General features: G+C 71.2%; 49 protein-coding genes. 28 read left to right on the top strand and 21 right to left on the bottom strand.

The window, feature by feature from the left end; genetic code table 11:
* Nucleotides 1–66: 66 nt before the first annotated feature.
* Together ABZ815_RS49625 and ABZ815_RS49630 are read right to left on the bottom strand one after the other, a co-directional pair.
* Nucleotides 67–768 (bottom strand): alcohol dehydrogenase catalytic domain-containing protein, encoded by a 702-nt coding sequence (locus ABZ815_RS49625; protein ID WP_357709648.1) that lies wholly within the window; start codon nucleotides 766–768, stop codon nucleotides 67–69.
* A 76-nt stretch (nucleotides 769–844) separates the two neighbouring features.
* Nucleotides 845–1,480 carry a TetR/AcrR family transcriptional regulator gene (locus ABZ815_RS49630; protein WP_357709764.1) on the bottom strand — a complete coding sequence of 212 codons (636 nt, stop codon included), beginning with the start codon at nucleotides 1,478–1,480 and terminating at the stop codon, nucleotides 845–847.
* Nucleotides 1,481–1,552: 72 nt separating this feature from the next.
* On the opposite strand from ABZ815_RS49630, the gene ABZ815_RS49635 reads away from it, so the two are divergent.
* Genes ABZ815_RS49635 through ABZ815_RS49650 form a run of 4 tightly spaced genes read left to right on the top strand, consistent with a single transcriptional unit; the run spans nucleotide 1,553 to nucleotide 7,124 of the window.
* The gene (locus tag ABZ815_RS49635; protein ID WP_357709651.1) at nucleotides 1,553–2,803 is read left to right on the top strand and encodes an MFS transporter; all 1,251 of its coding nucleotides are present in this window, start codon (nucleotides 1,553–1,555) and stop codon (nucleotides 2,801–2,803) included.
* A 37-nt stretch (nucleotides 2,804–2,840) separates the two neighbouring features.
* Nucleotides 2,841–4,451 (top strand): glycoside hydrolase family 13 protein, encoded by a 1,611-nt coding sequence (locus ABZ815_RS49640; RefSeq protein WP_357709654.1) that lies wholly within the window; start codon nucleotides 2,841–2,843, stop codon nucleotides 4,449–4,451.
* Complete coding sequence (locus ABZ815_RS49645; protein WP_357709657.1) at nucleotides 4,448–6,154, top strand: sugar-binding domain-containing protein; 1,707 nt, start codon at nucleotides 4,448–4,450, stop codon at nucleotides 6,152–6,154. Before ABZ815_RS49640 ends, ABZ815_RS49645 begins: the two co-directional genes overlap by 4 nt.
* Nucleotides 6,141–7,124 (top strand): DUF2804 domain-containing protein, encoded by a 984-nt coding sequence (locus tag ABZ815_RS49650; protein WP_357709660.1) that lies wholly within the window; start codon nucleotides 6,141–6,143, stop codon nucleotides 7,122–7,124. The genes ABZ815_RS49645 and ABZ815_RS49650 overlap by 14 nt, the downstream gene beginning before the upstream one ends.
* A 60-nt stretch (nucleotides 7,125–7,184) precedes the next feature.
* On the opposite strand, the gene ABZ815_RS49655 is transcribed toward ABZ815_RS49650, so the two are convergent.
* The 3 genes from ABZ815_RS49655 to ABZ815_RS49665 form a co-directional block, all read right to left on the bottom strand.
* Complete coding sequence (locus ABZ815_RS49655) at nucleotides 7,185–7,529, bottom strand: RNA polymerase-binding protein RbpA (RefSeq protein ID WP_043625492.1); 345 nt, start codon at nucleotides 7,527–7,529, stop codon at nucleotides 7,185–7,187.
* A 153-nt stretch (nucleotides 7,530–7,682) separates the two neighbouring features.
* Entirely contained in the window at nucleotides 7,683–8,297 is a 615-nt protein-coding gene (locus ABZ815_RS49660) for a hypothetical protein (protein WP_357709663.1), read from the bottom strand.
* Between the two features lie 112 nt (nucleotides 8,298–8,409).
* Complete coding sequence (locus ABZ815_RS49665) at nucleotides 8,410–8,904, bottom strand: nuclear transport factor 2 family protein (protein WP_357709665.1); 495 nt, start codon at nucleotides 8,902–8,904, stop codon at nucleotides 8,410–8,412.
* A 33-nt stretch (nucleotides 8,905–8,937) separates the two neighbouring features.
* Here ABZ815_RS49665 and ABZ815_RS49670 point away from each other — a divergent pair, with 33 nt between their 5' ends.
* Nucleotides 8,938–9,417 carry a helix-turn-helix domain-containing protein gene (locus ABZ815_RS49670; protein ID WP_357709670.1) on the top strand — a complete coding sequence of 160 codons (480 nt, stop codon included), beginning with the start codon at nucleotides 8,938–8,940 and terminating at the stop codon, nucleotides 9,415–9,417.
* A 113-nt stretch (nucleotides 9,418–9,530) separates the two neighbouring features.
* Nucleotides 9,531–9,983: a hypothetical protein gene (locus ABZ815_RS49675; protein ID WP_357709672.1), complete on the top strand. Its 453-nt coding sequence runs from the start codon at nucleotides 9,531–9,533 to the stop codon at nucleotides 9,981–9,983.
* Nucleotides 9,984–9,989: 6 nt separating this feature from the next.
* On the opposite strand, the gene ABZ815_RS49680 is transcribed toward ABZ815_RS49675, so the two are convergent.
* The 7 genes from ABZ815_RS49680 to ABZ815_RS49710 form a co-directional block, all read right to left on the bottom strand.
* Nucleotides 9,990–11,423 carry an MFS transporter gene (locus ABZ815_RS49680; RefSeq protein ID WP_357709675.1) on the bottom strand — a complete coding sequence of 478 codons (1,434 nt, stop codon included), beginning with the start codon at nucleotides 11,421–11,423 and terminating at the stop codon, nucleotides 9,990–9,992.
* A 180-nt stretch (nucleotides 11,424–11,603) separates the two neighbouring features.
* Nucleotides 11,604–12,443, bottom strand: coding sequence for a glycerophosphodiester phosphodiesterase (locus ABZ815_RS49685; RefSeq protein WP_357709678.1), 840 nt, complete (start codon nucleotides 12,441–12,443; stop codon nucleotides 11,604–11,606).
* Nucleotides 12,440–12,979, bottom strand: coding sequence for a TrmH family RNA methyltransferase (locus tag ABZ815_RS49690; RefSeq protein ID WP_357709681.1), 540 nt, complete (start codon nucleotides 12,977–12,979; stop codon nucleotides 12,440–12,442). Before ABZ815_RS49690 ends, ABZ815_RS49685 begins: the two co-directional genes overlap by 4 nt.
* The gene (locus tag ABZ815_RS49695; RefSeq protein ID WP_357709684.1) at nucleotides 12,976–13,566 is read right to left on the bottom strand and encodes a methyltransferase; all 591 of its coding nucleotides are present in this window, start codon (nucleotides 13,564–13,566) and stop codon (nucleotides 12,976–12,978) included. The genes ABZ815_RS49690 and ABZ815_RS49695 overlap by 4 nt, the downstream gene beginning before the upstream one ends.
* A gap of 11 nt (nucleotides 13,567–13,577) precedes the next feature.
* Nucleotides 13,578–14,525 carry a VWA domain-containing protein gene (locus ABZ815_RS49700; protein WP_357709687.1) on the bottom strand — a complete coding sequence of 316 codons (948 nt, stop codon included), beginning with the start codon at nucleotides 14,523–14,525 and terminating at the stop codon, nucleotides 13,578–13,580.
* Nucleotides 14,522–15,454: a DUF58 domain-containing protein gene (locus ABZ815_RS49705; RefSeq protein ID WP_357709690.1), complete on the bottom strand. Its 933-nt coding sequence runs from the start codon at nucleotides 15,452–15,454 to the stop codon at nucleotides 14,522–14,524. The genes ABZ815_RS49700 and ABZ815_RS49705 overlap by 4 nt, the downstream gene beginning before the upstream one ends.
* Nucleotides 15,451–16,452 carry a MoxR family ATPase gene (locus ABZ815_RS49710; protein WP_357709693.1) on the bottom strand — a complete coding sequence of 334 codons (1,002 nt, stop codon included), beginning with the start codon at nucleotides 16,450–16,452 and terminating at the stop codon, nucleotides 15,451–15,453. The genes ABZ815_RS49705 and ABZ815_RS49710 overlap by 4 nt, the downstream gene beginning before the upstream one ends.
* A 55-nt stretch (nucleotides 16,453–16,507) precedes the next feature.
* Between ABZ815_RS49710 and ABZ815_RS49715 the strand changes: the two genes are divergently transcribed.
* Nucleotides 16,508–17,269 carry a hypothetical protein gene (locus ABZ815_RS49715; RefSeq protein WP_357709696.1) on the top strand — a complete coding sequence of 254 codons (762 nt, stop codon included), beginning with the start codon at nucleotides 16,508–16,510 and terminating at the stop codon, nucleotides 17,267–17,269.
* Nucleotides 17,270–17,314: 45 nt separating this feature from the next.
* Entirely contained in the window at nucleotides 17,315–18,193 is an 879-nt protein-coding gene (locus tag ABZ815_RS49720; RefSeq protein ID WP_357709699.1) for a DUF2268 domain-containing putative Zn-dependent protease, read from the top strand.
* Here the strand turns inward: ABZ815_RS49720 and ABZ815_RS49725 are convergent.
* A complete protein-coding gene (locus tag ABZ815_RS49725) occupies nucleotides 18,163–18,801 on the bottom strand; it encodes a response regulator transcription factor (RefSeq protein ID WP_357709702.1) in 639 nt (212 codons plus the stop codon). The two genes, ABZ815_RS49720 and ABZ815_RS49725, sit on opposite strands and share 31 nt — an antisense overlap.
* 45 nt (nucleotides 18,802–18,846) lie before the next feature.
* Entirely contained in the window at nucleotides 18,847–20,076 is a 1,230-nt protein-coding gene (locus tag ABZ815_RS49730; RefSeq protein ID WP_357709705.1) for a histidine kinase, read from the bottom strand.
* Between the two features lie 144 nt (nucleotides 20,077–20,220).
* On the opposite strand from ABZ815_RS49730, the gene ABZ815_RS49735 reads away from it, so the two are divergent.
* The 3 genes from ABZ815_RS49735 to ABZ815_RS49745 all read left to right on the top strand — a co-directional run bounded on the left by ABZ815_RS49735 (nucleotide 20,221) and on the right by ABZ815_RS49745 (nucleotide 22,631).
* Nucleotides 20,221–20,784 (top strand): ATP-dependent Clp protease proteolytic subunit, encoded by a 564-nt coding sequence (locus tag ABZ815_RS49735; protein ID WP_357709708.1) that lies wholly within the window; start codon nucleotides 20,221–20,223, stop codon nucleotides 20,782–20,784.
* A gap of 2 nt (nucleotides 20,785–20,786) precedes the next feature.
* Entirely contained in the window at nucleotides 20,787–21,404 is a 618-nt protein-coding gene (locus ABZ815_RS49740) for an ATP-dependent Clp protease proteolytic subunit (RefSeq protein ID WP_357709710.1), read from the top strand.
* A 465-nt stretch (nucleotides 21,405–21,869) separates the two neighbouring features.
* A complete protein-coding gene (locus ABZ815_RS49745) occupies nucleotides 21,870–22,631 on the top strand; it encodes a TSUP family transporter (protein WP_357709713.1) in 762 nt (253 codons plus the stop codon).
* Nucleotides 22,632–22,700: 69 nt separating this feature from the next.
* On the opposite strand, the gene ABZ815_RS49750 is transcribed toward ABZ815_RS49745, so the two are convergent.
* Nucleotides 22,701–23,834: an MFS transporter gene (locus ABZ815_RS49750; RefSeq protein WP_357709716.1), complete on the bottom strand. Its 1,134-nt coding sequence runs from the start codon at nucleotides 23,832–23,834 to the stop codon at nucleotides 22,701–22,703.
* The gene (locus tag ABZ815_RS49755) at nucleotides 23,831–24,583 is read right to left on the bottom strand and encodes a DeoR/GlpR family DNA-binding transcription regulator (protein ID WP_357709719.1); all 753 of its coding nucleotides are present in this window, start codon (nucleotides 24,581–24,583) and stop codon (nucleotides 23,831–23,833) included. Before ABZ815_RS49755 ends, ABZ815_RS49750 begins: the two co-directional genes overlap by 4 nt.
* A gap of 44 nt (nucleotides 24,584–24,627) precedes the next feature.
* Between ABZ815_RS49755 and ABZ815_RS49760 the strand changes: the two genes are divergently transcribed.
* The 3 genes from ABZ815_RS49760 to ABZ815_RS49770 all read left to right on the top strand — a co-directional run bounded on the left by ABZ815_RS49760 (nucleotide 24,628) and on the right by ABZ815_RS49770 (nucleotide 26,551).
* Entirely contained in the window at nucleotides 24,628–25,599 is a 972-nt protein-coding gene (locus ABZ815_RS49760) for a transcriptional regulator (RefSeq protein ID WP_357709721.1), read from the top strand.
* Between the two features lie 67 nt (nucleotides 25,600–25,666).
* Nucleotides 25,667–26,278: a LysE family translocator gene (locus ABZ815_RS49765; protein ID WP_357709724.1), complete on the top strand. Its 612-nt coding sequence runs from the start codon at nucleotides 25,667–25,669 to the stop codon at nucleotides 26,276–26,278.
* A gap of 60 nt (nucleotides 26,279–26,338) precedes the next feature.
* Nucleotides 26,339–26,551, top strand: a complete 213-nt coding sequence (locus tag ABZ815_RS49770) for a hypothetical protein (protein WP_352328267.1) — start codon at nucleotides 26,339–26,341, stop codon at nucleotides 26,549–26,551.
* Here ABZ815_RS49770 and ABZ815_RS49775 read toward each other — a convergent pair whose 3' ends face one another.
* Both ABZ815_RS49775 and ABZ815_RS49780 read right to left on the bottom strand, forming a co-directional pair.
* Complete coding sequence (locus ABZ815_RS49775; protein ID WP_357709726.1) at nucleotides 26,552–26,977, bottom strand: SRPBCC domain-containing protein; 426 nt, start codon at nucleotides 26,975–26,977, stop codon at nucleotides 26,552–26,554.
* A complete protein-coding gene (locus ABZ815_RS49780; RefSeq protein WP_357709766.1) occupies nucleotides 26,974–27,309 on the bottom strand; it encodes a metalloregulator ArsR/SmtB family transcription factor in 336 nt (111 codons plus the stop codon). Before ABZ815_RS49780 ends, ABZ815_RS49775 begins: the two co-directional genes overlap by 4 nt.
* Before the next feature lie 65 nt (nucleotides 27,310–27,374).
* Between ABZ815_RS49780 and ABZ815_RS49785 the strand changes: the two genes are divergently transcribed.
* Nucleotides 27,375–27,716: a VOC family protein gene (locus tag ABZ815_RS49785; protein WP_357709729.1), complete on the top strand. Its 342-nt coding sequence runs from the start codon at nucleotides 27,375–27,377 to the stop codon at nucleotides 27,714–27,716.
* Between the two features lie 21 nt (nucleotides 27,717–27,737).
* Here the strand turns inward: ABZ815_RS49785 and ABZ815_RS49790 are convergent, their stop codons facing one another.
* Nucleotides 27,738–28,616 carry a hypothetical protein gene (locus ABZ815_RS49790; protein ID WP_357709732.1) on the bottom strand — a complete coding sequence of 293 codons (879 nt, stop codon included), beginning with the start codon at nucleotides 28,614–28,616 and terminating at the stop codon, nucleotides 27,738–27,740.
* Nucleotides 28,617–28,714: 98 nt separating this feature from the next.
* Here ABZ815_RS49790 and ABZ815_RS49795 point away from each other — a divergent pair, with 98 nt between their 5' ends.
* Entirely contained in the window at nucleotides 28,715–29,230 is a 516-nt protein-coding gene (locus ABZ815_RS49795) for a CGNR zinc finger domain-containing protein (RefSeq protein WP_357709734.1), read from the top strand.
* Between the two features lie 40 nt (nucleotides 29,231–29,270).
* Here the strand turns inward: ABZ815_RS49795 and ABZ815_RS49800 are convergent, their stop codons facing one another.
* Nucleotides 29,271–30,032 (bottom strand): SDR family oxidoreductase, encoded by a 762-nt coding sequence (locus tag ABZ815_RS49800; protein WP_357709737.1) that lies wholly within the window; start codon nucleotides 30,030–30,032, stop codon nucleotides 29,271–29,273.
* Between the two features lie 138 nt (nucleotides 30,033–30,170).
* On the opposite strand from ABZ815_RS49800, the gene ABZ815_RS49805 reads away from it, so the two are divergent.
* Complete coding sequence (locus ABZ815_RS49805; RefSeq protein ID WP_357709739.1) at nucleotides 30,171–32,459, top strand: ATP-binding domain-containing protein; 2,289 nt, start codon at nucleotides 30,171–30,173, stop codon at nucleotides 32,457–32,459.
* A gap of 88 nt (nucleotides 32,460–32,547) precedes the next feature.
* Here the strand turns inward: ABZ815_RS49805 and ABZ815_RS49810 are convergent, their stop codons facing one another.
* Nucleotides 32,548–33,000 carry a MarR family transcriptional regulator gene (locus ABZ815_RS49810; protein ID WP_357709741.1) on the bottom strand — a complete coding sequence of 151 codons (453 nt, stop codon included), beginning with the start codon at nucleotides 32,998–33,000 and terminating at the stop codon, nucleotides 32,548–32,550.
* Between the two features lie 98 nt (nucleotides 33,001–33,098).
* On the opposite strand from ABZ815_RS49810, the gene ABZ815_RS49815 reads away from it, so the two are divergent.
* From ABZ815_RS49815 to ABZ815_RS49865, 11 genes are all read left to right on the top strand, one after another.
* Entirely contained in the window at nucleotides 33,099–36,353 is a 3,255-nt protein-coding gene (locus ABZ815_RS49815) for an efflux RND transporter permease subunit (RefSeq protein ID WP_357709743.1), read from the top strand.
* Nucleotides 36,259–38,253, top strand: a complete 1,995-nt coding sequence (locus ABZ815_RS49820; RefSeq protein ID WP_357709745.1) for a recombinase family protein — start codon at nucleotides 36,259–36,261, stop codon at nucleotides 38,251–38,253. The genes ABZ815_RS49815 and ABZ815_RS49820 overlap by 95 nt, the downstream gene beginning before the upstream one ends.
* A gap of 246 nt (nucleotides 38,254–38,499) precedes the next feature.
* A complete protein-coding gene (locus ABZ815_RS49825; RefSeq protein WP_357709747.1) occupies nucleotides 38,500–38,877 on the top strand; it encodes a hypothetical protein in 378 nt (125 codons plus the stop codon).
* Between the two features lie 34 nt (nucleotides 38,878–38,911).
* Nucleotides 38,912–39,628: a hypothetical protein gene (locus tag ABZ815_RS49830; protein WP_357709749.1), complete on the top strand. Its 717-nt coding sequence runs from the start codon at nucleotides 38,912–38,914 to the stop codon at nucleotides 39,626–39,628.
* 71 nt (nucleotides 39,629–39,699) lie between these two features.
* Nucleotides 39,700–40,272, top strand: a complete 573-nt coding sequence (locus ABZ815_RS49835) for a hypothetical protein (protein ID WP_357709751.1) — start codon at nucleotides 39,700–39,702, stop codon at nucleotides 40,270–40,272.
* 930 nt (nucleotides 40,273–41,202) lie between these two features.
* The gene (locus ABZ815_RS49840) at nucleotides 41,203–41,421 is read left to right on the top strand and encodes an endonuclease domain-containing protein (protein ID WP_357709753.1); all 219 of its coding nucleotides are present in this window, start codon (nucleotides 41,203–41,205) and stop codon (nucleotides 41,419–41,421) included.
* Between the two features lie 85 nt (nucleotides 41,422–41,506).
* Nucleotides 41,507–41,746, top strand: coding sequence for a hypothetical protein (locus ABZ815_RS49845; protein ID WP_357709755.1), 240 nt, complete (start codon nucleotides 41,507–41,509; stop codon nucleotides 41,744–41,746).
* The gene (locus tag ABZ815_RS49850) at nucleotides 41,743–42,114 is read left to right on the top strand and encodes a hypothetical protein (RefSeq protein WP_357709757.1); all 372 of its coding nucleotides are present in this window, start codon (nucleotides 41,743–41,745) and stop codon (nucleotides 42,112–42,114) included. Before ABZ815_RS49845 ends, ABZ815_RS49850 begins: the two co-directional genes overlap by 4 nt.
* A 90-nt stretch (nucleotides 42,115–42,204) precedes the next feature.
* Entirely contained in the window at nucleotides 42,205–42,480 is a 276-nt protein-coding gene (locus ABZ815_RS49855; RefSeq protein WP_357709758.1) for a hypothetical protein, read from the top strand.
* A 144-nt stretch (nucleotides 42,481–42,624) separates the two neighbouring features.
* Nucleotides 42,625–43,524 (top strand): hypothetical protein, encoded by a 900-nt coding sequence (locus ABZ815_RS49860; RefSeq protein ID WP_357709760.1) that lies wholly within the window; start codon nucleotides 42,625–42,627, stop codon nucleotides 43,522–43,524.
* Nucleotides 43,521–44,135 carry a hypothetical protein gene (locus ABZ815_RS49865; protein WP_357709762.1) on the top strand — a complete coding sequence of 205 codons (615 nt, stop codon included), beginning with the start codon at nucleotides 43,521–43,523 and terminating at the stop codon, nucleotides 44,133–44,135. The genes ABZ815_RS49860 and ABZ815_RS49865 overlap by 4 nt, the downstream gene beginning before the upstream one ends.
* The last annotated feature ends 117 nt before the right edge of the window (nucleotides 44,136–44,252 follow it).

Consider the following 44,252-nt stretch of genomic DNA (forward strand, 5'->3'; position numbering starts at 1 on the left):
GACGCCGTCGCCGCCCACGCCTCCCAGCGCCTCGTAGAACCCCCCGCGGCTCGCCTCGCGGTCCCCCTAGAGGCCGAGGTACCGGTCCGCGGCGAGCCGGGCGGGCACTGCGTGGCGGGCGCCGGGCGCGCCGACGGCGACCACCCTGGCCGCCCCGGCGGCGCGGGCGGCGACCACGGCCATCAGGCCGATCGCGCCGACGCCCTGGACCACGACGGTGGAGCCGATCCGGATCGCGGAACGTTCCACGCCGTGCAGGGCCACCGACAGCGGCTCCTGCAGCACGGCGACCTCGGCGGGCAGATCGGTCCGGTAGAACACCGTTCCCGCGTTGGAGGCGTACAGGTGGGTGGCGAAACCGCCGGTCAGGTACGGCGGCCGGTCGGCGGGGGAGGCGAACCCGTAGGACGGCCGCCGGTCCGGGCAGTTCCCCGGCCTGCGGCGCACCTGGCACTCGAAGCACCGGCCGCAGCTCAGCGACGGGAAGACGCCGACCCGGTCGCCGACGGCCACCGGCCGGCCGGCGTGGTCGGCCCCGACGCCGTCACCGAGCGCCGCCAGCCGGCCGACGATCTCGTGCCCGAGCAGCGCGGGGAACCGCACGCTGGCCAGCCGTCCCCGGTAGATGTGGGCGTCCGTGCCGCACATGCCGCACAGCTCCACCTCCAGGACGAACTGCCCCGGGCCGGGTTCCGGCAGGGCGTGCTCGCGCACCTCCACCGCTCCCGCGACGTCGGTGACGATCGCCGCGCGTGCCGTCGCGTCCATGCACCGCCTCCTGCATTCTGCTTTCTATAGAATGTGGAAGACGGTAGTTCGTCCGGTTTTGAACGGTCAATCCTTGTTACCGGAATGTTTCTGAGGCCACGTCCACGAAGTAGGCCCGCAGCAGCGTGCGTCCCTGCTCGATCATGGCCGGATCGCCCTGCTGCGTCGCCGAGAACGTCAGGTACAGCACCGCCGCCGTGCACTGGATGGCCAGCCGCATCACCCGGTACGGATCGGGCAGCGGCGGCAGCCCCGCCTCCTCCAGCGCGAACTGGTAGAGCCGCTCGGCGAGCACGTCCCCGCTCTCCTGCACGCTCCCGGCGGGCAGGAACGACGCGCCGCCCGGCCGGGTGTCGGCGAAGTCGACCACGGTGAAGCCCGGCACGCTCCTGCGCATCGCCACCGTCTCGGCCAGCACCAGCTCGGCCGCCCGCGACCAGGTCAGCGGCGGCTCCTCGGCGACCCGGGCGCGCAGCCGGGCCAGCAGGACCTCCAGGTTGCGCAGCGCCAGCTCGCGCAGCATGCCGGGCTTGCCGTCGAAGAACTGGTAGATGGTGCCGGCGGGCACCTTGGCGCTCCTGGCGACGTCGGAGATCGTGAGGGCGTCCAGGCCGACCTCGTCCAGCAGGCGGGCGCAGGCGTCGAGGATGCGTTCGACCCTGTCGATGCTGCGCCTTTGGACCGGCCGCCGCCGGATGCCCGGGTTCTCCACGGACAAGTCTTAACATAACGGCTTGTCATGTTCTAACGTGACATCCTCTCACGTTCCCCCCGGAGGACATGCATGGCCGAAATGCGCCTCGCGCCTGAGAAACGGGTCACCGCAGGCTGGATGTCCCTGCTGGCACTGGCCCAAATGGGGGTCATCATGGCGATGACCGTCGGAAACCAGATCCTGCTGCCCTCCCACGTGGCGCGCATCGACCCCCAGCACAAGGAGGCGTCCCTGGCGGTGGTGTTCGCCGTCGCCGCCGTGTGCACGATCGTGGCCAACCCGCTGTTCGGCGCCCTGTCCGACCGCACCCGCTCCCGGATGGGCCGGCGCCGCCCCTGGGTCGCGGGCGGCGCGCTGGTCTGCGCCGCGTCCCTGGTCTTCCTGTCCCGCCAGGACTCGCTGGCCGGGCTGGTCGTCGGCTGGGCGGTCGCCCAGCTCGCCTTCACCGCCGCGCTGGCCACCGCCATCGCCACCGTGCCCGACCTCGTGCCGATCCAGCAGCGGGGCAAGGCCTCGGCGCTGGCCGGCGTGGGCCAGCTCGCCGGGCCGCTGCTCGGCGGGGTCGTCGTCACCGTCGTGGCGACCGGCTCGCAGGCCGGGTTCGTGGCCATGGCGATCCTGATCCTGCTGCTGGTGCTGCCGTTCAGCCTGTTCACCAGGGAGCCCGTCACCGCGCCGGCCGACCTGCCCCCCTTCGACCTGCGCTCACTCCTGCGTGGCTTCCGCATCAGCCCGCGCAGGCATCCCGACTTCGCCTGGGCCTGGCTGAGCCGCTTCCTGATCACGCTGACCCTCGCCATGGCCATCGGCTACCTGCAGTACTACCTGCGCGACGGCGTCGGCTACGAGGCGCTCTTCCCCGGCTCCACCGTCGAGCAGGGCGTCGTGGTGCTGGTGGCGGTCTTCACGCTGAGCAGCGTCGTGCCCACGCTGCTGGCGGGCTGGCTGTCGGACCGGTCAGGCAACCGCCGGCCGGCCGTCTTCATCGGCGGCCTCACGATGGCCGCCTCCGGGCTCGTGCTGGCGTTCCTGACGAGCTGGCCCGCCGCGCTGGCCGCCAGCGTCCTGCTCGGCGCGGGCTACGGCATGTTCGCCGCCGTGGACCAGGCCATGGTCACCCAGCTCCTGCCCGCCGACGCCGACCGCGGCAAGGACCTGGGCATCGTCAGCCTGGCCAACTCCGCCTCCAGCACCCTCGGGCCGGTGATCGCCGCGCCCCTCGTCACCTCCGCGGGCGGCTACCCGCTCATGTACGCCGTCGCGGCGGCCTTCGCCGCGCTCGGCGCCTGCCTCATCTGGAGAATCCGCAGTGTCCGATAAATCCGCAGCAACCGACAACGCAGCATCCGACAGAGCAGTGTCCGCCGCCTTCGACGGCGACGCCTGGTGGCGCGACGCCGTCGTCTACCAGATCTACCCCCGCAGCTTCGCCGACGCCGACGGCGACGGCCAGGGCGACCTGCCCGGCGCGCTGGCCCGCCTGGACCACCTGGCCGACCTGGGCGTGGACGCCGTCTGGCTGAGCCCGTTCTACCCCTCGCCGCTGGCCGACGGCGGCTACGACGTCGCCGACTACACCGACGTGGACCCCCGCTACGGCACCCTGGCCGACTTCGACGCCTACGTCGCCGCCGCCACGGCCAGGAACATCAAGGTCGTCGTCGACATCGTGCCCAACCACTGCTCCTCGGCCCACCCGCGTTTCCAGCAGGCGCTGGCGGCCGGCCCCGGCAGCCCCGAACGCGAGTGGTTCGTCTTCCGCGACGAGCCCAACAACTGGCAGTCCATGTTCGGCGGCCCCGCCTGGACCCAGGCGCCCGACGGCCAGTGGTACCTGCACCTGTTCGACTCCGCCCAGCCCGACTGGAACTGGCGGCACCCCGGCGTGACCGCCATGTTCGAGGACGTGCTGCGGTTCTGGCTGGACCGCGGCGTGTCCGGCTTCCGCATCGACGTGGCCGCCATGCTGTTCAAGCAGGACGGCCTGCCGGACGTCGTCCCCGGCAGCCAGGGCGCCCCGCTGGCGCCCGGACAGTCGGCGGTGCCGTACGAGCACCAGCCCGAGCTGCTGGAGCTGTACCGGTCCTGGCACAAGATCCTGGCCTCCTACCCGGGCCCGCGCGGTACGGTGGCCGAGATCTGGTTCGGTGACCCCGCCCAGGCCCGGCCCTACCTCACCGGCGACGGCCTGGCCCAGCTGTTCAACTTCCGGCTGATGCCCCTGCCGTGGTCGGCCGGCGAGTTCCGCGCGGTCATCGAGGAGTCCCACCTGCTGGCCCGCGAGACGGGCGGCTCGATCCCCTGGGTGCTGGGCAACCACGACGTGCCGCGCATGGCGACCAGATTCGGCATCGACCAGGAGCTGGTCCGCGCGCCCACCGCCGACGTGCTGCTCGGCAGGATCGCCGTCGACCGTGAGCTCGGCCTCAGGCGCGCCCGCGCCGCCGCGCTGCTGCTGCTCGCCCTGCCCGGCGGCGCCTACCTCTACCAGGGCGACGAGCTGGGCCTGCCCGAGTACCTGGACATCCCGGACGAGGCACGGCAGGACCCGATGTTCGAGCGCACCGGCCGCGCCTTCATCGGCCGGGACGGCTGCCGCGTGCCGCTGCCCTGGTCGGGCACGTCCGCGCCGTACGGGTTCGGCACGGGCGGCACCTGGCTGCCCCAGCCGGCCGACTGGGCCCCCCTCACCGTCGCCGCCCAGCGGGACGACCCCGCCTCCACGCTCGCCCTCTACCGCAGCGCGATCGCCCTGCGCCGCGAGCACCCCGCGCTCGGCGACGGCGACCTGACCTGGCTCGACGCCCCGCCCGGCGTGCTGGCCCTCACCCGCGAGCCCGGCTTCACCCTCATGGTCAACTTCGGCCCCGGCGCGGTGCCGCTGCCCCCGCACCACGACGTCCTGCTGGCCAGCGACCCCCTGGACGGCGGCACGCTGCCCGCCGACACGGCAGTGTGGCTCTCGTGACCGCCGACCCGATCCCGCTGCCGGAGTACCCGCGCCCCCAGCTCGTCCGTGACAGCTACGTCAACCTCAACGGCCGCTGGCGGTACGCGATCAACGACGGCTCGCGGCCGGAGACCCACGACGGCGACATCCTCGTGCCGTACTCGCCGGAGGCGCCGCTGTCGGGGGTGGGCCGGCAGCTGCAGCCGGGGGAGACGCTGTGGTACCGCCGCTCGTTCGAGGCGCCTCCCGGGCCCGCCGACGGCCGGGTGATCCTGCACTTCGGCGCGGTGGACCAGACCTGCCGGGTGTGGGTCAACGACGTCGAGGTCGGCGGCCACAGCGGCGGCTACCTGCCGTTCTCCTTCGACGTCACCGACGCCCTGACCGAGGGCGCCAACACCCTCGACGTGGCCGTGCGGGACGACACCGACACCGGGTGGCAGTCGCGCGGCAAGCAGCGGCTGCGCCGCGGCGGCATCTGGTACACCGCCCAGTCGGGCATCTGGCAGACGGTCTGGGCCGAGCGCGTGCCCGCCCTGCACGTGGAACGGCTCACGCTGACGCCCGTGCTCGCCGAGGAGTGCGTCGAGGTGACCGTGCACGCCGCGAGCGGCGAGGCCGAGGTGGAGATCCTCGCCGGCGGGCAGGTGGCGGCCCGCGCCACCGTCCCGGCCGGGCGGCCGGTGCGCGTCCCGCTGCCCGGCGCCCGCCCGTGGAGCCCCGAGGACCCCTTCCTGTACGACGTGACCGTCTCGCTCGGCGACGACCGCGTCCGCGGCTACGTCGGCATGCGCTCCTTCTCCGTCGGCCCCGACGCCGAGGGCGTGCCCAGGCTGCTGCTGAACGGCCGGCCGTACTTCCACGCCGGCATCCTCGACCAGGGCTACTGGCCGGACGGCCTGTACACGCCGCCCTCGGACGAGGCCATGGTCGACGACATCGTCATGATGAAACGGCTCGGCTTCACCATGCTGCGCAAGCACATCAAGATCGAGCCGCTGCGCTGGTACCACCACTGCGACCGGCTCGGCATGCTCGTCTGGCAGGACCTGGTCAACGGCGGCGAGAGCTACCGGCCGCTGGTCATCACCACCCCGGCGCTGCTGCCGCTGCGCCTGGACGACCGCCGCCACCACCGCTTCGGCCGGGCCGACGCCGAAGGTCGGGCCGCGTTCGAGGCCGAGCTGCGCGAGACCGTCGAGCACCTGCGCAACGTGGTGAGCCTGGCGGTCTGGGTGCCGTTCAACGAGGGCTGGGGCCAGTTCGACGCCGCCCGGATCGCCGCCGAGCTGGCCCGCCTCGACCCCACCCGCACGATCGACCACGCCAGCGGCTGGCACGACCAGCGCGCGGGCGACCTGCTCAGCCTGCACGTGTACTTCCGCCGCTTCCGCCCGCCCCGCCCGGACGGCCGCGTCCTGGTGCTGTCGGAGTACGGTGGCTACAGCCTGCCCGTCGAGGGGCACACCTGGGGCGAGAAGGAGTTCGGCTACCGGCGTCACCGCACGGCCGAGGAGCTGGGCGCGGCGTTCGTCCGGCTGCACGAGGAGCAGATCGTCCCGGCCATCGCCAAGGGCCTGAGCGCCACCGTCTACACCCAGCTCTCCGACGTCGAGGACGAGCTGAACGGCCTGCTCACCTACGACAGGGCCGAGCTCAAGCTGCCCGCCGACCTCGTCCGCTCCGTCACCAGGAGGCTCGCCTTCCATGACCACCCATGAACGGGAGATCACCGCTCCGACCGACCTGTGCCTGCCCGGCGGGCGGCTGAACCCCGCCGCGGTCGGCTGGACCCGCACGCCGCTGCACCGGGCCGTCCTGCGCGGCTGGGGGCGCCGTAAGCGCTGGGAGTACTGGGGCGTCGTCACCCCCTCCCACATCATCGGCCTGGTGGCCTCCTCGCTGGACTACGCCGGGGTGCACGGCCTCTACGTGCTCGACCGGGCCACCGGCGTGGAGTTCGCCAAGGACGTGGTGGTGCCGCTGGCCCGCGGCGCCGTCTTCCCCGACCGCAGCGGCGCCGGGACGGTGTCCGTGCGCGGCGCCGGGCTGGAGATCGACATCCGGCAGGACCCGGAAGGCACCGTGATCCGCGCCGCCGCCCCCGACGTGCGCCTCGACCTGGAGGTGCCGCTGCCGGAAGGGCACGAGTCGCTCGGCGTCGTGGTGCCCTGGGGGCCCGACCGGTTCCAGTACACGGTCAAGGACGTCGGCCGCCCGGCGCGCGGCCGGCTGCGGCTCGGGACGAAGGAGTTCGCCATCGACGACGCGGACTCCTTCGCCGTGCTCGACCACGGCCGGGGGAAGTGGCCGTACGCGGTCACCTGGAACTGGGCGGCCGGTAGCGGGCCCGGCAGGGCCGTCCAGCTCGGCGGCAAGTGGACCGAGGGCACCGGCGTCACCGAGAACGCCCTGTTCACCGGCGGCCGGCTGCACAAGATCGGTGACGAGCTGGAGTGGACCTACGACCGCGGCGACTGGCTGCGCCCGTGGCGGATCACCGGCCCGCGGGTCGAGGTGGAGTTCCGGCCCTTCCACGAGAAGGTGGCCCGTACCCAGCTCGTCGTGGTGGGCAGCGAGACCCACCAGTGCTTCGGCCACTTCTCCGGCCGCGTCCAGGACGACGACGGCGTGTGGGTGGACCTCGACGGCCTGACCGGCTGGGCCGAGGAGGCCCGCAACCGCTGGTAGCCGTCGCGGGCACAGCAAAACCCCCGGGCGTCGCCCGGGGGTTTTCACCGTGAGAAGTGGTCAGGCGCTCTTGCGTCGCTGGGCGCGCAAGACCGCGAGTCTCTCGTTGAGCACCTCTTCCAGGTCCTCGATGGACCGCCGCTCCAGCAGCATGTCCCAGTGGGTCCGTGGGGGCTTGGTCTTCTTCGACTCCGGCTGCTCACCGTCGACCCGCACCGCGGTCGCGCCGCACATGCGGCACTCCCAGGTCGCGGGGATCTCGGCCTCGGCGGCAAGCGGAACCTCGAAGCGATGGCCCTTAGGACAGGTGTAGGACACCTCCTGGCGTGGGGCCAGATCCGTGTTACGGTCGTTCTCGTAGCTGGTTGCCCCGAGCCGGGTGCCACGAAGCGCGCGCTCGCCCATGTCTAAATGCCTCCTACAGGGCCCCCATACGTGGGGGGTCTGTCTCCCACGGTGTCTAACGCTTGGTACCGTGATGGGATTCCCACCCGCGGGGTGATCCAATCGCGCTTGGGGCCTCGGTTATTCGAGCCCGCTCTTACGGGGGCCGCGTCCTCAGGCCGCGGAGGCCGTCCGCGGGGCTCTGAGCAGGCTCGCCGCCAGCCACAACCCGCCGATCATGATGAGCGCGCCGTGCGCGATCCGCAGCGGGTACGGGCTGAAGAACTGCGGGATGAACAGCGCCAGGCCCAGCGCGAGCGCCGTCCCGGCTCCCTTGGGCAGGGTTCCCGAGCGCCACACGGCCACGGCCGCCATCACCCCGCCGACGCCCATCAGCGCCAGCCCGGCGGCGAACATGGTGATCGCGAGCGGGTTGTAGCGGAACAGGGTGGCCAGCTCCATCAGCGCGGGCGCGCCGTCGCGCAGGGAACGTTCGGCTATGACATGCAGGCCGAAGTCCTCTGCGCCGTAGTAGGGGAGCGTCAGGCCGGCGCCGGTCCAGGTCACCGCGGCCGCGCGCAGGGACAGGCGGTCGCCGAGCACCTTGTGCAGCCCGAGAGCGCCCAGGCCGAGCAGCACGAACCCGAGCATCGCGGCCAGGTGGCCGGCGACCCACTCGGGCGAGGCCATGGCGGCGGCGTCGTCGGTGGACGGCCGCACCACCGGATACACGAACAGCAGGACGCCGGTGAGGGCGAAGGCGGCGGAGGTGAGGCGGGGGGAGGTCATCAATGCTCCTTGAGGAGGGCGTTGCTCTTTGATGAGAGCAATGCTCTCGTGACGGGGTCCCCGTGTCAAGAGCACTGCTCTCTGTTCAGAGCGTCGCCTACCTCCGTGCATGTCAGGCCAGGAGCGGCACCAGCGTCCGGTCGCCGAGGCGGGTCATCGCCGCCAGCGGCGCGGAGGCCGCCCCCACCAGCAGCGGAAGGCCGGGCTTGCCCTTGTCCCTGGCGAGGCGGGGGCCCAGGGCGGCCATCAGCGCGGTCAGTCCGGGCAGGGGCCTGATCCACATCGTGATCTCCCGTACCAGGCCGTCCTCGTCCAGTTCGAGCTGGGCGACCTCGTTCAGCGGCTGGCGGCCGACCCGGGCGGTCGCGGTGAGCATGCGGGTGCGGGCGTCCCCGAGGTCGCTCTGGTAGCGCAGGTCCGACAGCACGTCGAAGACGGCCTCGAACAGCGTCCCCACCTGCTTCAGTCCGTTGAATCCGGCTCGGTAGCTCAGCGGGGAGTGGAACACCACGTCGTCGGCGAGCGTGGCCTTGAGCGCTTCGACGTCATGTGCCTCGCCGGCCTGGCGGTAGGCGGCGGCGGGTGAGTCCTGAATGTGAACTGTCATGGGTTCACTTTATCCACCCACTATCGTGGGTGCATGAACAGGTTCGGTGAGATGCACTGCTCCATCGCCCAGGCCGTCGGCGTCATCGGCGAGCCCTGGACGCCGCTGATCCTGCGCGACCTGTTCCTGGGCCTGCGCAGGTTCGACGACCTCGCCGAGGACTTGGGCATCTCGCGCAACCTGCTGGCCCGCCGGCTCGACCATCTCGTCGCCACGGGGGTCGTGGAGAAGCGGCCCTACCAGGAGCGTCCGGTGCGGCACGAGTACCTGCTGACCGAGGCCGGCCGTGACGTCGTGCCCGCGCTGCTGACCCTCATGGCCTGGGGCGACCGCTGGTCCACCCCGCCCGGCGGGCCGCCCGCGCTGCTGGTCCACTCCTGCGGGCGGGAGTTCACGCCGGTCGTCACCTGCCCCCACTGCGGCGGCGAGGCCACCGCCGAGACCGTGCTGCCGCTGCCCGGCCCGGGAGCCGCCCGGGGGCCGGGCACCATGGTCCTGGCCGCCGATCTGTGACGTCCCGTGTTTGACGCGCGACCCTTCGTGAGAGGACTCTCATCGCCCGCTCACGGCCGCCCCACGGCGGCCCCGCAGGCTGAGGGGACCGCGACGTCGATCAGGAGGCGTAGATGGATCTCATGCCACGGTGGCCGGCGTTGGCCGCCGCGCTCGCGTTCGTCCTCGGCGGGGGAGGGATGGTCCTTCCCGCCCAGGCGGCGGCCGGGCCTTCCGCGGCCCTCGTCCTGGCCGCCGCCTACGACGACGAGGGCGACGACGACGATGACGATGACGATGACGAGGCCGCCCCTCGGTCCGGACGGGGCGAACCGGCCAGGAGGCAGGCGCACGCCCCACGGGGCGACGACGACGTCGAGGGCATCCCCGGCCTGGAGGCGCGCGACCCCCGGCCCCACGACCCCGTCAGCGGCCCGGCGGAGGCCCCCGGGCAGGCCGAGATCCGGCTGGAGAGCGGCACCACGACCGGCGGCGGGCACGTCGGCCCGATGGTGCTGCTGGCCATCCTCGGCACCGGCGCCCTGGTGGGCACCTCGTACTGGCTCTCGCGCCGCTACGGCCCCTGACGGGGGTCAGATCCGGGAGGGGACCTCGTTGCCTGCCGCCCTGATGGCCTTGGGCAGGTTCGTCAGGGCGAGCAGCACGAAGCCCGCCACGAAGAATATGATCATGGACACGATGGCGATCCGGTAGCTGTTGGTGACCTGCAGCGCGATCGTCACGGTCAGCGACCCGATGAACGCCGACCCCTTGTCGCTGATCTGCAGCAGGCTGAAGTACTCCGCCTCCCGCCCCTTCGGGATCACCTGCGAGAACAGCGACCGCGACAACGCCTGCGTGCCGCCCAGCACGATCGCGATGGCGAAGGCCATCAGGTAGAACTGCAGCGCCTGCCCCTCGCCGACGAACATCGCCACCACCACGATCGCCGTCCACACCACCAGGCTGGCCAGCACCGTGCGCTTGGTGCCGAAGCCGCGCGCCAGCCACCCCAGCAGCAGCGCCCCGAAGAACGCCACGAACTGCACCATCAGGATCGCCGTGATCTGCACGGTCTTGTCCAGCTTGAGCGCCTCGGAGGCGAACGCCGCGCTGTTGCCGATGACCGTCTGCACGCCGTCGTTGTAGACCAGGTAGGCCACCAGGAACAGCAGCGTCAGCGGGTAACGCCGCAGCTCGGCCAGCGTACGGCCGAGCTGGCGGAAGCTGCCGCCCACCGAGCGCAGCGTCGTGGTCTCGTGCGCCGCCACCGGACGGTTGCGCAGCCGCAGCAGCGGGATGACCGTGAAGGTGGCCCACCACAGCCCGGCCGACATCATGCTGATGCGCACCGCCATGCCCTCGCTCAGCCCGAGGCTGTCGTGCTGCAGGAACAGCGCCAGGTTGAGCAGGAGCAGCAGCCCGCCGCCGAGGTAGCCGATCGCCCAGCCGCGCGAGGAGACCCCGTCGCGCTCCTCGGGGGTGGAGATCTGCGGCAGGAAGGAGTCGTAGACCACCACCGAGGAGCCGTAGGCCAGGTTGGCCACCACGAACAGCACGCCGCCCAGCAGGTAGCGGTCGCCCTCGACGAAGTACAGGCACATGGCGGCCAGCGCGCCGACGTAGGCGAACCCGCCGAGCAGCTCCCGCTTGCGGCCGGTGTGGTCGGCCAGCGCGCCCACGATGGGCAGGAACACGATCTGCAGGAAGACCGCCACCGTCAGCGTCAGCCCGAAGAAGGCCGCGGGCCTGATGTCGGCGCCGAGCACGTCGACGTACCCCAGGCCGGGGTGGCGCAGGACCAGCGTGTCGAACTGGGACACGCACGTGTCGGAGGCCAGCGCCGGGAAGTCCTTGGCGCAGGCGGCGGTCTTGGCGACCGGGATCAGGTACGGGCCCAGGAAGACCGAGATGACCGTGGTGTAGAAGGCCGAGTTGGCCCAGTCGTAGAAGTACCAGCCGCGCTGTTCGCGGCGGCGGGCCGCGGGGGAGTCGTCGAGCTCCGCGGGGGATGCGGTGGAGGCCATGGTGTCGTGTCGCTCCTCTGCGGCCGGGCGGCCGGCGGGCCTCGCGCTGCCCGGCAACGGGGGGTGGGGTCAAGCCTGACGAAGTGGCTGTCTTCGCAGGTCGTGGGTCACATCCACGTGTCGTGCCCATGACCTTACAGTGATCACCTCATGAGAGGAAGGTCACGACCGCCGGGCCGCTCAGGCCGCCATGCCGCGCGGGTGCCACAGGCCCCTGCGGTCGAGGACGTCGCGCAGGCCGGTGACGTTGTCGGTCATGATGCCGTCGACGCCGAGGTCGAGCAGGTGCTCCATGCTGACGGTGTCGTTGATCGTCCACACGTGCACCTGCATGCCGATGGCGTGGGCGGTGCGGACCAGGCGGCGGGTGGTGACGCGCAGGCCGCGGAAGCCGACCGGCACCTGCGCGCACGGGATGCCGGAGCGCGACAGACGGGCCAGCAGGCGGCCGTAGCCGGAGGTGGTGGCGGCGGCCCGCAGCGCGGCCACGCCGCGCGGCCCGAGCGCCGAGCACACCTCCCGGCCCAGCGCGGCCCTGGCCATGACCAGGCGCTCGTCGGAGAAGGAGGTCAGGCAGACGCGGTCGTAGGCGTTGGTGCGGCGGATCACCTCGGCCAGCGGCGCGATGGCCGCGGCCTCCTTGACGTCGATGTTGAAGCGCACCTGCGGCCAGGTGCCGAGCAGGTCCTCCAGCAGCGGGATCTCGTGCACGCCGGCGATGCGGGCCTGCCGGACCTCCCGGTAGGGCTGCTCGGAGATGCGGCCCCGCCGGTCGGTCACCCGGTCGAGGGTGTGGTCGTGGAAGGCCAGCAGCACGCCGTCGGCGGTGGCGTGCGCGTCGGTCTCCAGGTAGTCGTAGCCGAGCGCGACCGCGCGTTCGAAGGCCGCGAAGGAGTTCTCGGCGCCCTCCAGCGCGCCTCCGCGGTGGGCGAAGGCGAGCGGGCCCGGATGGTCGAGAAAGGCGAAACGACGGCTGAGCACGACCGGGGTGTCCCTTCCGGAGCTGGATGGTTCGGTCACGGTTCGGGAAGATTCTCCCACTCCTGGCGGCGGGCCTCGGCCAGCGCGATGGCCGCGGCGACCGACACGTTGAACGAGCCGACCCGCCCGACCTGCGGGATGTAGCAGACGCCGTCGACGGCCTCCAGCAGGGCGGGGGAGCAGCCGTGGTCCTCGCTGCCGACCACCAGGCACACGTCGCGGGCCAGGTCGGCGCGGTGCAGCGGCAGGGCCTCGCCGGTCAGCTCGATGGCCAGCACGGTGTAGCCGTCCTCCTTGGCGGCCTTGACCGCGTCGGTGGCCGGGACCGGCTCGTGCCAGGTGACCAGGCGTTCGGTGCCGAGCGCCGTCTTGCCCGCCTTGGGGTTGGTGGGGGGCGTGGCGTTGCCCGCCAGCCAGATCTGGTCGACGCCGAACGCCGCGGCGCTGCGGAAGATCGAGCCGACGTTGAACGGGCCCGTCACCGACTCGAGGATCAGCGCGAGCCGGTTGTCGGTGTTCCTGCGCCAGGTGCGGTTGAGCCGCTTGACGTCGGTGGGGCGCAGCTGCCTTCTCATCGGGCCACCTTCAATATGCGGTAGGCGGCTCGGGAGGCCTCTCGGGAGGCCTGCCAGCCCTGCTCGCCGAGCCAGCGCTGCAGGGAGTCCGAGCCGAGGTGTTTCTGGACGACCAGGTAGGCGACGCCGTCGGGCGTCAGCCGGGTGAGCCACCTGGTGAGCATCTCGTGCAGAGCCGGCTTGCCAATCCGGATGGCGGGATTGGACCAGATGGCCCGAAATTTCACGTCATCCGGCACTTCATCGACATGAACTGGTCTTACTTTGTAAAGGCGGGCGGCCTGGGCGTTCCGCTCGGTCAGCTCCAGGCTGCGCCGGTTCACGTCGACGGCCCACACCGTCGCCTCAGGGGCCCGCGAGGCCATCGTCAACGCGATGGGCCCGTAGCCGCACCCCAGGTCGAGCAGATCGCCCTCCTGCGGCGGCGGCGGGACGGACTCCAGCAGCGCGCGCGTGCCGACGTCGACCCGGTCGGGTGAGAACACGCCCCTGTCGGTCTCCAGCCGCAGATGCAGGTCGGGCAGGACCAGGTCGACCGTGCCCGGCCTGCTCGCGGTCTCGGGTTGTTCGGAGAAGTAGTGGGCCACGTGGGAAAACGTTACGGGATGCGCGTGCCGAACAAGACCGCGGCGCCGGCCACCAGCAGCCCGATCACGATCGCGGCCACGATGAACCACTGGGTGATCTCCTGGCTGACCAGCTTGAACCCGAGGGAGGTGCCGATCTGCTCGTAGACGTCGCGCAGTTCGCTGCCGGACTCGGCGGTGTAGGCGCGGCCGCTGGTGCCGTCGGACAGCGACTGCAACGTCTGCTTGTTGACCGGGACGTTCACGGGCCTGCCGTCGATGTCGACAGTGCCCTCCTGGGTGCCGTACGCGATGGTGGAGACCGGGACGCGGGCCTGCTGGGCGGCGTCGATGGCCTCGTTCACCGACCGGCCGGAGGTGTTGTCGCCGTCGGACAGCAGCACGATCGCGGCGGGCGGCGGGTCGGTGGCGGCCTGCTGGTCGAAGGAGCGCACCGAGTCGAGGGAGTTGAAGACGGCCTCGCCGATCGCGGTGCCGGGGCGGGTGGTCAGGTTGCCGATGGCGGTGACGACGGCCTGGTGGTCGGTGGTGGGGGAGATGACGACGTTGGCCGAGCGGGCGAAGGAGACCACGCCGACGTTGAAGCGGTCGGGCAGCTCCCGGGCGAATGCCTGGGCGGCGGCCTTGGCGGCGCTGATCCGGTTGGGCTGGACGTCGCCGGCGTCCATGGACAGGGAGACGTCGAGGGCGATCATGATGGTGGCCCGGTCGCGGGGGACGCGTACCTGGTCGGCGGGCTTGGCGGCGCCGACGACCAGCAGCGACATCATGACGAGGAACAGCGCGGGGGGCACGTGCCGGCGCCAGCTGGGCCCGGCGGGGGCGACGAGGTCGAGCAGCGCCAGGTTGGTGAAGCGCACGGTGTAGCGGCGGCGGGCGAACTGCGCCACGACGTATCCGGCCACCAGCAGCGCCACCAGCACGAGCAGCCACAACCAGCCGGGGGCGAGAAACGTCATACGGGTCTCCGGTGGGCGAGGTGGCTCATGCGGCGCTGGCGCAGGACGAACTGCGCCACGTCGAACACCCAGTCCCTGTCGGTCCGCAGCACCAGGTGGGCGATCCCGGCGCGGCGCAGGGCCAGCCGGGTGCCCTCACGCTGGAGGGCGGCGGCTTCTGCATATGCTTGCCGGACTTTGGGAGAAAGGTGCACTTCACGTACGTTCCCGGTCTCGGGATCGGTGAACGCCACCCGGCCGACGTCCGGCAGCTCCAGCTCGCGGGGGTCGATGACCTCCACGGCCAGCACCTGGTGGCGGGAGGCCAGCCGCCTGATCGGGCGCTCCCAGGGGCGTTCGGCGTCGGGGTCGAGCTCGGGCCGGGCGTCGAGGAAGTCGGAGACGACCAGGCGCAGGCCCCTGCGACGCCGGGTGGCCGCCAGCACGTCGATGCCCTCGGCCAGGTCGGGGGCGTCCGGCACGACCCGGCCGCGCGGGGCGTCCATGAGGGAGTTGAGCAGGCCGTACAGGGCCGGGCGGCCGGTGCGGGCGGGCATCCGGTGGATGTACTCCTCGTGCAGCACCAGCGCGCCGAACCGGTCGCCCATGCGGCTGGCCAGGAAGCCGATCGCGCCGACGGCGGCCACGACCAGGTCGCGCTTGTCGGTGTCGGCGGTGCCGAAGTCCATGCTGGCCGACAGGTCGGCCAGCGCCCACGTCTCCAGCTCCCTGTCGGCGATCAGGTCGCGGACGTGGGGGACGGTCGTGCGGGCGGTGACGGCCCAGTCCATGCGGCGCACGTCGTCCTCGCCGGGCACGTACAGGCGGCTGTCGCCGGCCTCGCTGCCGGTGCCGGGCAGCAGGCCCTGGTGGGCGCCGTGCAGCAGGCCGTCGAGCCGCCGGGTGACGGTCAGCTCCAGCCGCCGCAGCGCCTGCTCGGCGGTGTTCAACGGTTCTGGTTCCAGACGACGAGAGGCGGCGGCACGGCGTGCAGGATCTGCTTGACCACCTGCTCGGGATCGACGCCGTCGGCCAGCGCGTCGAAGGTCAGCATGAGCCGGTGGGACATGACGTCGACCGCCACGTCGCGCACGTCGTCGGGCAGCAGGTAGTCGCGGCCGCGCAGCAGGGCCAGCGCGCGCCCGGCCGAGACCAGGCCGAGCGTGGCGCGGGGGCTGACGCCGATCTCGATGGTCTCGGTCAGGTCGCCCAGCCCGTAGTCGGCGGGCGCGCGGGTGGACATGACCAGGCGCACCACGTAGTCGGCCACGAGCTGGTGCACCGAGACCTGCTCGGCGGCCTGCTGCAGGGCCAGCAGCCGGCCGGGGTCGAGCACGCGGTCGGCCACGGGCGGCGTGACGCTCATGCGGTGGAGGATCTCCAGCTCCTCGTGCGCGCTGGGATGGGGCACCCGGACGCGGAACAGGAAGCGGTCGCGCTGCACCTCGGGCAGCGGGTAGACGCCCTCGGACTCGATCGGGTTCTGGGTGGCCAGCACGATGAACGGCCGGGGCAGCGGATGGGTGACGCCGGCCAGCGTGACCTGGCGCTCGGCCATCACCTCCAGCAGCGCGGACTGGACCTTGGCCGGGGCGCGGTTGATCTCGTCGGCCAGCAGGAAGTTGACGAACACCGGGCCGAGCTCGACGTCGAACTTCTCGTTGGAGGGGTGGAAGACGCGGGTGCCGACGATGTCGCTCGGCACGAGGTCGGGGGTGAACTGGATCCGGGCGAACGTGCCGCCCACGACGGTGGCCAGGGTGGCGGCGGCGAGGGTCTTGGCGACGCCCGGCACGCCTTCGAGCAGGCAGTGACCGCGGGCGAGCAGGGCCACGAGCAGCCGCTCGACCATGTGCTCCTGTCCCACGATGACACGCCGGACCTCGTCGAGACTTTGACGCAGCAGTGCCGCGTCGTTTCCGCCTGGCAACTCTTCGGCGACGCTCATGACGCCATTCCACCAAACGCGCCGCGAACGTGCACGACGCCACGTCTGTGCTTTCATGGCAAACGTGGCAAGTCCCCTGCAGTACGGTGATCCGCCCCGGCTGGGGCGCTACGTCGTGCAGGCCCGCCTGCACACGGCTCCGGCCGGGTTCGTCTACCTGGGCCAGGGGCCCGACGGGCGCGCGGTGTCGCTGGCCGTGCTCACGCGGGGCGCGGCCCTGGACGCCGCCGCGCGCGACCGGTTCATGACCGCGATCAAGGAGGCGTCGGGGCGTTCGGGCGGGCGCGGGTGGCTGGGGCTCGGCCGGGCGCGTGCGTCGGTGCTCGACGGGACGCCCGAGGTGCTCGACGTGCACGACGGGCCGGCGCCGTGGGTGGCGGTGCCGTACGCGCCGGGGCAGCCGGGGGCCGAACGCTTCCTGGACCCGGTCATGGTGGGCGGGACGTTCATCGGGCAGGCGCACGGGCCGGACTTCGTGCCGTACTGGCTGACCGACCGCGCGCCCGCGCTGCCGGGGCCGCTGCTGCGGCGGCTGCCGCTGACCGAGACGCGCCGGCGGGTGCTGCTGGCCGCGCTGGCGCTGGCGCTGCTGCTGGTGCTGGTCACGACGATCCTGCTGTTGCTGCTGTTCGGCAGGCGCGACAGCGAGCAGATGCCCCGGCAGCTCCCGCCGACGGTGTTCGTGCCCACACCGCCGCCCACTCCCGCCACGCCGGTGCCGGAGCCCTCGCCGTCGCAGTCCTCCTCGCCGACGCGTACCGGTCCCGGCACGCCGGGGCGGTCGCCGGGTGACGAACTGGGCGAGTCGCCGCTCTGAAATGCGGTTGAGCCTGACGTTACGTGAGGCTTTAGCGTCCGCGGCATGGAGTTCATCGTTCACGACACCCTCACGGCCATGGCCGACCTGCTCGCCCGGCCGCTCGCCGACCGGCCCGAGGCGCTGCGGGAGATGCTGGCGCCGATCCGGCCGGCGATCCCGATGCCCGGCGACATCGTCGACATCCACCACCAGGGCGGCGGCTTCCGCGTCGACGCCGACGACCCGCGCTACCTGCCCGCCGTACGGGCGATGATCGAGGCCGACGTGCTCGGCCAGGTGCGGCGGGAGCTGGAACGCGCCTCCCACGCGCTGAAGGAGGCCAGGCAGGCCTCTTCGCTGCAGGTGATGTTCGTGCTCGGCGACCCGGGCAACGAGCACCTGATGAAGGTCAGCGGCGGCTACTACGGGATGGGCGGCTCGCCCGGCTGGCTCTACCTGCTGGGCTGGCCGTCGGAGGAGGTCATCGGCAGGATCGCGCACTGCGCGGTGCACGAGTTCCACCACAACGTGCGTTACGCCAACGTCGAGTGGGACCCCGGGACGGTGACCGTGGGCGAGCACGTGGTGGCCGAGGGGCTGGCCGAGGCGTTCGTCCGGGAGCTGTCGGGGCCGCAGGCCATGGGCCCCTGGTCGCGGATGGTGACCGGGGCGGAGCTGGACCGCGCCCACGAGCTGATCATGGACGCGTTCGACGTGCGGGGCATGGGGAACACGCCGGCGTACGTGCTGGGCGACAGCGCCATGCGGCTCTTCGGGCAGCAGCCCCGCGGCATTCCCGACATGGCCGGTTACGCGGTGGGGCTGCGGCTGGTGGACCGGGCCCTGGCCGAGACCGGGCTGAGCGCCGCCGAGGCCACCCTGCTGCCGGCCGCGCGGCTGCTGGGCCGTTCTCAGCCGGGGGAGACGAATCCGGACTCGTAGGCGGCGATCACGGCCTGGGTGCGGTCGCGCGCGCCCAGCTTGGCCAGCACGTTGCCGACGTGCGTCTTGACGGTCTCCTGGCTGACGACCAGCTCGGCGGCGATCTCGGTGTTGGACATGCCCTTGGTCATCAGCCGCAGCACGTCGCCCTCGCGGCCGGTGAGCCGGTCGATGCCCGGCACGTGGCCGCGCGGGCGGCGTCCGGCCAGGGTGCGGATCGCGGCCGGGAACAGCAGCGACTCGCCGGCCGCCACCAGCCTGATCGCCTGGATCAGGTCGTCCGGCCTGGTGCGTTTGAGCAGGAAGCCGCTGGCGCCGGCGCGCAGGGCGTCGTAGACGTGGTCGTCGTTCTCGAACGTGGTCACGACCAGGACCTTGGGCGGGTCGTCGAGCTCCAGCAGCCGGCGGGTGGCCTGGATGCCGTCCACGGCGGGCATGCGGACGTCCATCAGCACGACGTCGGGGCGCTCGCGGCGCACGACCGGCAGGACCGCGGCGCCGTCTCCGGCCTCGCCGACCACCGCCAGGCCGGGCTCGGAGTCGATGATGACGCGCAGACCGGCGCGGATGAGGTCCTCGTCGTCGGCGATCACGACCTTGAGTGTCATGCGCACGACCTTAGAGGTGGCCGGCCCGGCCGGGGGTTGCGGGTGTCACGGGCTCGGCCGTAGCGGGAGGCGGACCGACACCGTCCAGCCGCCTTCGTCGGGGCCGGTGCGCAGGTCGCCGCGGAGCAGGCGCACGCGTTCGCGCATGCCGTCCACGCCCCGGCCGCCGCCCCGGGGGCGGCGCCCGCCGCGTCCCGAGCCGGGGTTGCTGACCTCCAGCCGCAGGTCGTCCCCCTGGACGGCGGCGGCCAGCCGTACCGGGCCGCCGCCGTGCCTGATCGCGTTGGTGAGCGCCTCCTGCACGATGCGGTACGCCTCCCTGGAGACCACGGCCGGCACCCCGGACAGGTCGCCCACCTCCTGCCACACGTCGGCGCCGGAGGCGGCCACCAGCGCGCCGAGGTCGGCCAGCGTCGCCTGCGGCGCCCGCCGCGCCTCCACCTCCTGGCCGTCCTCATGGTGGCTCTCACGGCGGTCCTCGCGCAGGACGCCGAGCACGTGGTCGAGGTCCTCCAGCGCGGCGCGCGCCGACTGCTCGATGGCCGCCAGGGCGGTCCTGGCGGTGGCCGGGTCGCGGTCGAGCACGCGTCCGGCCGCGGCGGCCTGCAGGGTGACGACGCTGAGCGCGTGCCCGACCGAGTCGTGCAGCTCGCGGGCCAGCCGGTTGCGTTCGGCCAGCGTACGGGCGTGCTCCTCGGCGGCGGCGAGCCGTTCGGCGGGGGTGGGGCCGAGCAGCGGGGGAGCCAGGGCGGCCAGCAACGCGCCCGCGCCCGCCGCGCCCGCCACCAGCAGCGCCAGCGCCGCCACGCCCGCCGCCGCCCACAGCAGGGACGGCCACCCCGGCTCGGCCGTCAGGCCCAGCACCGGCATCGGCTCCCCGACGAACGGCAACGCCAGCGTGAACGCCGTGAACGGCACCACGGCCAGCGTGAACCCGCTCACCACGCCGCCGACCGCCAGATGCAACGTGAACCACGCCGCGGTGCGCCGCCGCTCCTGCCAGGACCTGCGGGCCTGCCGCGGCGGCGTCTCCACGCGCGCCCCGAGCAGCCCCTGGGCGGCGTTCACCTCCAGGCCGCGCACCGGCAGGAACAGCCCGGTCACCGCCACCACCGGCAGCACCGCGACGAACACCCCGATCTGGATCGGCATCAGCAGGTCGGCCGACACCCCGCTCCACACCCCGGCGACCAGCACCCCGGCCATCATGTACGGCATCAGCAGCGCGCCGCCCAGGATGAGGCATGCCCATCGGCGGGGGAGGTTCCTTCTCACACCCGGGATTGTATGTCGATGCTTTTTCGCGCTGGGAGTAATGCGCCGTGAGTGAAATGCGCCCCCAGCGAAAAAGGGCCGGAATTCGCCGTCGCCGGGTCTAGCGTTTTTCCCGGAATTAGTTTCGACAGAAAGGCGACGTCAATGACGGAGACCCAGCGCGCGGCCTGGCCTGAACAGCTCAGTCAGCGCCTGCTGAAGGAACGCATCGTGGTTCTCGGCCAGGAGGTCGACGACGAGATTTGCAACCGGCTCTGTGGCGAGCTGCTTTTGCTGGCGGCCGAAGACCCCAAGCGGGACATAACCCTGTACATCAATTCTCCGGGCGGCTCGGTGACGGCCGGCATGGCGCTCTACGACATGATGCAGTTCGTCCCGTGCGACGTGGCGACGGTGGCGATGGGCTTCGCCGCCTCCATGGGCCAGCTGCTGCTGACCGCGGGCGCGCCGGGCAAGCGCTACGCCCTGCCCAACGCCCGCGTCGTCATGCACCAGCCGCTGGGCGGCATCGGCGGCTCGGCCAGCGACATCCAGATCCAGGCCGACAACATGCTCTACACCAAGCGCAGGATGGCCGAGATCATCGCCCACCACACGGGCCAGCCGCTGGAGCGCATCCAGGCCGACTCCGACCGCGACCGGTGGTTCACCGCCAAGGAGGCGCTGGAGTACGGGTTCGTCGACCACATCGCCGAAGGGATGAACTGACCATGAGCGGTCGTTACGTGCTGCCCTCCTTCACCGAGCGCACCTCGTACGGGGTGCGGGAGATGAACCCGTACAACAAGCTGTTCGAGGACCGGGTGGTGTTCATCGGGGCCCCGATCGACGACACGGTGGCCAACGACGTGATGGCCCAGCTCCTCACGCTGGAGTCGCTCGATCCCGATCAGGACATCAACATGTACATCAACTCGCCGGGCGGGTCGTTCACGGCGATGACGGCCATCTACGACACGATGCAGTTCGTCCGGCCGGAGATCCACACGGTCTGCATCGGCGAGGCGTCGTCGGCGGCGGCCGTCCTGCTGGCGGCGGGCACGCCGGGCAAGCGGGCGGCCCTGCCGCACGCGCGCGTCCTGCTCCACCAGCCGGCCACCGAGGGCGGCCGGGGGCAGTCGAGCGACCTGGAGATCCACGCCAGGGAGATCGTGCGGATGCGCGACCAGCAGGAGGAGATCCTGGCCCGCCACACCGGGCGCGGGGTGCTGGAGATCAGGAAGGACATCGAGCGCGACCGCATCTTCACCGCGGAGCAGGCGCGCAGCTACCGGCTGATCGACGACATCTACGCCTCCAGGAAGCGCTCCCTGGTGCCCGCCCGCTGATCGCGGGGGCTCTGCCGGCGGGCTGCCCGCCCTTGCCGCCTCTGCCGTACGGCACGGGTGTCAAGGTCGCGCGGCCCGCCGGTCTTCGTCCGCGCGAGGTGAGCCGGACCTCGGGGGCCGCTCAGTCACGCGGTCCGCCGGAAGCCGGGCGTGTCCTCGTCGCTCATGCCTGCGGTGGGTAGACGGTGTGGACGAGGTCGCGCAGGAAGGCGTCGAGGTTGTCGAGGCCGTAGTCGGCCAGGGCTTCGGGGTCCCCGCAACCTCTTCCTCCGCCTCCTGGCCACCTGACCTCCTCGCCGCCGACCTCGTTCGGCTCCGGGGCGGTTGTCCGGCTGCGGCTGTCGCGGCCCTGTCCCGCTGTCGTCCCGCTGCCGTTGTGGCATGGCGATCGGGTGGGGGTGCGGTGGTGGGTGGGGGAGGGGTTGTAGTCTTCTGGGCGTTTCTTGGGGGAAATGGGGGGTTGGCGTGCCGCTGGAGCAGGTTGTGGTTTTGCTGGCGGCGGCGGCCGGCGCCGGGTGGGTGGACGCCGTCGTCGGCGGTGGCGGACTGGTGCAACTGCCGGCGTTGCTGATGACCGGCATGCCGCCCGTCCAGGCCATGGCGACCAACAAGTTCTCCTCGGTGTTCGGCACGGCCTCCGCAGCGGTGGCGTACGCGCGTTCCACCAAGACCGACCGTCAGGTGGCGTTGCCGGGGGCGGCGCTGGCCGTGGTGAGCGCCGGGCTGGGCGCATGGGCGGCCGCGGCGATCTCGGCCGACGTGTTGCGCCCGGTCGTGATGGTGGTGCTGCTCGGCGTGGCGGCGTTCGTCACGTTGCGTCCTTCGATGGGCGCGCTGCCGCAGCCGCATCTGCGGACGAACGCCCGGGTGGTGACGGCCGTGGCCGTGGCGGGCGTGGGCATCGCCTTCTACGACGGCATCATGGGGCCGGGCACCGGCACGTTCCTCATCATCGCCTTCACCACCATCCTCGGCCTGGACTTCGTCTCCGCCTCCGCCTCAGCGAAGATCATCAACGTGGGCACGAACCTCGGGGCGCTGGCGGTGTTCGGGCTGCAGGGGCACGTGCAGTGGGCGCTCGGGCTCGGCATGGCGCTGTGCAACGTGGCGGGCGCCCAGCTCGGCGCCAGGATGGCGATCAGGCGCGGCACGGCGTTCGTCCGGGTCGTGCTGTTGTGCGTGGTGGTGGCGATGGTGGTCAGGCTCGGCTGGCAGCAGTTCGGCTGACCTCCGCCACGCCGCCACCGCGAGAGGCGGCCAGGGATCAGGCGGCCGGTGCGTGAACACGCAGCGCGGTCAGGCGGGCTCGGGGGTGCGCAGGGCGGGGGCCGTGATCGCGACGAACGCCGCCATCAGCGCCGGTACGGCCAGCGCCCGCGGCAACCCCGCGAGCTGGGCCACCCCTCCGATGATCACCGGCCCCGACAGGAACCCCAGGTAACCGATGGACGCCACCCGCGCCAGCGCCCGTCCCGCGAAGGCCGGGTCCCGGTGCCCCGCGGCCGAGAACACCTGCGGCACGATGCACGACAACCCCGCCCCGAAGCAGCCGAACCCGACCACCCCGGCCACCGGCCCCCCGCCGAGCAGCGCCAGCCCGAGCCCCGCCGCCGCCAGCAGCCCGCAGCACCGCACCAGCGCCACAGGCCCGAACCGGGCGGCCAGCCGATCCCCCGCCAGCCGTCCCGCGGTCATCATGATCGAGAACGCGGCGTATCCGGCGGCGGCGAACCCCGCCGAGGAGGCCAGGTTCTCGCGCAGGTAGACCGAGCTCCAGTCGGCCGCCGCCCCCTCGCCCACCAGGCAGCAGAAGGCCAGCACGCCGAGGAACAGGATGCCCTTGGGCCGGCCTGACCCCGTGCCGCGGGCCGGAAGGGGAGCGGGCACCGACCGCAGCGCCCACCGCCACGCCCACACCGCCAGCACGACGATCACCGCCCCCACGCATCCGAACGTCACCGACGGCGGCAGCCCGGCCTGCGCGAACGCCCCGCCCGTCGTGGCCCCGACGAACCCTCCGATGCTGTAGACGGCGTGGAAGGACGACATGACCGGCCGCCCGTAGGCGCGTTCCACCTCGACGGCGTTGGCGTTCATGGACACGTCCAGGATGCCGTGGACGACGCCGAAGACCAGCAGCGCGGCGGCCAGCAGGCCCAGGTTCGGGGCACGGGCGGGCGGCACCAGCACCACGCCCTGGAGCAGGGCGGCCGGGATCATGACGCGGCTGCTGCCGTAGCGGTCCACCAGGCGGCCGACGGTCGTCATGCCCGCGACGGCGCCCGCGGCGATGGCCAGCAGCGCCAGGCTGAGCCGTCCCGCGTCGAGGCCGAGGCCCTCCTTGATGGCGGGGATGCGGGCCGTCCAGGTGCCGATGGCCATGCCGGCCAGGAAGAACAGCAGGTAGACGGCCGTCCGTTCGCGTCTCACCGGGCCTCCTTGACGCTCACCCCGGCCGCGACGAGCGCGTCACGCTGTTCGGGCGGCACACCCTCGTCGGTCACCACGACGTCCAGGCGGGAGATCGGGCAGACCGCGCCGAAGGCCGTACGGGAGAACTTGCCCGAGTCGCAGGCCACGATCACCCGCCGGGCGGCGGCGATGGCCGCCCGCTTGACCGCGACCTCGGGAAGGTCGTGCGCGGTCAGGCCGTGCTCGGCCGACAGCCCGCAGCAGCCGATCACCGCGGTGTCGAAGCGCAGCGCCGCGATGGAGCTCTCGGCGAGCGGGCCCATGACGTTCAGCTCGCCCTTGCGGACCTCGCCGCCGGGCAGGACCAGGCGCACCCGCGGCGCGGCGGCCAGCAGCGAGACCGCCTGCAACGCCAGCGGCAGCACGGTCAGCCGCCGTCCGGTCAGGGCGCGGGCCACCTCCAGCACGGTGGTGCCGCCGTCCAGCACGACCGCCTCCCCATCGGCGATCAGGGCCGCGACCTGGAGGCCGATCCGCCTCTTGGCCTCCACCGCCTCCCGCTCGCGCACCCCGAACGGCGGCTCCTCGCCGCGCAGCAGCAGGGACAGCGCCCCGCCCCTGACCCGGCGGACCACGCCCTGCTGGGCCAGCTCGTCCAGGTCGCGCCGGATCGTCATCTCCGACACGCCGTGTTCCTCGGCCAGCTCGGCCACCGAGACGCTGTCGTGGGCGCGCAGGGCGTTCATGATGGCTGTCAAACGTTCCACGTGTTCATACAAACACGGAGAATGTGCGCAATACAATGACGGATATGCGCGCCAGCCGTCTGCTCTCCCTCCTCCTGCTGCTGCAGGCGCGCGGCCGCATGACCGCGCCCGAGCTGGCCGCCGAGCTGGAGGTGTCGATCCGCACGGTCTACCGCGACGTGGAGGCCCTGTCGGCGGCCGGCGTCCCGGTGTACGCCGACCGCGGACCGGCGGGCGGCTACCAGCTCCTGGACGGCTACCGCACCCGCCTCACCGGGCTGACGGCCGAGGAGGCGTCCTCGCTGTTCCTGGCCGGGCTGCCGGGGCCCGCCGCCGAGCTGGGGCTGGGCGAGGTCGCGGCCGCCGCAGAGCTGAAGCTGCTGGCCGCGCTGCCGCCCGAGCCGCGCTCGCACGCCTCCCGGATGCGCGAGCGTTTCCTGCTGGACGTGCCCGGCTGGTACCGCTCGGCCGACGACGTGCCGCACCTGAGCGACGTGGCCGACGGGGTGTGGGAGCGGCGGCCGCTGCGCATGACCTACCGCCGGTGGGGCCAGCAGGTGGTCGACCGGGTGATCCACCCGTACGGGCTGGTGCTCAAGGGCGGCTCGTGGTACCTCGTCGCCGCGCCGCCCGACGGCTCCCCGCGCACCTACCGGGTCTCGCGCATCCTGACCGTCGAGCAGCTTCCCGGCCGGTTCCTCAGGCCGGAAGACTTCGACCTGGCGGCGTTCTGGCGGGCGTACGCCAAGGAGTTCCGCGAGCGCATGTACACCGCCGAGGCCGTCATCAGGCTGGCTCCGGGCCGGGAGGACCTGCTGGCGTACACGATGGGGTCCGACGTCGTCGCCGCGGCGCTGGCCGCGGCGGGCGGGCCCGACCCCGAGGGGTGGCGGGTGCTCACCGTGCCGGTCGAGTCGCTCACGCACGCCCGCTGGCTGCTGCTGCGCATGGGCGCCGACGTCGAGGTGCTGGAGCCGGCCGAGCTGCGGGTGCTGATGGCCGAGGCGGTGGCCGGCCTCGGCAAGCTGTACGGATGACGCCCTCCGCAAGCTCTCCTGATAAATCAGCGGAAAACCCGGCGCCTTCTCTGTCAGCATGCCGACCATGTACCTTCTGGCTTTCGTCGGCGCTTGCTTCCTGGTGGCCATGGTCCCCGGCGTGAGCACCGCCATCATCCTGCGTCAGACGCTCCGCTCCGGCCGCGGCTCCGGCCTGGCGGCCACCCTGGGCAACGAGACCGGCATCCTGCTGTGGGCGCTGGCCGCCGCGTTCGGCCTGTCGGCGCTGCTGGTGGCCTCGCAGGTCGCCTACGACGTCATGCGCGTGACGGGCGCCGTCGTGCTGGTCGTCATGGGCGTCCAGGCGCTGTGGCAGGCGCGCAAGGGGTCGCCGCCGGCGGAGGGCGAGGCGGTGGCCGGGCTGCGCGGGTCGTACCTGTCGGGGCTGGGCACCTGCCTGGCCAACCCCAAGGCCGCGGTGTTCGCGATGTCGTTCCTGCCGCAGTTCGTGCCGTCCGGGCAGAACGTGCCCCTGACGCTGGTGACCCTCGCCGTCGTGTGGGTGCTGGTGGACACCGTCTGGTACGGCCTGCTCATCTGGACGGTCGCCAAGGCCAAGGACTTCCTGGGCCGCCCGGCCGTCAGGCGCCGCCTGGAGCAGATCTCCGGCGTCGTGCTCATCGGCCTGGGCGTGCGCCTGGTCCTGGACGCACGATGACCCACTGAGACCCACTGAGACCCACTGAGCGGACGGGAGATCGTGGACTACCTTTAGGGCATGACCAACGACCTGGCGTCCCTGATGAGGCAGGCGCAGGACGACGACCCGCTGCTCGCCCTGCACGCCACCACCGCCCTGCGGCGCGAGATCGAGCGCCTGGAGGCCGTCCAGGTGCGGCGGGCCCGGGTGGCGGGCCTGCCCTGGGCGCAGATCGCCGACGCGATCGGCGTCAGCAAGCAGGCCGTGCACAAGAAGTACGGCCGGCGCTGATCACCCCCGCGGCCACCGTGCGGCGAACCAGCCCAGCACGAGGTTCCAGGAGTAGCCGCGGCGGATGCGCCCGGCCACCTCGGGCGGCAGGGTGTTCAGGCCGCGGTGTTCGAGCAGCACCTCGGTGCCGTCCTCGACCGCGGTGAAGGCCACCTCGATCTCCATCCGGCCGCCCGGGTTGAGCAGGTCGGCCCAGACCAGGCGGCGGGGCGGCTCCCAGCGCACGATCCGGCCCATGTCCGCGTGGCCGCCGTCGTCCCACAGCTCGCGCAGGTAGCCGTCCTGGAAGCGGATGGCCACCGCGCGGTCGGGGTCGACCCAGCTGTGGCGGCCGCGCACGTACCACTGGTCGATCTCGTCGGTGAACATGCGGAACGCGGTCGCCGGATCGACCGGCACGACGACCGCCGCCCGTACGGCGTTCACCGCTTGCGCTCCACATGGTCCTTGAACGAGCCGAGCTGCTCGGCCCAGAACGCCTGCACCTGGTCCAGCCACGCCTGCAGGGCCGCGAACGGCTCCTGGCGCAGGGTGTAGAGCCGCAGCCGGGCGTCGGTGCCCCCCGCCTCCGCCTGGACCAGGCCGCCGGCCCGCAGGACGCGCAGGTGCCTGCTGAGCGCGGGGGCGCTCATCTGCACGGCCTGGGCCAGCTCGCCGGCCGGGCGCGGGCCCTCGCGCAGCAGGTCGATCACCTTGCGTCTGGTCGGGTCGGCGAGGGCGGCCAGCGTGGCGTCCAGGTCGTTAACGTTATTGTTAATCTTTGCCTCCTTCCGTTAAGGTGTGGATCCTTAACGGTAGAGGCAATTATTGCGAGGGGGCGTACATGAGTGTCCAGCTGGGCTACTACACCCTGTCCGTACGGGACCTGGAGCGGGCGGCGGCCTTCTACGGGCCGCTGTTCGGCTGGGAGTTCAGGCGCGAGCACGAGCGTTACCTGCACGTCACCAACACCTCCGTGCCCATGGGCCTGAACGCCTTCGGCCCGTCCTCGCAGCCCAACCTCTACTACCACGTCGAGGACATCGACGCCGCGGTGGAGCGGGTGCGCGAGCTCGGCGGCACGACCGGCGAGGTCTACGACAGCAAGTCCGGACGCGGCTGCACCTGCACCGACGACCAGGGCACCGAGATCAGCCTGTGGCAGCCCGCGCCCGGCTTCGAGTGAGACCCCCGCGCGCTCACGGGATCAGTCGGGGGCCTTGACCGTGGTGATGCCGAGCGTGCTGGTCATGGGCAGCAGGCCGGCCCCGAACACCGCGCCCAGCAGCGGCGCGCACAGGCCGGCCAGCCGCTGTGCGCGTTCCTCGCCGAGTCGCTGCCAGGGCTGCGCGGCCAGTTCGTCGGTCAGGCGTTCGACCTGGTCGCGCAGTGCCCGGCCGCGCTCGGTGGCCTGACCGGCGGCATCCAGCAGGCCGCGCGCGGCCAGCCGTTCGGCGGCCTCGGCCCACTCCTGGCCGCTCCAGCCGCGTCCGGCGAAGTTCTCCGGCGGCGCGGCCCCGATGGCGGCGAAGGACACCAGCGACTCGCACGGGTCCAGCCCGGCCGTCAGCAGCGCCGCCACGTGCCCGTCGCCGCGGTGCTCGCGCAGCACGGTCGCGGCCTGCCACAGCACCAGGTGCGGCTCGTCGGGCCAGGGCAGGTCGAGGTTGGCGGCGGCGAACGGCCGTCCCGCCACCGTCACGCTCTCGGCGGCCCGCCGGGCCAGCCCGGCCGCCTCGGCGAGCTCCGGACCGTCCAGCCGGTCACCCAGCAGCCCGCGGCAGACGCGGTCGATCGCCACCAGCCGCGCCCGCAGCACCTGCTCCGGGGAGGCGGTCTGCCACACGCCCGGCACGTGCTCGCCGACCGTCCGCGGGCTGAAGCTGTGGTACGCGGCCGTCGCCAGGTGCGTCCCCGCCCGGCCGAGCGGCGCGGTGCGGTAGGCGAAATAGCTCGGCCAGCGCGACTCGACGTCGTAGCCCAGCGCGGCGGCCTCGGCGAACGCCTCGGGCGCGAAGTACAGCACGGCGTGCAGCGGCTCGATCTGGTGCCACATGCGGCGGGAAAGTCGGGACCATGCGCTCACGGCGGAACACCTCACTGTCTAGATAAGCTATGCCAGTGACGATAGACGCGTGGCGCATCACTGGTCAATCGCAAATAGACAGTTATGTCGGAAGGTGGGTGGATCTGGCCGTCGTGCTGGTCAACGAACTGGCCGTCACCCAGGCGCGCGGCCGTCCCGTCGTGCCGCCCGCCGACCGGCGTGCCGCGCTCGACGCCGCGTTCGTCCAGCACGGGTGGGTTCCCAGCAGGGCGCTGACGGGCGCCGACGCCGACCGGCTGGCCGGGGTGGCCGCCGAGCTGCACCCCGCCTTCGTCGCCGGTCCCGCCGCTCCGGCCGTGCTGAACCAGGCTCTGATACGGCACGGCGCCGTCCCCAACCTGCACGGCGACCCGCCCGTCCTGGCCTTCCACAGCCCGGACGCCGACCTGGTGGACGCCTGGGCGGCCGACATGGGCACGGCCCTGGCCATGGTGATCGGCGTCGGCCAGGGGGTGCGGCTGCGCTCGTGCGAGGCGGCGTCTTGCGGCGTGGTCTTCTTCGACGTCACCCGCAACGCCTCGCGCCGGTTCTGCGGCCTGTCCTGCCAGAACCGCGCCAAGGCCAGCGCCTACCGCGCCCGCCGCCGCACCTGATCTACAACGTAAAGGCGCTGGGCCTTCGTGATCGGGACCGTCAGTGCACGGAGAACCCGCCGTCGACGAAGAGCATCTGGCCGGTGACGAACGCGCAGGCGTCACCGGCCAGGAACACCGCCGCGCCCGCGAAGTCGGCCGGCAGGCCGTTGCGGCCGGCAATGTGGCGGGCGGCCAGCTCTTCGACGCGGCCCGGGACGGCCTGGGCGGATTCGGTCAGCGGGGTGAGCACGAATCCGGGGATGATCGTGTTGACGCAGACGCCGTGCGCCGACCACGCCTCGGCCTGGGAGCGGGTGAGGCCGGCGACGGCGGCCTTGGCGGCGCCGTACACGCCGCTGTGGCCGAAGGCGCTGATGGTCTGCTGGGAGCCGATGTTGATGACGCGTCCCCAGCCGCGGGCGGCCATGCGGGGGCCGAAGTGCTGGCCGAGCAGATAGGGGGCGGTCAGGTGCACGGCGATGGTCTGCTCGTAGTCGCCGGGGGTGAGCTCGGCCATGGGTTTGCGGATGTTGTTGCCGGCGGCGTTGACCAGGATGTCGATCTCGCCGGCGGCGGCGCACAGGCGGGCGAGGTCGTCGCGGTCGTGCAGGTCGGCGCTGACGGCGGAGGTGGTGACGCCGTGGGCGCGCAGCCGGTCGGCGGCCTGTTCGAGCTCGGCGGGGCGGCGGGCGGCGAGCACGATCTCGGCCCCGGCCCGGCCGATCGCCTCGGCCATGGCCAGGCCGATCCCGGAGCTGCCGCCGGTGACGAGGGCGCGGCGGCCGTGCAGGGAGAACAGGTCACGCAGATAGTCCGACACGACCGTTCAAGCTAGCAGCAACCGTCCAGGGGTGGACGGGCGGTGCCGGTTGCCGGACAGGCGAAGGAGGGCTAAGCTCGTGAGCTCGACATTCTGCAAGCGGCTCCACAGAGCTCCCGTAAAGGAGTATAGCAGCTAATGGCTAATCGTCAAGATGGTCTCGCGGAAGCCCTTGACAGCGAGCAGCGTACGGTCCAGTGGCTGTACGCCAGGCTCGACGCGGCCAGGGAGCGGGCGCAGGCCACGCTGCGCCAGGTGTACGCCGGGGGCGGCGCGATGGGCAGCCGGCAGGCCAGGGTCGAGCGCGAGGTGACCGCCTCCGAGCAGGCGCGCAGGCTGGCCCAGCTCAACGCGGTCGAGCGCGGCCTGTGCTTCGGCCGGATCGACGACTCCGGCGGCCTCAGCACGTACGTCGGCCGGATCGGGCTGCGGGACGAGGACCACGAGTCGGTGCTGATCGACTGGCGGGCCCCGGCGGCGCGCCCGTTCTACGTGGCCACCGCGACCGACCCGGGCGGCCTGGTGCGGCGCCGGCACCTGCACCTGAAGGACCGCACGGTGGTCGGCATCGACGACGAGGTGTTCGACCTGGACGGCATGTCCGACGGCGACCGGCGCACGCTGGTGGGCGAGGCGGCGCTGCTGGCGGCGCTGCGGCGGGGCCGTACCGGCCGGATGGGCGACGTGGTGGCCACGATCCAGATCGAGCAGGACCGGGTGATCAGGGCGGCGTTGCAGGGGGCGCTGGTGGTGCAGGGCGGGCCGGGCACCGGCAAGACCGTCGCGGCGCTGCACCGGGCCGCCTACCTGCTCTACACCCACCGCGACACGCTGGAGCGGCGCGGGGTGCTGGTGGTGGGGCCCAATCCGATGTTCCTGCGCTACATCGGGCAGGTGTTGCCGGCGCTGGGGGAGACGCAGGTGGTGATGGCCACGGTGGGCGAGCTGTTCCCGGGGGTGCGGGCGGTGGCCGCCGATCCGCCGGAGGTCGCGGTGGTCAAGGGCGACCTGCGGATGGCCGAGGTGGTGGCCGCGGCGGTGGCCGACCGGCAGCGGGTGCCGGTGGGGGATCTGGAGGTGGAGCTCGACGGCCTGCGGCTGCGTGTGCCGCACGCGGTGTGCGCGCGGCTGCGCGAGCGGGCGCGGGCGGTGCGCCTGCCCCACAACATGGCGCGCAAGCTGTACGTCACCGAGCTGCTGAAGGAGCTGGCCAGGGCGGAGGCGCGGGCGCTGGAGGAGTCGCTGCACCTGGAGGAGCTGGCGGTCGACGACCCGGAGCTGGCCGAGCCGCTGGACCTGGAGGGCGACCTGGACGAGACGGACATCGCGCTGGCGGCCGGGCGGCTGTGGGGCGAGGAGCCGGTGCGGCGGGCGGTGGCGGAGCTGTGGCCGGAGCTGACGCCGCAGGAGCTGGTCGCCGATCTGCTCTCGGCGCCGGACACGTTGTGGTCGGTGTGCCCGCCGGGCCTGGACTGGACGCCGCTGGTACGCCCCCGCGAGTCGCCGTGGACGGTCGGCGACGTGCCGCTGCTGGACGAGGCGGCCGAGCTGCTGGGCCACGACGACTCGGCCGACCGGGTGGCGGCGCGGCGGGCGGGGGAGGAGTGGGCCGAGCAGGAGCTGTACGCGCGCGAGGTGCTGGAGAGCACGGGCCTGCTGGAGGGCGGCGTCTTCGACCGGGCCGACGTGCTGGCCGAGCGGCAGGCCGACGACGGCACAGGGCTGACGACGGCCGAGCGGGCGGCGGCCGACCGCACGTGGGCGTACGGGCACGTGATCGTGGACGAGGCGCAGGAGCTGTCGCCGATGGCCTGGCGGATGGTGGTGCGGCGGGTTCCGGCGCGGTCGCTGACCGTGGTGGGCGACCTGGCCCAGACGGGGTCGGCGGCGGGGGCGCGGTCGTGGGCCGAGGTGCTCGACCCGTATCTGGAGGGGCGCTGGCGGGAGGAGCGGCTGCTGGTCAACTACCGGACGCCGCTGGAGATCATGCGGGTGGCGGCCGACGTGCTGGCGGCGGTGGCGCCGGGGCAGGAGCCGCCGGAGTCGGTGCGCGACGGCGGCGACGAGCCGCGCGCGGTGCGGGTGCCGGTGGCGGAGCTGCCGGCGCTGGTGGCGGCGGAGCTGGCCGAGCTGTCCGGGCCGGGCGCGGGCGGCCGGTTGGGGATCGTCACGTCCGACGGGCTGCGCGCGCGGGTGGCGGCGCTGTTCCCGGGGGCGGAGGATCTGGACGCGCCGCTGGTGGTGCTGACGGTGACGCAGGCCAAGGGGCTGGAGTTCGACGGGGTGGTGGTGGTCGACCCGGCCGGGATCCTGGCGCAGTCGCCGATGGGCGGCCACGACCTGTACGTGGCGGTGACGCGGGCGACGCGGCGGCTGACGGTGGCCTACGAGGGCGACCTTCCGGCGATGTTGTCCCGCCTGGCCTGAAAATCTACAATGTAAAGCCGCTGGGCTGGTGGAAATTCACCTCGAACACCCCGAAAATCCAGCGGCTACCGGGAGCGCGCCGCGCGGGTCATTCGTTGTAGAGCTTGTCCGCGACCTCGCGGATGCGGCGGGTGGCGTGGTCGAGGGCACGCAGGGCCTCGGTGTCCAGGTGGGACATGATGCGCTTGTAGTGTCTGAGGCCGGCGTCGTTGATCTCGGCGATCAGGGTGACGCCGGCGGGGGTGAGCTCGACCCGGCGCACCCGGCGGTCGTTGGGGTCTTCATGCCTGCTGACCAGGCCCTGGGCGACCAGGCGGTCGACGATGCCGGTGACGGTGGCCAGGCTGACGCCGAGGGTGTGGGCGAGGTCCTGGCCCGAGGCGGAGCCGTGCGTGGACAGCTGCATGACGACGTGGAGCTGGCGGATGGTGAGATTGGAGCTGAACAGGGGGGACTGCTGTTGTGTGAACAGTTTTCCCAGGTCTCGCTGTGTCTCGGTGATCCGTCGGATCAGGTCTTCGCGTTCGTCGTCCACGCTCACCTCTCGCTTCCTGAGAAGGTTATCAGGAAAGTCAGGTCACGCTAAATATTCGTATTAGGCAAAGTGTTAGTCTGGGGCGAACTCTTGGAGGGGAGCCTATGACCGCTTTCGCCCGGTTGAGTCTGGTCAACCGCAGTCTTGTGATCTTGGTGGCGGTCGTGATCACCGCGTTCGGCGCGTTCACGATTCCGCAGTTGAAGCAGCAGCTCCTGCCGTCGTTGGCGTTCCCGGGCGCGTTCGTCATCGCGCCCTTCCCCGGCGCCTCGCCGGAGATCGTCGAAGATCAGGTGACGAAGCCGATCGAGGACTCCTTCCAGGGGATTCCCGGCATGGAGCAGATGACCTCCACGTCGAAGGAGGGCCTGGCCCAGATCCAGGTGGCCTTCGAGTACGGCACCGACATCGAGGCGTCGCTGAACAAGATGCAGCAGGCCGTCGCCAGGATCACGCTCCCGCAGGGCGTCGATCCGCAGGTGGTGGCGGGCAACACCGATGACATCCCGGTGCTGGTGCTGGCGGTGGGCGACGGCGGTGACGAGCGGGCGATGGCCGACAAGCTGCGCCGGATCATGGTGCCGGAGTTGCAGAGTGTCGAGGGGGTGCGCGAGGCGGCGGTCACCGGCACCCGCGACGAGGTCGTCACGATCGAGCCGGACATGAAGAAGATGGCGCTGGCCGGGGTGTCGGCGGCGCAGATCCCCGAGGTGCTCAAGGCGAACGGCACGCCGATCCCGGCCGGGTCGCTGACCGCCGACGGCAGGTCGCTGACCGTGCAGGTGGGTTCGCGGGTCGACTCGCTGGAGAAGCTGAAGAACCTCTACCTGACGCCCGCGCAGCCGCAGGTCGCCCAGCCCTCGCAGCCTCAGCAGCCTCAGACGCAGGGCCGCCCGCAGGCCGGGCAGCCGGCGCAGACGAGCCGGACGGCGGTGCCGCAGCAGGCGGTGCGTCCCAAGCCGCTCAAGCCGGTCAAGCTGGGCGAGGTGGCCGAGATCAAGCGGGGTCTGGCCGACGCCTCGACGATCACCCGTACCGACGGTAAGACGAGCCTCGGCGTGTCGGTGACGATGACGCCCGACGGCAACGCGGTGACGATCTCGCGTGAGATCCGCGAGAAGCTGCCGGAGCTGACGCGGTCGCTGGGCGACTCCTCCGACACGCAGGTGTCGGTGGTGTTCGACCAGGCGCCGTACGTGGAGGAGTCGATCGAGAATCTCACCACCGAGGGCCTGCTGGGGCTGGCGTTCGCGGTGCTGGTCATCCTGGTGTTCCTGCTGTCGGTGCGTTCGACGCTGGTGACGGCGGTGTCGATCCCGCTGTCGGTGGTGATCGCGCTGCTCGCGCTGTGGGCGGGTGACTACTCGCTCAACATGCTGACGCTGGGCGCGCTGACGATCGCGGTGGGCCGGGTGGTCGACGACTCGATCGTGGTGCTGGAGAACATCAAGCGCCATCTGGGTTACGGCGAGGCCAAGCTGCAGGCGATCTTGACCGCGGTGCGGGAGGTGTCGGGGGCGGTGACGGCCTCGACGCTGACGACGGTGGCGGTGTTCGCGCCCATCGCGATCGTGGGCGGCATGGTGGGCGAGCTGTTCCGGCCGTTCGCGGTGACGGTGGCGGTGGCGTTGCTGGCCTCGCTGGTGGTGTCGCTGACGGTGGTGCCGGTGCTGGCGTACTGGTTCCTCAAGGCGCCGGCGTTGTCGCCGGAGCAGGCGCGGGCCCAGCGTGAGGAGGCCGAGGCTAAGGAGCTGCGCAGCCCGTTGCAGCGGGCGTACCTGCCGGTGCTGCGGTTCGCCACGCGGTTCAAGCTGGTGACGGTGCTGATCGGGGTGGCGGTGTTCGTCGGGACGATGGGCCTGGCGGGCGGTCTGCGGACGAACTTCCTGGACTCCTCCGGGCAGAACACGATCTCGCTGACGCAGAAGATGCCGGTCGGCACCGATCTGGCCACGACGGACAAGGCCGCCGAGAAGGTGGAGGGCGTGCTGTCGGGGTTGGCCGGTGTGGAGACGTACCAGGTGAACGTGGGCGGCGGCAACGCCATGCAGGGTGGCGTGGGCGGCGGCGCGGACCGGGCGTCGTACTCGGTGACGGTCAAGGACGGCGTCGAGCCGGCGACCGTGGAGCAGCAGCTCCGGGAGAAGATCACGGGCCTGTCCGGGGTCGGTGAGGTCACCGTCGGCGGCGCCGGTGGGGGCGGGTTCTCCTCCGACACGGTGAGCGTGATCGTGCAGGCGCCCGACGCCGAGACGCTGCGCACGGCGACCGACTCGGTCAAGAGCGCGATGGGTCAGGTGAAGGGTGTGCGTGACCTGTCGTCGAACCTGGAGGCCAGCGCGCCGCGCATCGAGGTCGCCGTCGACCGGGAGAAGGCGGCGGCCAAGGGGCTGTCGGAGGCGCAGGTGGGTCAGGCGGTGGCGCAGGCGTTCCGTGGCGCGCCGCTGGGCCAGATCACCCTGGACGGCCGCAGCAGCGACCTGGTGCTGCGCGGTGGTGACGCTCCCGACGACCTCAAGGCGATCGAGGGCCTGAAGCTGCCGACGGCGGCGGGTCTGGTGAAGTTGTCGTCGGTGGCCGAGGTGAAGCAGGTGGCCGGTCCGACGCAGGTGACCAGGATCGACGGTGAGCGTTCCGCGACGGTGTCGGGCAAGGTGGAAGCGGCCGATCTGGGCACCGTGACGCAGGAGCTGACGACGAAGCTGGACTCGGTGGCGCTGACCGCAGGCGCCCGGTACGAGATCGGCGGCGCGTCGGCGGACCAGGCGGACGCGTTCTCCGATCTGGGCATGGCGATGCTGGCGGCGATCGCGATCGTGTTCATGATCATGGTGGCGACGTTCCGGAGCTTCGTCCAGCCGCTGATCCTGCTGGTGTCGGTGCCGTTCGCGGCGACCGGCGCGGTGGGGCTGCTGGTGGCGACCGACACCGCGTTGGGCGTGCCGGCGTTGATCGGCATGCTGATGCTGATCGGCATCGTGGTGACGAACGCGATCGTGCTGATCGACCTGATCAACCAGTACCGGGAGCAGGGGCTGGGCGTGGTGGAGGCGGTGATCGAGGGCGGCCGGCGCAGGTTGCGGCCGATCCTGATGACGGCGGTGGCCACGATCTGCGCGCTGACGCCGATGGCGCTGGGGGTGACCGGGTCGGGCGGGTTCATCTCGCAGCCGCTGGCGATCGTGGTGATCGGCGGCCTGGTGTCGTCGACGCTTCTGACGCTGGTGCTGGTCCCCACCCTTGTTGTTGCTATAACTCGGAAGCGTGATCGAGGACCGCGCCACGCTGATTCCAGCCATCGGCTACGTGAGAGTGTCGATGATGCTGGAGGAAAAGATCTCGCCAGCAATCCAGCGTGATGCCATCGAGGCGTTAGCCGCCCGGCGGGGTTACTGCATCCCGCCGGGCGCTTGGCCGGACGGCGGCTGGATAGAAGATCTTGACGTGTCCGGGAGGAACTTCCAGCGGACGATCATGGCGGCCATCTCCCAAGTGGAGAAGGGGACCGCCAAGGCGATCCTCGTGTGGAAGTACTCCCGCTTCGGCCGTAACCGCATGGGCAACCAGCTCAACCTCGCACGGTTGGAGACGGCGGGTGGCGACCTGGTGTCTGCCACCGAAGAGGTGGATGCCACCACCGCGGTCGGCAAGTTCACCCGCGGCATGCTGATGGAGCTGGCCGCCTTCGAGAGTGACCGGGCGGGCGAGCAGTGGGCGGAGGCGTTTCAGAACCGTCTGGCGCGGGGGCTCCCGCCGTTCGGTGGAGAGTACTTCGGGTATGTGCGGCGGGGCCGGCAGCCGCACCCGCTCGATCCGAATCGGACGTTGCGCGACCCTTCCGATGGCGAGGAACGCTACGAGCCTGATGTGCAGTCCGGCGCCGCCCTGGTGTTCGCCGGCTGCTACGTATCGTACGTGGCCGATCAGAATTTTGCCGCGCTCGCCACGCGGCTGAATCGGCACGGGTTCACCACCGAGGGTGGTCTGCCGTGGAGTGCCGAGACCATCCGCCAGGTCATGGACCGCGGCTTCGCGGCCGGCCTGCTGCAGATTCACGATCCCGAATGCAGGTGCGCCAAGGCGTCCCGCTGCCAGCGGAGAGTGTTTCGTCCGGGCGTGCACGCGCCTCTCATCAGCGACGAGTTGTGGAAGCGGTACCTCGCGCTGAGAGCTGCCAAGGTCACACGGCCGTCGCACTCCATGCACCAGTTCACCGGGTTCATCAGCTGCTGGCACTGCGGCGGCGGGATGCACCTGAACAGGCATCAGAAGGGCTTTATCTGCGGCTCAAGGGCTCGGCATGACGAGGTGGTGTGCGGGTCGAGGTTCGCGCTCTTGGCGGTGGTGGAAGAAGCCCTGCTGCAACTGCTCGCCGAGTGGGCACCCGAGATCGAGGCGGCGGCCGAGTCGTTCGCGATCGAGCCGGAACCTCCGCGGCCGGAAGCGAACCTGGAATGGCTCAAGAAGGAACTGGTGCGTGTCAACGAGGACTTGGACCGGCAGACGATGCAGTTCGCGAAGGGTCTGCTGCCTGAGGACTCCTACATACGAGTGCGCGACGAGTTGCTGGCCGAACGGGATCGGCTGATAAGTGCCTTGGAGTCGCAACCGGCGGATGAGGCGAGGATGGACCCGCGCGAGGCCGTTCCGGTGATGCGAGGGCTTATCGAGGAGTGGCCGACGCTCGCCGTGCTGGATCGTCGAGCCCTGCTCATGCAGATTGTCGCCAAGCTGGAGATCGAGAAGCCTCCGTACGCGCCGGCCTGGCTGTGGGTGCATCCGCTGTTCGAGGCGAAGCCGAAGCGAGTTTCATTGCAGAGCCGCCTGCGGCTCGATGAGGTCAAGGACGGCATTCTGGCAGCGATGCAGGCTAGGGGAGAGGCGTCGATGGCGGCCTCGGAGCTGCTGCGTGTCGTGCCGACGTCCCATCCGACTCTCGGTCGCGCCATCGGGCAGTTGCTCGCTGACGGCTTGGTGACGCGGGAAGGCAGAACTAGCAGCACCCGCTACCGGCTCGCTAAGCGTCCCGGCATTCTCTTGGGTGCTCGCGCTGAAGCGGAACGAGTGAGGGATGCCATCCTGCGCATGCTGGCCGAGAGGGAGGGGGAGCCGATCGGCGCTCGGGAGATGAGAATCGCTGTGGGGTCCTCTGTCGGAACTGTTGGTCGGGCACTGGCCGCCTTGCAGGGGGATGGTCTTATCGTGCGCGGAGGTAAGGGAAAGCGAACCTGCTACCAGCTCGCGCAGCAGCGCTGCTAGCGGATTCGCTGACATATAGCTAGCTGCGTCTGTAGCGGTCGCTGAGCGTGCATGGATGCGTATCGCATCCATGTTGGTCTGCACGTCGGTTCAAGCGGTCTGCGTTCGTTCTGCGACGCGTCCCCGTGTCACCCTCCGGGGATTTTCTCAGAGTCATTGCACTCTCGCGCTGAGTCTGCAAATCTGATCACCCGCACTAAACCAAAACCCACACTGACCAGGGAAAACGCCTCCCAGGGAGCGGCAATGATCACTCGGCTCTACACCCGCAACGCACCCCAGCTCGCGGTCGGCATCGAGGTCTACCACCTCACCATCCACCTGCCCGGCCAGACGAACTACATGGGCGACATCACCCCCAGAGGCGATGTCTGGATGCTGCACTTCAGCGGCGACCAGGCCGACAAGGACTTCTTCGCCCCTGACGCCCTCGACCACTACGGCGAGAACGAGCTCCACGAAGGCGACGACGGCCCGGCCTCGGATCAGAGCTTCGAGGACTACCTGGAGGCCGAGCATCAGCACCTGATCGAAGACGGCTGGGTCCTGCTGCCGCACGACTTCGGCGTCTGCGAGACCGCTTCCCGCATCATCGCCCGCTCCTACGAACTCGCACGCCACTAGCCGCTAGCGAAACCGCATGCTGAAAGGATCCACCATGACCACCCGATACCAGGCGGTCGCCGTCGACGAGCGCGGAATGTTCGACCTCAACCTGGACGGTGCCCCCCTTCCTCCTCACCACCTGGTGGTCGTCGCCGAAGCCGAGGAGCACGTCGAGGATGGCGTGACCACGCTGATCGCGCTGCCTCGCGTCGTTGCCATCCTCGACACCGGCGTACCCCTCGATGAGAACGCCCCCGCCCTGGAAGCGCTGCTCGATGCCCATGGCTGGAAGCTGACGGGGGAAGGCGACGGCTACCCCGACGAGGACCTGCACGAGGTCACCCCCGCTGACCCCGACGCGGCACCGGCTGCCGTCGAGTACCGCGAAGGCCGCCCGCTGGCCTACTACCTCGCCGGCCGCGCGAGACTTGACGAGAACGGCTCGCTGCACGACGCACTCCTCGTCGCCACGTTCACCGCCGCCCAGGCCGAAGGCGCTGCTCACGGTCTTGACGTGACCGGCATCGAACTACTGCTGATCAGTGCCGTTCGCGCTGCCGTGGACGACAGGCTCACCGCCGAAGGGTGTGACCTCGACACCGCCGACACCGCATGCAAGCAGCGGCTCGTTGTGACCGCGTGCGACGCGATCGGGAAGGCGCTCGACATCATCCGCCAGCGAGAAACCTGCCGCACCTGCGATGGCCGCGCTGTCACCTGCACCATGGACGGCCAGCCCGTCTGCGCCAACTCCGGCCACTATGCCTAGCGAAAGGCGTATGCCTTACGAATGTGTCGCATCCAGGGGCGGACGCAAGGCGGGAGTGACAGACTCGCGCTGTGGAGGCTTGGGCGAAACTCATCGAAGCTACAGGTGGCCTCATCGGCGCTACTGCATGGCCGATCGCGGTTGTTATCGCAGTCTGGTTGATCATGCGGCGGCACCGTGACGCCTTCGGTCGATTGATCGACCGTGTCACTTCACTTCAGCTTCCCGGTGGCGTCCAGATTGACCTTGCCGCCCAAGAGGCCCAGGTTCAAGATTTGGCGTCTCAGGTAGTCTCCCCGGAGCTTGATGAAAGTGAGCGCGAGGAACGGGTGCGGGAACTGCTCGCTGCGGCTGGATCTCTTGCCGAAACACGCATCAGACAAGCAGTTCTGCGAGATCGCGTTCTTCGCTCGCTAAATGCCAGGCAGATAGATGTCCTGACACTCATGGCCAGAGGAATGACACAGGAAGAGACTGCCGCTGACATCGGCCAGCCCAAAACATACGTGACTCACCTGCTAGCTCAACTGCGGTCCCGCTTGCAGGTGGACTCAGATCAGGAAGTACTTGACGTTTGGCGGGATTTCATCGCCGAAGTCGAGAATAGGCCACCGGTGAATATTCGCGACTATCTATCGCGTTAACTTATCCGGCCCTAGGGCGCCCCTGCGTCACAGCCGAAGGCAATGCTGATACCACCGCCGGCTCAGCAAGATGGCTGCCTGAATCTATCGCCGATGGTGGAGGCGCGTTTCGCCGGGTTGCGTGCAGTCTTAGTTGCTAGCGAAATCGCTAACAACATGAGCGTTGCATTCTATCCGGATGATCTGAGGCTGACCTCCTGGCGGAGTCTTTTGGCGACGCTCTCGTCGGCCTGGCAGAGTCCGTGTCGCCCCTGCACCAGATGGGCCTGATCTAGCACCCCCTCCAGCCTCATTTACCCGGGTCCACCCCACACCGAGATGAGGAGACATCGTTTCATGATCAAGGGCGTCTGCAAGAACGAGGGCTGTGACCAGCCTGTGCGCTGCTCAGAACTCTGTTCTCGCTGCTATGCCCGCTGGCTGCGCATTGGCGAGCTTGGGCCGCCTCGCCGGATCTATCAGTCGGCCAAGGGCCGAATTTGTACCATCGAAGGCTGCGACGGCCCTGTCCGTAGCAAGGGCATGTGCTCCCGGCACTATGACCAGTCAATCAGGACGACCACATGTCCGTCGTGCGGAGAAAGGAAGAACCGCAGACACCACCTTTGTGAGGCATGCTACCGCCGGTACCAGGCAGCTAGGCACGAAGAATCCGAGCGCACCTGTACCGGCTGCAACAAGACGCTTCCGATTGAGCAGTTCTCGTGGCGACCACACGCGACGGGCTGGAAGCGCCAGTCGCGCTGTCGAGCTTGTCAGAACCGCCAGGCGCGCGAGCGTTGGGCGGCACTCTCGCAAGAGGAGCGAAAGCGCCGCAGGACCGCCGAACGCTCACGGGTAAAGGAGCGTCTCGCTAACGATCCCGAATGGGCGCTTCGGAGAAATATCCGCCAATCATGCAGAATGCTCGGCCTCTCATTCGCAGAGGTGATGGCCGCGTGGGAGGAGCGGGGCCATCAATGCGAGATCTGCTACCGGACGCCCGCTCCGGGCGAGATCCGGCTGCACCTCGACCATGACCACCAGACCGGCAGATTCCGTGGCTTTCTCTGCAGCCGCTGCAACACCGGCCTGGGCCAACTGCGCGAGGACGTGGCAATCCTCCACAGCGCCATCGAATATCTGACCCGTTCATTTCGCCAGGAGTAACCAGGATGACCACCCAACATCATCGGCTGATCGCCGAGGCGATCGGGCCCGTCTGCAAGAAGAACCTCAGGAAGGCGACTGCCGCATGAGCCTCCTCGAATCCTCGCCCGACAGACACCCGCCCGCGGCTGATCAGTCGTGGTCATGGGGGCCGCTCATCCTGCCCCGTGAGAAGGACTGGGCGTGCGGCTGCTCCCCGAATTGCCCCGACATGTCCGTCGTGGCGCTCATCAGCCACAACCCCGACTGGCGGTACGGGCTGTGCGAGGCCAGCGCACGCGAGAGCGGCTGCCCCGAGACCCTGCTCGCGCAGGCGACGCCGTGAGCACCGGGTCGAAGGTCACCGGCTACCGCCTCGCCGACGTCCGCCCGTACGGGCCGACCGGCGACGATCTGGAGGTCACTCCTCTGCCCGGCCTGTTCGGGAGTCGCCCCGAGGTTCTCGCCGCGGTCATGGGCAGCGACGTCGTCGTGGTCGAGCTGCGCCGTGGCGGGCTGTCCAGCGCCGACCCCGCTGGGCGGCCGCTCCCCAACTGGTGGCACGTCGTCTGCGACGGCGGCCACGTGGAGCTGCTGTGCACCACCTGGCGCAGCGCAGTACGGACGCGCGAGCGCATCCAGCGGCACGACGAGTGCTGCCTGGACCACCGGGTGATCACACGCCACCCCGACGTGATCGCTCTTTTCCGCTAGCGGTACCGCTAGCACGCCATGGGGCGAGCTGGACCAGCGTCATTGGGCCGGCTCGCCCCGCCCCGAAACACAGCACGAAAGGCACCACGCATGATCCTCCCTCCGATCGAACGGCCCAAGACCGGCCGCTCCGCCGAGATGACCGACGAGGAGTGGGCGGCCTGGCGCGCCCAGCAGCTCATGGGCAACTCCTGGGCCGCCGCCTCCTGCCAGGTGACCGCCGCCGAGATCCGCGACAATCCGGCCGTCCTGGACGAGTTCCGGCTGTACGCCGCCCAATTCCCGCACTACAACCGGCACACCTTCGCCAACAGCATGCGGCTGTGGGCGCAGGACCCGGGCGCGACCCGCGTGCAGGGCGAGTAGTGGTGGGGCGGCGAAGGCCGCCAGCTCCGCGAGGGCGCCGTCCCGCTGTGGGTCGAATCCCTCTACAAGGGCACCCGCCGCGAGCAGCGGGAGAACCCGGACACCGGCGAGACCGAGGAGGTGACCCGCCGCCGCCGTGGCGCGATGGTCGGCACGGCTGTCTACGACGTCTCCCAGACCGTCCCCAAGGACGGCGTCATCTGCATCCTGTGCCGCACCGAAGGACCGAAGGACTGCCCGCCCACCTGCCCCGTCTACCTGCCCGAGTCCGGCCGCATCCCCTCGCGCAGCGACGTCCTCATCGAGGCGGCCACCCAGCTGAAGGAGGCCGGCGGCCTCGACATCGAGGAAGTCCTCAGCCAGCTCGGCGCCGACCCCTACCGCGATGGCGACCACGTCGAGGGCACCAACAGCTTCGTTATCAGCGTCCCCCGCCCCGGCGGCAAGGGGACGAAGGCGCTGCGGGTGCACGTCTCCCACGACGATCAGGGCCGCACCCGGTACGCCGTCGTCCGCGTCGGCGTGTTCTGGATCGGCCCCGACAGCCTCGAATACGACCGCGCCGCCCACGGGGGAGGCCGCCGACGCAACGCCCTGCGCGTCCAGTACGGCGACGCCCGCGACGGCGAGGACTACCACTACCGCGACGGCAGCCGAACCCGGCCCGGTGCCCCCACCATCAACGGCATCACCCTGGCGGGTGACGGCACCTACAACGCCGACGACATCACCAAGGACGGCAAGTCGGGCCCGTGGGTCGGCCGCCCCGGACGCTACTCCTCCAACAGGGTGCCCGAGAAGACCGAGCAGGCCACCCGCCGCATCATCTTCAAGCTCACCCAGCACTGGCTGGGGCAGCCCGGCCTGGACGAGTTGCGCGCCGCGCACGACCGCCACCACGCCCCTTCCCGCAAGGCCGGCCACGACCGGCGCGCGGAGCGGCTGCGTGAGCAGGTCGGCCAGCTCGCCGCCGAGCTGGCCGAGCAGGAGGAAGCCGCCGCCGCCCAGGCCGCGCTCGTCAGGGCCGCGGGGGAGGAGGCGTGAACGTGGCCCGTCCCCCGCAGCTCGCCGACGAACCGCTGTGGCGAGGTGTCATCGTCCCGAAGATCACTCTGCGCCACCTCGACGGCACGCCGATCCTCGGCGAGGTCGACCACAGCATCGTGGGCGACTTCCTTGCGGGCCAGCAGTGCCAGCTCTGCGGCAAGGAGATCAGCAGTCCTCGCGGCACCGCCGTGGTGATGGCCCGCCCGGGGGACTTCGACCGGGGCCTGGTCAACGAGCCCGCCCAGCACCGGTGGTGCGCCGACTACAGCGTCCAGGTGTGCCCGATGCTGTCGGGCCGCCTGGACCAGTACCGGACCGTGGCACGCTCCGATCGGGATCGGTGCGGTGACCCGCGCTGCCACTGCGCCACCTGGGATCCGCTCCCGATGGCGCTGCGAGCTGGCCAACCGGCCGACCCCTGGTACGCGGTGCGGTTCCCGATGGCGGACTACCGCATGGACACCATCGCGCTCCCCGGCGGGTCCGTCATGACCGGCGTGTCGCTCACCTACCCGCGCAGCCCGCACATCCGGCTCGTCACCCCTGGCAGACCCGACCCCGACAACCTGAAGATCATCGCCAGCCACGGGCTGCCCTCACCCCTCTGACCAACCACCGGCGTGGGGGGGGGGGGGGGCCCGCCCCCCCCCCCCCCCCCCCCCCCCCCCCCCCACCCAACCACCCCCCCCCCCCCCCCCCCCCCCCCCCCACACCCCCCCCCCCCA

The organism is Nonomuraea sp. NPDC047529 (assembly GCF_040642995.1).
Taxonomy (GTDB): domain Bacteria; phylum Actinomycetota; class Actinomycetes; order Streptosporangiales; family Streptosporangiaceae; genus Nonomuraea.

Excerpts from the sequence above, each read along its gene's own strand:
- ABZ815_RS49625 (WP_357709648.1), bottom strand. The coding sequence starts at position 768 with ATGGACGCGACGGCACGCGCGGCGATCGTCACCGACGTCGCGGGAGCG.
- ABZ815_RS49635 (WP_357709651.1), top strand. The coding sequence starts at position 1,553 with ATGGCCGAAATGCGCCTCGCGCCTGAGAAACGGGTCACCGCAGGCTGG.
- ABZ815_RS49650 (WP_357709660.1), top strand. The coding sequence starts at position 6,141 with ATGACCACCCATGAACGGGAGATCACCGCTCCGACCGACCTGTGCCTG.
- ABZ815_RS49655 (WP_043625492.1), bottom strand. The coding sequence starts at position 7,529 with ATGGGCGAGCGCGCGCTTCGTGGCACCCGGCTCGGGGCAACCAGCTAC.
- ABZ815_RS49660 (WP_357709663.1), bottom strand. The coding sequence starts at position 8,297 with ATGACCTCCCCCCGCCTCACCTCCGCCGCCTTCGCCCTCACCGGCGTC.
- ABZ815_RS49665 (WP_357709665.1), bottom strand. The coding sequence starts at position 8,904 with ATGACAGTTCACATTCAGGACTCACCCGCCGCCGCCTACCGCCAGGCC.
- ABZ815_RS49670 (WP_357709670.1), top strand. The coding sequence starts at position 8,938 with ATGAACAGGTTCGGTGAGATGCACTGCTCCATCGCCCAGGCCGTCGGC.
- ABZ815_RS49675 (WP_357709672.1), top strand. The coding sequence starts at position 9,531 with ATGGATCTCATGCCACGGTGGCCGGCGTTGGCCGCCGCGCTCGCGTTC.
- ABZ815_RS49680 (WP_357709675.1), bottom strand. The coding sequence starts at position 11,423 with ATGGCCTCCACCGCATCCCCCGCGGAGCTCGACGACTCCCCCGCGGCC.
- ABZ815_RS49690 (WP_357709681.1), bottom strand. The coding sequence starts at position 12,979 with ATGAGAAGGCAGCTGCGCCCCACCGACGTCAAGCGGCTCAACCGCACC.
- ABZ815_RS49700 (WP_357709687.1), bottom strand. The coding sequence starts at position 14,525 with ATGACGTTTCTCGCCCCCGGCTGGTTGTGGCTGCTCGTGCTGGTGGCG.
- ABZ815_RS49710 (WP_357709693.1), bottom strand. The coding sequence starts at position 16,452 with ATGAGCGTCGCCGAAGAGTTGCCAGGCGGAAACGACGCGGCACTGCTG.
- ABZ815_RS49715 (WP_357709696.1), top strand. The coding sequence starts at position 16,508 with ATGGCAAACGTGGCAAGTCCCCTGCAGTACGGTGATCCGCCCCGGCTG.
- ABZ815_RS49720 (WP_357709699.1), top strand. The coding sequence starts at position 17,315 with ATGGAGTTCATCGTTCACGACACCCTCACGGCCATGGCCGACCTGCTC.
- ABZ815_RS49725 (WP_357709702.1), bottom strand. The coding sequence starts at position 18,801 with ATGACACTCAAGGTCGTGATCGCCGACGACGAGGACCTCATCCGCGCC.
- ABZ815_RS49735 (WP_357709708.1), top strand. The coding sequence starts at position 20,221 with ATGACGGAGACCCAGCGCGCGGCCTGGCCTGAACAGCTCAGTCAGCGC.
- ABZ815_RS49740 (WP_357709710.1), top strand. The coding sequence starts at position 20,787 with ATGAGCGGTCGTTACGTGCTGCCCTCCTTCACCGAGCGCACCTCGTAC.
- ABZ815_RS49760 (WP_357709721.1), top strand. The coding sequence starts at position 24,628 with ATGCGCGCCAGCCGTCTGCTCTCCCTCCTCCTGCTGCTGCAGGCGCGC.
- ABZ815_RS49765 (WP_357709724.1), top strand. The coding sequence starts at position 25,667 with ATGTACCTTCTGGCTTTCGTCGGCGCTTGCTTCCTGGTGGCCATGGTC.
- ABZ815_RS49770 (WP_352328267.1), top strand. The coding sequence starts at position 26,339 with ATGACCAACGACCTGGCGTCCCTGATGAGGCAGGCGCAGGACGACGAC.
- ABZ815_RS49785 (WP_357709729.1), top strand. The coding sequence starts at position 27,375 with ATGAGTGTCCAGCTGGGCTACTACACCCTGTCCGTACGGGACCTGGAG.
- ABZ815_RS49805 (WP_357709739.1), top strand. The coding sequence starts at position 30,171 with ATGGCTAATCGTCAAGATGGTCTCGCGGAAGCCCTTGACAGCGAGCAG.
- ABZ815_RS49815 (WP_357709743.1), top strand. The coding sequence starts at position 33,099 with ATGACCGCTTTCGCCCGGTTGAGTCTGGTCAACCGCAGTCTTGTGATC.
- ABZ815_RS49825 (WP_357709747.1), top strand. The coding sequence starts at position 38,500 with ATGATCACTCGGCTCTACACCCGCAACGCACCCCAGCTCGCGGTCGGC.
- ABZ815_RS49830 (WP_357709749.1), top strand. The coding sequence starts at position 38,912 with ATGACCACCCGATACCAGGCGGTCGCCGTCGACGAGCGCGGAATGTTC.
- ABZ815_RS49840 (WP_357709753.1), top strand. The coding sequence starts at position 41,203 with ATGGCCGCGTGGGAGGAGCGGGGCCATCAATGCGAGATCTGCTACCGG.
- ABZ815_RS49845 (WP_357709755.1), top strand. The coding sequence starts at position 41,507 with ATGAGCCTCCTCGAATCCTCGCCCGACAGACACCCGCCCGCGGCTGAT.
- ABZ815_RS49855 (WP_357709758.1), top strand. The coding sequence starts at position 42,205 with ATGATCCTCCCTCCGATCGAACGGCCCAAGACCGGCCGCTCCGCCGAG.
- ABZ815_RS49860 (WP_357709760.1), top strand. The coding sequence starts at position 42,625 with ATGGTCGGCACGGCTGTCTACGACGTCTCCCAGACCGTCCCCAAGGAC.